This window comes from Bradyrhizobium sp. BEA-2-5, assembly GCF_032918025.1.
GTDB lineage: Bacteria > Pseudomonadota > Alphaproteobacteria > Rhizobiales > Xanthobacteraceae > Bradyrhizobium > Bradyrhizobium pachyrhizi.
In genome coordinates this window covers 7702861-7757765 of sequence record NZ_CP136629.1, presented here as the reverse complement: position 1 = coordinate 7757765, position 54905 = coordinate 7702861, and the positions used below count along the sequence as shown (strand labels likewise).

The 54905-nt window shown below is 64.5% G+C and carries 60 protein-coding genes, 1 pseudogene and 1 riboswitch (1 of these 62 running past the window's edge); of the genes and pseudogenes, 46 read left to right on the top strand and 15 right to left on the bottom strand.

Features of this window, described 5'->3' with window-relative positions; all coding sequences use genetic code 11:
* Positions 1-572: the 3' portion of a TadE/TadG family type IV pilus assembly protein gene (locus RX327_RS36210; RefSeq protein ID WP_050387290.1), read on the top strand. 58 nt of this gene lie to the left of the window's left edge; the window shows 572 of its 630 coding nt (coding positions 59-630); its start codon lies beyond the left edge, outside the window; the stop codon is at positions 570-572.
* A gap of 120 nt (positions 573-692) precedes the next feature.
* Here the strand turns inward: RX327_RS36210 and RX327_RS36205 are convergent, their stop codons facing one another.
* The 3 genes from RX327_RS36205 to RX327_RS36195 all read right to left on the bottom strand — a co-directional run bounded on the left by RX327_RS36205 (position 693) and on the right by RX327_RS36195 (position 2939).
* Positions 693-905, bottom strand: coding sequence for a cold-shock protein (locus tag RX327_RS36205; RefSeq protein WP_317248739.1), 213 nt, complete (start codon positions 903-905; stop codon positions 693-695).
* Between the two features lie 279 nt (positions 906-1184).
* Positions 1185-1478 (bottom strand): translation initiation factor IF-1, encoded by a 294-nt coding sequence (gene infA / locus RX327_RS36200; RefSeq protein ID WP_317248738.1) that lies wholly within the window; start codon positions 1476-1478, stop codon positions 1185-1187.
* A 24-nt stretch (positions 1479-1502) separates the two neighbouring features.
* Positions 1503-2939, bottom strand: coding sequence for a DEAD/DEAH box helicase (locus RX327_RS36195; protein ID WP_317248737.1), 1437 nt, complete (start codon positions 2937-2939; stop codon positions 1503-1505).
* A gap of 516 nt (positions 2940-3455) precedes the next feature.
* On the opposite strand from RX327_RS36195, the gene urtA reads away from it, so the two are divergent.
* The 18 genes from urtA (at position 3456) to RX327_RS36105 (ending at position 20718) form a co-directional block, all read left to right on the top strand.
* Positions 3456-4790, top strand: coding sequence for an urea ABC transporter substrate-binding protein (urtA, locus tag RX327_RS36190; protein WP_317248736.1), 1335 nt, complete (start codon positions 3456-3458; stop codon positions 4788-4790).
* 128 nt (positions 4791-4918) lie between these two features.
* Positions 4919-6517: an urea ABC transporter permease subunit UrtB gene (urtB, locus tag RX327_RS36185; protein ID WP_410712223.1), complete on the top strand. Its 1599-nt coding sequence runs from the start codon at positions 4919-4921 to the stop codon at positions 6515-6517.
* A complete protein-coding gene (gene urtC, locus RX327_RS36180; protein ID WP_317248735.1) occupies positions 6514-7677 on the top strand; it encodes an urea ABC transporter permease subunit UrtC in 1164 nt (387 codons plus the stop codon). The genes urtB and urtC overlap by 4 nt, the downstream gene beginning before the upstream one ends.
* A 4-nt stretch (positions 7678-7681) precedes the next feature.
* Positions 7682-8443, top strand: coding sequence for an urea ABC transporter ATP-binding protein UrtD (gene urtD, locus RX327_RS36175; protein ID WP_317248734.1), 762 nt, complete (start codon positions 7682-7684; stop codon positions 8441-8443).
* Between the two features lie 4 nt (positions 8444-8447).
* On the top strand, positions 8448-9143 hold the full coding sequence (urtE, locus tag RX327_RS36170; RefSeq protein WP_317248733.1) for an urea ABC transporter ATP-binding subunit UrtE: 696 nt from the start codon (positions 8448-8450) through the stop codon (positions 9141-9143).
* Positions 9144-9191: 48 nt separating this feature from the next.
* Positions 9192-10124 (top strand): urease accessory protein UreD, encoded by a 933-nt coding sequence (locus tag RX327_RS36165; RefSeq protein WP_317248732.1) that lies wholly within the window; start codon positions 9192-9194, stop codon positions 10122-10124.
* A 29-nt stretch (positions 10125-10153) separates the two neighbouring features.
* Positions 10154-10456, top strand: coding sequence for an urease subunit gamma (locus RX327_RS36160; protein WP_317248731.1), 303 nt, complete (start codon positions 10154-10156; stop codon positions 10454-10456).
* Positions 10457-10465: 9 nt separating this feature from the next.
* Complete coding sequence (locus tag RX327_RS36155) at positions 10466-10771, top strand: urease subunit beta (RefSeq protein WP_317248730.1); 306 nt, start codon at positions 10466-10468, stop codon at positions 10769-10771.
* A gap of 48 nt (positions 10772-10819) precedes the next feature.
* Positions 10820-11362, top strand: coding sequence for an HD domain-containing protein (locus tag RX327_RS36150; RefSeq protein ID WP_082190784.1), 543 nt, complete (start codon positions 10820-10822; stop codon positions 11360-11362).
* Positions 11359-13074: an urease subunit alpha gene (gene ureC / locus RX327_RS36145; RefSeq protein WP_317248729.1), complete on the top strand. Its 1716-nt coding sequence runs from the start codon at positions 11359-11361 to the stop codon at positions 13072-13074. Before RX327_RS36150 ends, ureC begins: the two co-directional genes overlap by 4 nt.
* Positions 13075-13186: 112 nt before the next feature.
* Positions 13187-13486 carry a putative quinol monooxygenase gene (locus RX327_RS36140; RefSeq protein WP_283082271.1) on the top strand — a complete coding sequence of 100 codons (300 nt, stop codon included), beginning with the start codon at positions 13187-13189 and terminating at the stop codon, positions 13484-13486.
* Positions 13487-13510: 24 nt separating this feature from the next.
* Positions 13511-13810 carry a putative quinol monooxygenase gene (locus RX327_RS36135; protein ID WP_016847276.1) on the top strand — a complete coding sequence of 100 codons (300 nt, stop codon included), beginning with the start codon at positions 13511-13513 and terminating at the stop codon, positions 13808-13810.
* 7 nt (positions 13811-13817) lie between these two features.
* Positions 13818-14435, top strand: a complete 618-nt coding sequence (locus RX327_RS36130) for an urease accessory protein UreE (RefSeq protein ID WP_283088702.1) — start codon at positions 13818-13820, stop codon at positions 14433-14435.
* Positions 14416-15153, top strand: coding sequence for an urease accessory protein UreF (locus RX327_RS36125; protein WP_317251404.1), 738 nt, complete (start codon positions 14416-14418; stop codon positions 15151-15153). Before RX327_RS36130 ends, RX327_RS36125 begins: the two co-directional genes overlap by 20 nt.
* Before the next feature lie 152 nt (positions 15154-15305).
* Entirely contained in the window at positions 15306-15944 is a 639-nt protein-coding gene (gene ureG, locus RX327_RS36120) for an urease accessory protein UreG (RefSeq protein ID WP_317248728.1), read from the top strand.
* A gap of 418 nt (positions 15945-16362) precedes the next feature.
* Positions 16363-18024, top strand: a complete 1662-nt coding sequence (locus RX327_RS36115) for an HWE histidine kinase domain-containing protein (RefSeq protein ID WP_317248727.1) — start codon at positions 16363-16365, stop codon at positions 18022-18024.
* Positions 18025-18203: 179 nt separating this feature from the next.
* Positions 18204-19232 (top strand): cytochrome-c peroxidase, encoded by a 1029-nt coding sequence (locus tag RX327_RS36110; protein ID WP_317248726.1) that lies wholly within the window; start codon positions 18204-18206, stop codon positions 19230-19232.
* A gap of 430 nt (positions 19233-19662) precedes the next feature.
* Complete coding sequence (locus RX327_RS36105; RefSeq protein ID WP_244482577.1) at positions 19663-20718, top strand: hypothetical protein; 1056 nt, start codon at positions 19663-19665, stop codon at positions 20716-20718.
* 18 nt (positions 20719-20736) lie between these two features.
* Here RX327_RS36105 and RX327_RS36100 read toward each other — a convergent pair whose 3' ends face one another.
* Positions 20737-21090: a methylamine utilization protein gene (locus RX327_RS36100; RefSeq protein WP_410712122.1), complete on the bottom strand. Its 354-nt coding sequence runs from the start codon at positions 21088-21090 to the stop codon at positions 20737-20739.
* A gap of 229 nt (positions 21091-21319) precedes the next feature.
* Here RX327_RS36100 and RX327_RS36095 point away from each other — a divergent pair, with 229 nt between their 5' ends.
* On the top strand, positions 21320-24226 hold the full coding sequence (locus RX327_RS36095) for an EAL domain-containing protein (RefSeq protein WP_050387212.1): 2907 nt from the start codon (positions 21320-21322) through the stop codon (positions 24224-24226).
* 89 nt (positions 24227-24315) lie between these two features.
* Here RX327_RS36095 and RX327_RS36090 read toward each other — a convergent pair whose 3' ends face one another.
* Complete coding sequence (locus RX327_RS36090) at positions 24316-24864, bottom strand: sigma-70 family RNA polymerase sigma factor (RefSeq protein ID WP_317248725.1); 549 nt, start codon at positions 24862-24864, stop codon at positions 24316-24318.
* Complete coding sequence (locus RX327_RS36085; RefSeq protein ID WP_018269610.1) at positions 24864-25067, bottom strand: NepR family anti-sigma factor; 204 nt, start codon at positions 25065-25067, stop codon at positions 24864-24866. The genes RX327_RS36090 and RX327_RS36085 overlap by 1 nt, the downstream gene beginning before the upstream one ends.
* Before the next feature lie 270 nt (positions 25068-25337).
* On the opposite strand from RX327_RS36085, the gene RX327_RS36080 reads away from it, so the two are divergent.
* On the top strand, positions 25338-26144 hold the full coding sequence (locus RX327_RS36080) for a response regulator (protein ID WP_317248724.1): 807 nt from the start codon (positions 25338-25340) through the stop codon (positions 26142-26144).
* Between the two features lie 84 nt (positions 26145-26228).
* Here the strand turns inward: RX327_RS36080 and RX327_RS36075 are convergent.
* A pseudogene (locus RX327_RS36075) lies at positions 26229-27451 on the bottom strand (cytochrome P450).
* A gap of 115 nt (positions 27452-27566) precedes the next feature.
* Between RX327_RS36075 and RX327_RS36070 the strand changes: the two are divergent.
* The 3 genes from RX327_RS36070 to RX327_RS36060 all read left to right on the top strand — a co-directional run bounded on the left by RX327_RS36070 (position 27567) and on the right by RX327_RS36060 (position 29432).
* Complete coding sequence (locus tag RX327_RS36070) at positions 27567-28289, top strand: TetR/AcrR family transcriptional regulator (RefSeq protein WP_244482595.1); 723 nt, start codon at positions 27567-27569, stop codon at positions 28287-28289.
* A gap of 63 nt (positions 28290-28352) precedes the next feature.
* A complete protein-coding gene (locus tag RX327_RS36065) occupies positions 28353-29234 on the top strand; it encodes a DMT family transporter (RefSeq protein ID WP_317248722.1) in 882 nt (293 codons plus the stop codon).
* A gap of 57 nt (positions 29235-29291) precedes the next feature.
* The gene (locus RX327_RS36060) at positions 29292-29432 is read left to right on the top strand and encodes a hypothetical protein (RefSeq protein ID WP_157347178.1); all 141 of its coding nucleotides are present in this window, start codon (positions 29292-29294) and stop codon (positions 29430-29432) included.
* A 26-nt stretch (positions 29433-29458) separates the two neighbouring features.
* On the opposite strand, the gene RX327_RS36055 is transcribed toward RX327_RS36060, so the two are convergent.
* Complete coding sequence (locus RX327_RS36055; RefSeq protein WP_028334705.1) at positions 29459-29701, bottom strand: hypothetical protein; 243 nt, start codon at positions 29699-29701, stop codon at positions 29459-29461.
* Positions 29702-29880: 179 nt separating this feature from the next.
* Between RX327_RS36055 and RX327_RS36050 the strand changes: the two genes are divergently transcribed.
* The 4 genes from RX327_RS36050 to crcB all read left to right on the top strand — a co-directional run bounded on the left by RX327_RS36050 (position 29881) and on the right by crcB (position 30966).
* On the top strand, positions 29881-30057 hold the full coding sequence (locus RX327_RS36050) for a hypothetical protein (protein WP_167350454.1): 177 nt from the start codon (positions 29881-29883) through the stop codon (positions 30055-30057).
* 37 nt (positions 30058-30094) lie between these two features.
* A complete protein-coding gene (locus RX327_RS36045) occupies positions 30095-30217 on the top strand; it encodes a hypothetical protein (protein WP_317248721.1) in 123 nt (40 codons plus the stop codon).
* A 63-nt stretch (positions 30218-30280) separates the two neighbouring features.
* Positions 30281-30341, top strand: a riboswitch (Fluoride riboswitch).
* Between the two features lie 68 nt (positions 30342-30409).
* Entirely contained in the window at positions 30410-30583 is a 174-nt protein-coding gene (locus tag RX327_RS36040; protein WP_157347175.1) for a hypothetical protein, read from the top strand.
* Positions 30580-30966 (top strand): fluoride efflux transporter CrcB, encoded by a 387-nt coding sequence (gene crcB / locus RX327_RS36035; RefSeq protein ID WP_028334706.1) that lies wholly within the window; start codon positions 30580-30582, stop codon positions 30964-30966. The genes RX327_RS36040 and crcB overlap by 4 nt, the downstream gene beginning before the upstream one ends.
* An 86-nt stretch (positions 30967-31052) precedes the next feature.
* Here crcB and RX327_RS36030 read toward each other — a convergent pair whose 3' ends face one another.
* Entirely contained in the window at positions 31053-31307 is a 255-nt protein-coding gene (locus tag RX327_RS36030) for a hypothetical protein (protein WP_050387215.1), read from the bottom strand.
* A gap of 203 nt (positions 31308-31510) precedes the next feature.
* Here RX327_RS36030 and RX327_RS36025 point away from each other — a divergent pair, with 203 nt between their 5' ends.
* The 5 genes from RX327_RS36025 (at position 31511) to RX327_RS36005 (ending at position 34865) form a co-directional block, all read left to right on the top strand.
* Positions 31511-31732, top strand: coding sequence for a hypothetical protein (locus RX327_RS36025; RefSeq protein WP_028334708.1), 222 nt, complete (start codon positions 31511-31513; stop codon positions 31730-31732).
* A 167-nt stretch (positions 31733-31899) separates the two neighbouring features.
* The gene (locus RX327_RS36020) at positions 31900-32580 is read left to right on the top strand and encodes a transglutaminase family protein (protein WP_317248720.1); all 681 of its coding nucleotides are present in this window, start codon (positions 31900-31902) and stop codon (positions 32578-32580) included.
* Between the two features lie 43 nt (positions 32581-32623).
* Positions 32624-33550 (top strand): DMT family transporter, encoded by a 927-nt coding sequence (locus tag RX327_RS36015; RefSeq protein ID WP_050387216.1) that lies wholly within the window; start codon positions 32624-32626, stop codon positions 33548-33550.
* 83 nt (positions 33551-33633) lie between these two features.
* A complete protein-coding gene (locus RX327_RS36010; RefSeq protein ID WP_028334711.1) occupies positions 33634-33816 on the top strand; it encodes a hypothetical protein in 183 nt (60 codons plus the stop codon).
* A 656-nt stretch (positions 33817-34472) separates the two neighbouring features.
* Positions 34473-34865 (top strand): hypothetical protein, encoded by a 393-nt coding sequence (locus RX327_RS36005; RefSeq protein ID WP_317248719.1) that lies wholly within the window; start codon positions 34473-34475, stop codon positions 34863-34865.
* A 181-nt stretch (positions 34866-35046) separates the two neighbouring features.
* Here RX327_RS36005 and RX327_RS36000 read toward each other — a convergent pair whose 3' ends face one another.
* The 3 genes from RX327_RS36000 to RX327_RS35990 form a co-directional block, all read right to left on the bottom strand.
* A complete protein-coding gene (locus RX327_RS36000; RefSeq protein ID WP_028334713.1) occupies positions 35047-35487 on the bottom strand; it encodes a hypothetical protein in 441 nt (146 codons plus the stop codon).
* Positions 35488-35653: 166 nt separating this feature from the next.
* Entirely contained in the window at positions 35654-36025 is a 372-nt protein-coding gene (locus tag RX327_RS35995) for a YqjD family protein (protein ID WP_317248718.1), read from the bottom strand.
* A 112-nt stretch (positions 36026-36137) separates the two neighbouring features.
* A complete protein-coding gene (locus RX327_RS35990; protein ID WP_028334714.1) occupies positions 36138-37250 on the bottom strand; it encodes an AI-2E family transporter in 1113 nt (370 codons plus the stop codon).
* A 227-nt stretch (positions 37251-37477) separates the two neighbouring features.
* Between RX327_RS35990 and RX327_RS35985 the strand changes: the two genes are divergently transcribed.
* From RX327_RS35985 to RX327_RS35975, 3 genes are all read left to right on the top strand, one after another.
* Positions 37478-38296 carry a L,D-transpeptidase gene (locus RX327_RS35985; RefSeq protein WP_317248717.1) on the top strand — a complete coding sequence of 273 codons (819 nt, stop codon included), beginning with the start codon at positions 37478-37480 and terminating at the stop codon, positions 38294-38296.
* A gap of 124 nt (positions 38297-38420) precedes the next feature.
* Positions 38421-39053: a DUF2865 domain-containing protein gene (locus RX327_RS35980; protein WP_317248716.1), complete on the top strand. Its 633-nt coding sequence runs from the start codon at positions 38421-38423 to the stop codon at positions 39051-39053.
* 112 nt (positions 39054-39165) lie between these two features.
* Positions 39166-39321: a Thivi_2564 family membrane protein gene (locus RX327_RS35975; protein ID WP_007599832.1), complete on the top strand. Its 156-nt coding sequence runs from the start codon at positions 39166-39168 to the stop codon at positions 39319-39321.
* A gap of 439 nt (positions 39322-39760) precedes the next feature.
* Here the strand turns inward: RX327_RS35975 and RX327_RS35970 are convergent, their stop codons facing one another.
* The 3 genes from RX327_RS35970 to cysD all read right to left on the bottom strand — a co-directional run bounded on the left by RX327_RS35970 (position 39761) and on the right by cysD (position 44828).
* A complete protein-coding gene (locus RX327_RS35970) occupies positions 39761-41926 on the bottom strand; it encodes a malate synthase G (RefSeq protein WP_317248715.1) in 2166 nt (721 codons plus the stop codon).
* A 146-nt stretch (positions 41927-42072) separates the two neighbouring features.
* Positions 42073-43992 carry an adenylyl-sulfate kinase gene (cysC, locus tag RX327_RS35965; RefSeq protein WP_317248714.1) on the bottom strand — a complete coding sequence of 640 codons (1920 nt, stop codon included), beginning with the start codon at positions 43990-43992 and terminating at the stop codon, positions 42073-42075.
* A 41-nt stretch (positions 43993-44033) separates the two neighbouring features.
* Positions 44034-44828: a sulfate adenylyltransferase subunit CysD gene (gene cysD / locus RX327_RS35960; RefSeq protein WP_317248713.1), complete on the bottom strand. Its 795-nt coding sequence runs from the start codon at positions 44826-44828 to the stop codon at positions 44034-44036.
* 247 nt (positions 44829-45075) lie between these two features.
* Between cysD and cysG the strand changes: the two genes are divergently transcribed.
* From cysG to RX327_RS35910, 10 genes are all read left to right on the top strand, one after another.
* The gene (gene cysG / locus RX327_RS35955) at positions 45076-46527 is read left to right on the top strand and encodes a siroheme synthase CysG (RefSeq protein ID WP_317248712.1); all 1452 of its coding nucleotides are present in this window, start codon (positions 45076-45078) and stop codon (positions 46525-46527) included.
* Entirely contained in the window at positions 46524-46841 is a 318-nt protein-coding gene (locus RX327_RS35950) for a DUF2849 domain-containing protein (RefSeq protein WP_317248711.1), read from the top strand. The genes cysG and RX327_RS35950 overlap by 4 nt, the downstream gene beginning before the upstream one ends.
* Before the next feature lie 12 nt (positions 46842-46853).
* Positions 46854-48509: a nitrite/sulfite reductase gene (locus RX327_RS35945; protein WP_317248710.1), complete on the top strand. Its 1656-nt coding sequence runs from the start codon at positions 46854-46856 to the stop codon at positions 48507-48509.
* A complete protein-coding gene (locus tag RX327_RS35940) occupies positions 48496-49011 on the top strand; it encodes a DUF934 domain-containing protein (RefSeq protein ID WP_317248709.1) in 516 nt (171 codons plus the stop codon). Before RX327_RS35945 ends, RX327_RS35940 begins: the two co-directional genes overlap by 14 nt.
* On the top strand, positions 49008-49736 hold the full coding sequence (locus RX327_RS35935; protein WP_317248708.1) for a phosphoadenylyl-sulfate reductase: 729 nt from the start codon (positions 49008-49010) through the stop codon (positions 49734-49736). The genes RX327_RS35940 and RX327_RS35935 overlap by 4 nt, the downstream gene beginning before the upstream one ends.
* A gap of 218 nt (positions 49737-49954) precedes the next feature.
* Complete coding sequence (locus tag RX327_RS35930; RefSeq protein WP_317248707.1) at positions 49955-50956, top strand: sulfate ABC transporter substrate-binding protein; 1002 nt, start codon at positions 49955-49957, stop codon at positions 50954-50956.
* Between the two features lie 71 nt (positions 50957-51027).
* Positions 51028-51813: a sulfate ABC transporter permease subunit CysT gene (cysT, locus tag RX327_RS35925; protein WP_317251403.1), complete on the top strand. Its 786-nt coding sequence runs from the start codon at positions 51028-51030 to the stop codon at positions 51811-51813.
* Positions 51814-51822: 9 nt separating this feature from the next.
* A complete protein-coding gene (cysW, locus tag RX327_RS35920) occupies positions 51823-52785 on the top strand; it encodes a sulfate ABC transporter permease subunit CysW (protein ID WP_317248706.1) in 963 nt (320 codons plus the stop codon).
* Entirely contained in the window at positions 52775-53824 is a 1050-nt protein-coding gene (locus tag RX327_RS35915) for a sulfate ABC transporter ATP-binding protein (RefSeq protein ID WP_317248705.1), read from the top strand. Before cysW ends, RX327_RS35915 begins: the two co-directional genes overlap by 11 nt.
* Positions 53825-54250: 426 nt before the next feature.
* Positions 54251-54748, top strand: coding sequence for a CAP domain-containing protein (locus RX327_RS35910; protein WP_317248704.1), 498 nt, complete (start codon positions 54251-54253; stop codon positions 54746-54748).
* Positions 54749-54905 lie beyond the last annotated feature (157 nt).

Below are 54905 nucleotides of genomic sequence, written 5' to 3'. Positions count from 1 at the left end.
GGGGTCTTGCCGCCGTCGAGTTCGCTTTCGTCCTGCCGCTGATGCTGGTGCTGTTCTTCGGTACTGTCGAGTTTTCATCCGGTGTCGCGGTCGACCGCAAGGTCACGCTTATGGCGCGCGCCGCGTCGGACCTGACCTCGCAGTCGACGCAGGTGGTGGATGCCGACCTGCAGAACTTCTTCAGTGCCAGCGTCGGTATCATGACTCCGTACGATCCGGCGCCGACCAAGGTCACCTTGTCGGAAATCTACGTCGATGCCTCGAAGGTCGCGCGGATCCAGTGGAGCAAGGCGGGCGTGATGGCCACGGGCGCCACGCAGGCCACATTGACGGCCTCGAGCCGCAGTCAGGGTGATGTCGTGACCAGCGTCGTTCCGGCGGCGCTGCTGGTTGCGGGCACCTATCTGATCTTCAGCGAAGTCAGCTACAAATACGTTCCGACGGTCGGCTATGTGATGGCCAAGAGCGGCATCAATCTCACCGATGTCGCCTTCACAAGGCCGCGGCAGTCGGTTTGCGTGTTCTACGCGCCGACGTCTGCCACGATGCCGACGACCTGCTCGACCTATTAGAGCTTCCGAACGACGCGGAACGCCGATTGGCAATCCAGACAAAAAGGGCCGCACCCGAAGGTGCGGCCCTTGATGCTTTAGCGACAATTTCCTGGAGCTTCGCGCTCCCGGGAAATCGGCTTATCCGGCGGCGCGCAGATTGTCGGCCGAGGACTTGCCGGAGCGGCGGTCGGCCACGATCTCGTAGGAGATCTTCTGGCCTTCGCGCAGCGAGCCAAGGCCGGCGCGCTCGACGGCGCTGATGTGCACGAACACGTCCTTCCCGCCGTCGTCCGGCTGGATGAAGCCGAAGCCCTTGGTCGCGTTAAACCATTTCACGGTTCCCATGCTCATGGGGTAGTCCTTCTCAGATAAACAAGTTCAAGACCCGCTGATCGGCGGGGTGGTGAGATCGAATTTCTGGAAGGGTCGTCAGGGTGTCTGAACCGGCTGTACCGGTGGATGCCAATGTCGTCCGGCCGAAAATCGATTGGTAGGATATTATTCGATAGAAGGCTTCAAAACAATCCTGAAAACAATCCTGACGTGCGCGATTTTTTGGCCGGCGCAGCCGCCGGCCAATTGTGCGCAGGACATCAGGACGTCATGCCCGCAGCGGTTGCAATACCCCGCTTATCGGCGGCGGAACTGGCCGCCGCGCTGGGCTCCGCCCCGCGGCGGGCCACCGGGCGCGCCGCTCGGACGTTCGTCCTTGTGGCGGAAAATCAGCCGGCCCTTCTCCAGGTCGTACGGCGACATCTCCACCGTCACGCGGTCGCCCGCGAGCGTCTTGATGCGGTTCTTCTTCATCTTGCCGGCGGTATAGGCAACGATCTCGTGTCCGGCGTCGAGTTGCACGCGGTAACGGGCGTCGGGGAGGATTTCGGTGACCAGTCCTTCGAACTGGATCAGCTCTTCCTTAGCCATGAATTTCTCCAGGTCGAGCGACGGCTAGTGCTTCGGTCGGTTGTTGCGGTTGGATTGCGGATTCGGCCGGCTCTCGCGATGCAAGAAGGCGACGCCCTGAATGCCTTCGCTGTTGCCGGCCTGCGACGGACGCGGCGACTCGCCCCGGCTCGTCTGCGGCGCGCCATTATTACCACCTCGACGGCGGCGGCGGCGAGGGCCTTTTGCGCCCGGAGCGGCCTCATTCCCACGGACATTATGTGCACGGGGCGCGGAGCGGCCGCCCCGGTGCGGGTGGGTGGCCTGCGCCGGCGCGGCGGCCTCGCGGCCGCCCTGTGTGCGGCGGTCTTCCCGCGGCACGGTAATCCGGATCAGCCGTTCGATGTCGCGGAGATAGCTGAGCTCCTCGCCGCCTGCGACCAGCGAGATCGCGGTGCCGTCGGCGCCGGCGCGCGCGGTGCGGCCGATGCGATGGACGTAAGTCTCGGGGACGTTGGGCAGGTCGAAATTGATGACGTGGGTGATGCCGTCGACGTCGATGCCGCGGGCGGCGATGTCGGTCGCCACTAGGGTGCGGATCTCGCCGGAGCGGAACTGGGCGAGCGTCCGCTCGCGATGGTTCTGGGACTTGTTCCCGTGGATGGCGCTCGCGGCGATGCCGGCCTTTTCAAGGGTCTTCACGACCTTGTCGGCGCCGTGCTTGGTGCGGGTGAACACCAGTGCGCGGTTGATCGGCTCCTGCTTCAGCAACTGGGCGAGGACCGTCGGCTTGGCCGCGAAATCGACCTGGATCGCGCGCTGGGCGATGCGATCCACCGTCGAGGAGACCGGGGTCACCGCGACGCGGGCCGGATCGCGCAGCATGGCGTCGGCGAGCTCGGCGATGTCCTTGGGCATGGTGGCCGAGAAGAACAGCGTCTGCCGCTTGATCGGCAGCTTGGCGACGATTTTGCGGATATCGTTGATGAAGCCCATGTCGAGCATGCGGTCGGCTTCGTCGAGCACGAGGAACTCGACACTTCCAAGCTTCAGCCCGTTGCTCTGCACGAGGTCGAGCAGGCGGCCGGGAGTGGCAACCAGAACGTCAACGCCCTGCATCAGGGCGCGGACCTGACGGCCCATCGGCACGCCGCCGATGGCGAGGGTCGACGCCAGCCGCAGGTGACGGCCATATGCGTTGAAGCTGTCCAGGATCTGGCCGGACAGCTCGCGGGTCGGAGAGAGCACGAGTACGCGGCAGGTCTTGGGCTGCGGCTTGATGCGGTTCTCGAGCAACCGGTGGAGGATCGGAAGCGCGAAGGACGCGGTCTTGCCGGTGCCGGTCTGGGCGATACCGACGACGTCGCGGCCGGTCAGCGCCAGCGGGATGGTCTGGGCCTGGATCGGGGTGGGGGTGACGTAGTTCTCTTCACGAAGAGCGCGCGCGATGGGTTCGGCGAGGCCGAAATCCTGAAACGAAGTCAAAAGAGGGGTTCTTTCCATAAAAGCCATCGTCGTTCCGGCCCATATCGGCCGGAAGCGTGTGAAGGCATTCGGGGACACCCGCGTGTCTGGGGCGTCAAGCTGGGTTAGCTGGAAGGCGAGCCAGAAGCCGCTTGGGGCAGCTTGAACACGCAGCTCGCGAAGGCACCGCGACTCTCGCGGGCATGGCGAGGATATGGACCAGGAACTGGGCGGTTTCAAGATGAGATCGCCGTCTTTGGTGCCCGGAGTTCGCTGAACCATCGCGCAAACTGTCACAAATCGATGCCGGAAATTTAGCCAAGACGGCAATTTTGCCTAAAAGATAGACTGATTGCTCTTTCGGCAGTCAAGTTGCCGGCTCAATGATTGGGCAGTCGGCTTCCGTATTTGCCCGGAACCGATGAAATTATCCAGCCGGTTCATCGGCTTACCGGGGCTGCGTACCGTGGCACAGTTCTTGCGATTCCCTTAACCGCAGGCGGCCAAGCGGCCGTTTCGCAAGCGTTCACGCCTGCGTCAGGGAGACGACATTTCATGCTTACTCAGCTTACTCACGGAATAGCGACGATGACCCGTCGCCGCGCGCTCGCGGCGACGGCCGGCCTGGTTTTGGGTCTGGCTGCGTCCTCGTCCCTCGCGCCCGCGCAAGCGGCCGACGACACCATCAAGGTCGGCGTGCTCCACTCCTTGTCCGGAACCATGGCAATCAGCGAAACCACGCTGAAGGATACCATCCTCTTCCTGATCGATGAGCAGAACAAGAAGGGCGGCGTGCTCGGCAAGAAGCTGGAAGCCGTCGTCGTCGACCCCGCTTCGAACTGGCCGCTGTTCGCCGAAAAGGCGCGCGAGCTGATCACCAAGGACAAGGTCTCGGTCGTGTTCGGCTGCTGGACCTCGGTGTCGCGCAAGTCGGTGCTGCCGGTCTTCAAGGAGCTGAACAACATTTTGTTCTACCCCGTGCAGTACGAGGGTGAGGAGAGCGAGCGCAACGTGTTCTACACGGGTGCGGCGCCGAACCAGCAGGCGATCCCGGCCGTCGACTATCTGATGAAGGAAGAGAAGGTGAAGCGCTGGGTGCTCGCGGGTACCGACTACGTCTATCCGCGCACGACCAACAAGATCCTGGAAGCCTATCTGAAGTCGAAGGGTGTCGCCCAGGAAGACATCATGATCAACTACACGCCGTTCGGTCACTCCGACTGGCAGACGATCGTGGCCGACATCAAGAAGTTCGGCTCGGCCGGCAAGAAAACCGCGGTGGTCTCGACCATCAATGGCGACGCCAACGTTCCCTTCTACAAGGAGCTCGGCAACCAGGGCATCAAGGCAAAGGACATCCCGGTCGTCGCGTTCTCCGTGGGTGAGGAAGAGCTCGCCGGCATCGACACCAAGCCGCTGGTCGGTCATCTCGCCGCCTGGAACTACTTCGAGTCGATCAAGACCAAGGACGGGTCGAACGAGAAGTTCATCAAGGACTGGCAGGCCTACACCAAGAACCCCAAGCGCGTGACCAACGACCCGATGGAAGCGCACGTGATCGGCTTCAACATGTGGGTGAAGGCGGTCGAGAAGGTGAAGTCGACCGATCCGGACAAGGTGATCGACGCGCTTCCCGGCATCGAGGCGCCGAACCTGACCGGCGGCGTGTCGAAGATGCTGCCGAACCACCACATCACCAAGCCGGTGTTCATCGGCGAGATCAAGGCGAACGGCCAGTTCGACGTGGTCTGGAAGACGCCGGGCCTCGTCGCGGGCGACGCCTGGTCGAAGGAGCTGGATGGCTCCAAGGACCTGATCGGCGACTGGGTCGGCAAGAAGTGCGGCAACTTCAACACCAAGACCAACAAGTGTGGCGGCCAGGGCTCCTGACAACAAGCTCCTGAGCTCCTGACCTGAACAACGACACAACACAACCATCCAAGAACCTGGAGAAGGCGGCACAGCTCGCCGCCTTCTCCTCACACTCCTGCCGGGGTACTGACGTGTTCGCCAATTGTATTGATCGTTTTCGTGCGCTGTTTCTCTCGATCCTGCTGCTGAGCTGCCTGACAGTGCCGGCCTTCGCCGGTCCGTTCGAGGATGCGGTCGCCAAATTCGCCAATGACGATTTTTCCGACACGGAAGAGGCGATCGGCGTGGTCGCCGCATCGGGCAATGCGCTGGCCTCGCCCATCATCAGTGCGCTGCAGGACGGCCGGCTCTCGGCCGATCCCGACAGCAAGAAGGTCTTCATCACGCGGACCGACGGCAAGATTGTCGACGCCGCCACGGGGGCTGCCGTCGACAAGCTGCCCGACAACGCCGCCGCGGTCCGCCTCAACAACCGCCTGCGCCGCAGCGTCGACGCCGCGCTCGGCGGCCTGACGCTTCAGTCGCCGGACCCGGCCAAGCGCCTCGCCGCCGCGCAGTCGGTGTTCAAGAGCCACGAGGAGAATGTGCTGCCGACGGTGGAGAGCGCGCTCGCCAAGGAGAGCGTCAAGTCGGTCAAGCAGGCCTTCGCCGAGGCGCGCGCCGCCATCATCCTGTTCAAGTCGGACGCATCCGACAGCGACAAGCTCGACGCCGTCGCCGTGGTCAAGGCGCGCGGCGATCAGGAGGCGCTGGCGCTGCTCACCGCCCTCGGCGCCGACCAGCCGCCGCTGGTCGCCAACGCGGCCGCGAGCGCGGTGTCCTCGATCCAGAGCTCGCTGGCGGTCTGGTCCATGGTGCAGAATGCCTGGTACGGCCTCTCGCTCGGCTCGGTGCTGCTGCTCGCCGCGATCGGACTCGCCATCACCTTCGGCGTGATGGGCGTCATCAACATGGCGCATGGCGAGATGGTGATGATCGGGGCCTACACCACCTTCGTGGTGCAGGAGGTGATCCGAACCCGCTATCCCGGCCTGTTCGACTATTCGCTGCTGATCGCCGTGCCGCTCGCCTTCGTCGTCGCCGGTGCCATCGGCGTCTTAATCGAGCGCAGCATCATCCGCTTCCTCTACGGCCGGCCGCTGGAGACGCTGCTTGCCACCTGGGGCCTGTCGCTGGTGCTGCAGCAGGCGGTGCGAACGATGTTCGGCCCGACCAATCGCGAGGTCGGCAACCCCTCCTGGATGAGCGGCGCGTTCGAGCTCGGCCAGATCACCATCACCTATAACCGGCTCTGGATCCTCGTCTTCACGCTCGCCGTGTTCATGATCCTGCTCGCGATGCTGCGCTACACGGCGCTCGGCCTCGAGATGCGCGCGGTGACGCAGAACCGCCGCATGGCGGCCTCGATGGGCATTGCCACCTCGCGCGTCGATGCGCTGACCTTCGGCCTCGGCTCGGGAATCGCCGGCATCGCCGGCGTGGCGCTGTCGCAGATCGACAATGTCAGCCCCAATCTTGGCCAGAGCTACATCATCGACAGCTTCATGGTCGTGGTGTTCGGCGGGGTCGGCAATCTCTGGGGCACGCTGGTCGGCGCCTTCACGCTCGGCATCGCCAACAAGTTCCTGGAGCCGGTCGCCGGCGCCGTGCTCGGCAAGATCGCGATCCTGGTCCTCATCATCCTGTTCATTCAAAAGCGGCCGCGCGGCCTGTTCGCGCTCAAGGGCCGCGCGGTGGAAGCATGACCCCTCACATCCTCACCCGTTCGCTCGACCGTGCGGCGACCGCGTTCGTCCTGATCGTCGCCGCGATCGGCGTGCTGATCCCGCTGTCGAACCTGCTGCTGCCGCAGGGTTCGATGTTCCAAGTGCCGACCTATCTCGTCGCGCTCTGGGGCAAATATGTCTGCTACGCCATTCTGGCGCTCTCGATCGACCTGATCTGGGGCTATTGCGGCATCCTCTCGCTCGGTCACGGCGCCTTCTTCGCGCTCGGTGGCTACGCCATGGGCATGTACCTGATGCGGCAGATCGGCACCCGCGGCGTCTACGGCAATCCGGTCCTGCCCGATTTCATGGTGTTCCTGAACTGGGAGAAGCTGCCGTGGTACTGGTACGGCTTCGACATGTTCTGGTTCGCCGCGCTGATGGTGCTGGTCGTGCCCGGCCTGCTCGCCTTCTGCTTCGGCTGGCTCGCGTTCCGCTCCCGCGTCACCGGCGTGTACCTGTCGATCATCACGCAGGCGATGACCTATGCGCTGCTGCTCGCCTTCTTCCGCAACGACTTCGGCTTTGGCGGCAATAACGGCCTCACCGATTTCAAGGACATTCTGGGCTTCAACGTCCAGGCGGAGGGCACCCGTGCCGCGCTGTTCGCGCTGAGCTGCCTGGCGCTGATCGTAGGTTTCCTGATCTGCCGCGCCATCGTCTCGTCCAAGCTCGGCAAGGTGCTGATCGCGGTGCGCGACGCGGAATCGCGGACGCGCTTCCTGGGTTACCGCGTCGAATCCTACAAGCTGTTCGTGTTCACGGTTTCGGCCTGCATGGCCGGCGTCGCCGGTGCGCTCTACGTGCCGCAGGTCGGCATCATCAATCCGAGCGAGTTCGCCCCGGGCAACTCGATCGAGGCGGTGATCTGGGTCGCGGTCGGCGGCCGCGGCACGCTGGTCGGTGCCGCGCTCGGCGCCGTCGTCGTCAACTATGCAAAAACGTTCTTCACCTCCGGCATGCTCGCGCCGTACTGGCTGTTCATGCTGGGCGCGCTGTTCATCCTGGTGACGCTGCTGCTGCCGAAGGGCATCGTCGGCACCTTCAACGCCTGGTGGGAGAAGGCACGGCACAGCTCTCCCGACGCCGACAGCGCCGCGCGCGAAGACGGCATCGGCGCACCGAACGCTGCGGAGTAGGCAGATGAACGTCATGGATACCCGCGCGACTTCCGCGATGCTCTATCTGGACGGGGTGCACGTCTCGTTCGACGGCTTCCACGCCATCAACAATCTTTCGCTGACGCTCGAGCCCGGCGAGATGCGCGCCATCATCGGCCCGAACGGCGCCGGCAAGACCACGATGATGGACATCATCACCGGCAAGACCAAGCCCGACGAGGGCGCCGTGCTGTTCGACGGCGTCACCGACCTGACGCGGCTCGACGAGACCCGCATCGCCGAGCTCGGCATCGGCCGGAAATTCCAGAAGCCGACCGTGTTCGAGAGCCAGACCGTGCAGGACAACCTGCTGCTCGCGCTCAACGTCGACCACAGCGTCAGGGCCACGCTGTTCTGGCGCGGCAGCAAGGCGGAAGCCGAGCGCATCGACAAGGTGCTGGAGACGATCCGCCTCACCGAGGCCCGCAACCGCCTTGCCGGCAGCCTCAGTCACGGCCAGAAGCAGTGGCTCGAGATCGGCATGCTGCTGGCGCAGGATCCCAAGCTGCTCCTCGTCGACGAGCCTGTCGCCGGCATGACCGACGTCGAGACGCATCTCACCGCCGAGTTGCTCAAGGAGATCAACAAGACCCACACGGTCATGGTGGTCGAACACGACATGACCTTCGTGCGCGAGCTCGGGGTCAAGGTCACGTGCCTGCACGAAGGCACCGTGCTCGCGGAAGGAACCATCGACCAGGTCTCGTCCAACGAGCGGGTCATCGAAGTCTATCTGGGACGCTAGCGCGATGCTGAAGATCGACAACATCAACCTGTTCTACGGCGCGGCGCAGGCGCTGCGCGGCGTCTCGATCTCGGCCGAGCCGGGCAAGGTGACTTGCGTGCTCGGGCGCAACGGCGTCGGCAAGACGTCTCTCTTGCGTGCCATGGTCGGGCAGTATCCGATCTCCTCGGGCACTATCAATTTCGACGGCAAGGACATCACGGGCCTGAAGCCCTATGAGCGTGCGCGCAAGGGCATCGGTTTCGTGCCGCAGGGCCGCGAGATCTTTCCGCTGCTGACGGTCGAGGAAAACCTCAAGACCGGCTTCGGGCCGCTCAAGCGCGAGGACAGGCATATTCCGGACGACGTCTTCTCGCTGTTTCCGGTGTTGCAATCCATGCTCGGCCGGCGCGGCGGCGACCTCTCCGGCGGCCAGCAGCAGCAGCTCGCCATCGGCCGCGCCCTGGTGATGCGGCCGAAGCTGCTCCTGCTGGATGAGCCGACCGAGGGCATCCAGCCCTCGATCATCAAGGACATCGGCCGTGCCATCTCCTACCTGCGCAACCTCGGCAACATCGCCATCGTGCTGGTCGAACAATATCTCGACTTTGCCTGCGAACTCGGCGACAGTTTCGCGGTGATGGATCGCGGCGCGGTGAAGTTCACCTGCGATCGCGCCAACCTGGATCCCGGCGAGATCAGCCGCCAGATGGCGCTGTAAACAGGATGTGACGCCGCCTGTTGTGGCGCGCGAAGGGAGCGTCGGGGGATGCGGACCGGGATCGCAGGCGCGGCAGCGGCAACGTTTGCGGCAAACCGCGCCCAGGGTGCGGTCCGGTTCGGCGTGCATCTCAAGGATGGCGCCACCCGCCGCGGCGACCTGCATGAGTCCGGCTCGCTGCGCGTCCGCTTCCCATCGCCGGAGGACGACGGCCTCTCGGCCATGTTCGTCAACACCGCCGGCGGCATTGCCGGCGGGGACCGCTTCGAGATCGCGGTCGCGGCCGGCGAGGGCGCGCGTTTGACGCTGACCACCGCGGCGGCTGAGAAGGTTTACCGGGCGCCCGTAGCGTTTTCGAGCGAAGTGGTGGCCGGTTCGCGTAAAGAAAACGCGTCCAAAAAAAATGAGGGCTTGGTGCGATCCGATCCGATCGCAGCATGCCCCGCGGCGGCACGGCTCGACATCGCGCTGACCGTTGCCGCAGGCGCGCATCTCGCCTGGCTGCCGCAGGAAACCATCCTGTTCGACCGTGCCCGCATTCACCGCAGCTTCGACATCGACCTTGCCGAGGGTGCCTCGCTCCTGCTTTGCGAGATCGTCGTGTTCGGCCGCACCGCCATGGGCGAGCGGATGGAGCAGGGCGAATTCGTCGACCGCTGGCGGATGCGCCGCGGCGGCAGGCTGGTCTTCGCCGAGACGATCCGCCTCGACGGCGAGATCGGCGAGAAGCTCGCGCGACCCGCGATCGCGGGCGGCGGCTGCGCGATCGGCACGGCCCTGATCGTGCCCGGCGATGAGGCACTGGTCGAGCGCATCCGCGAGGCGTCGGAATCGTTCTCCGGCGAGGTCGGGATATCCGCCTGGAATGGCTTTGCAATGGCGCGGTTCTGTGCCCAAGATGCGGCGCGTTTGCGCGCCGACATGATGGCGGTGCTCGGCCGCGCCTCCACTGTCCCGCTGCCGCGGCTTTGGCTCAACTAGACCTCTCAAAGAACGATCAGAGTGCTCGCATGAATCTGTCTCCCCGCGAAAAGGACAAGCTTCTGATCTCGATGGCGGCGATCGTGGCGCGCCGCAGGCTGGACCGCGGCGTCAAGCTCAACCATCCCGAGGCGATCGCGATCATCTCCGATTTCATCCTCGAGGGCGCGCGCGACGGTCGTACCGTTGCCGAGCTGATGCAATCCGGCGCGCAGGTGCTGACCCGCGACCAGGTGATGCCGGGAATCTCTGAGATGATCCACGACATCCAGGTCGAGGCGACGTTCCCTGACGGAACGAAGCTCGTCACCGTGCACGAGCCGATCCGATAGGAGCGCGACATGATTCCCGGCGAACTCTTCATCCAGGACGGCGAGATCGAGCTGAATGCTGGGCGCAAGACGGTGACGCTGACGGTTGCCAACACCGGCGACCGTCCGATCCAGGTCGGCTCGCACTACCATTTCTTCGAGACCAACCCCGCGCTGAAGTTCGACCGCAAGAAGGCTCGCGGCATGCGTCTCGACATTGCCGCCGGCACCGCCGTCCGCTTCGAGCCCGGCCAGACCCGCGACGTCCAGCTCGTCGCCCTCGCCGGCAAGCGGGTCATCCATGGCTTCCGCGCCGAGGTGAAAGGGAAGCTGTGACGCGATGGCCTCTGACAGGAAGCTCGCCGGCCGTTAGGAGGCGATGATATGTGGATGCACCCGATCCGGCTTGTCTCCGAAGCCGCCGAGTTCGCTGCGCAGCATCATGCAGGAATGGCGCGCAAAGGGCGCGGCGACGAGCCTTATGTCAATCATCTTGCTGAAGTGGCAAATCTACTTGCGACCGCGATGGATGGCCGGGACGCCGAACTCATTGCGGCAGGCTGGCTACACGATACGATCGAAGACACGGCTGTGACACAGGAAGAGCTCGCGCAAAAGTTCGGCGAGCGTGTTGCCGACCTGGTGGCAGAAGTGACCGACGACATGCGGTTGCCCAAGAGCGTGCGTCGTGAATTGCAGATCGTGCACTCGCCGGCCAAGTCACCCAGCGCGAAGCTCATCAAAATTGCCGACAAGATCAGCAATATTCGCGCGCGCATTCATGCCGATCCAAACGCAGACGAGCGCGCGGATCTCACCGATTACGTCGACTGGGCAGAGAAGGTTGTCGCGGGTTGTCGCGGCGGCAACGCAACTCTCGACCGCATGTTCGACGATACCGTCAAGCTTGCAAGGAGCACGCTGTGAGCACGAAAATAAAGCGTTCCGTCTACGCCGACATGTTCGGCCCGACCACCGGCGACAAGGTGCGACTGGCCGACACCGACCTCATCATCGAGGTCGAGAAGGATTTCACCACCTATGGCGAGGAGGTGAAGTTCGGCGGCGGCAAGGTGATCCGCGACGGCATGGGGCAGTCGCAAGTCACCAACAGGCAGGGTGCGGCCGACACCGTCATCACCAATGCGCTGATCGTCGATCACTGGGGCATCGTGAAGGCCGACGTCGCGATCAAGGACGGCATGATCGCCGGGATCGGCAAGGCCGGCAATCCCGACATCCAGCCCGGCGTCACCATCGTCATCGGTCCCGGCACCGATGTCATCGCGGGCGAAGGAAAGATCCTCACCGCCGGCGGCTTCGACAGCCACATTCATTTCATCTGCCCGCAGCAGATCGAGCACGCGCTGATGAGTGGCGTCACCTCGATGCTGGGCGGCGGCACCGGCCCCTCGCACGGCACCTTCGCCACCACCTGCACGCCCGGCCCGTGGCACATCGCGCGGATGATCCAGTCGTTCGATGCCTTCCCGGTCAATCTCGGCATCTCCGGCAAGGGCAACGCCTCGCGCCCTGCCGCGCTGGTCGAAATGATCAAGGCCGGCGCCTGCGCGCTGAAGCTGCACGAGGACTGGGGCACGACGCCGGCCGCGATCGACAATTGCCTGGCGGTCGCCGACGATCACGACATCCAGGTGATGATCCACACCGACACGCTGAATGAATCCGGCTTCGTCGAGGACACGGTCAAGGCGTTCAAGGGCCGCACCATTCACGCCTTCCACACCGAAGGCGCCGGCGGCGGTCACGCCCCCGACATCATCAAGATCGCCGGCCTGAAGAACGTGCTGCCGTCCTCGACCAACCCGACGCGGCCCTTCACCCGCAACACCATCGACGAGCATCTGGACATGCTGATGGTGTGCCACCACCTCGATCCCTCGATCGCGGAAGATCTGGCGTTCGCCGAAAGTCGCATCCGCAAGGAGACGATTGCGGCCGAAGACATCTTGCACGACCTCGGCGCGCTCTCGATGATGTCCTCGGACTCGCAGGCCATGGGCCGCCTCGGCGAGGTCATCATTCGGACCTGGCAGACCGCCGACAAGATGAAGAAGCAACGCGGCTCGCTGCCGCAGGACAAGGGCAAGGACAACGACAATTTCCGCGTCAAGCGCTACATCGCCAAATACACGATCAATCCCGCGATCGCGCACGGCGTGTCGAAGCTGATCGGCTCGGTCGAGAAGGGCAAGCTGGCCGATCTCGTGCTGTGGTCGCCCGCGTTCTTCGGCGTCAAGCCGGATTGCATCGTCAAGGGCGGCAGCATCGTCGCCGCGCCCATGGGCGATCCCAATGCCTCGATTCCGACGCCTCAGCCGGTGCACTACCAGCCGATGTTCGGCGCCTTCGGCAAGGCGCTCACGGCGTCCTCCGTCGTCTTCACCTCGAAGGCTGCCGTCGCCAACGGTCTCGCGCGCAAGCTCGGCATCGACAAGAAGCTCTATGCCGTCCAGAACACCCGCGGCAGGATCTCCAAGAAGAGCATGATCCACAACGACGCCACGCCCAATATCGAGGTCGACCCGGAGACCTACGAGGTGCGCGCCGACGGCGAACTGCTGACCTGCCCGCCCGCTGAGGTGCTGCCGATGGCGCAGCGGTATTTCATGTTCTAAAACCCGTCCCGGTAACCAGAGCGTTTTCGAGCGAAGTGGATTTCCGGTTCGCGGAAAGAAAACGCGTCAAAACAAGACTCAAGCCAAAAAGAGAAAACCGGGAGGAATTTCCGTGATTTACGTCGTTGCTACTTTGACTATCAAGCCCGAAACGCGCGCCGAATTCATCGCAGCGGCCACCGCCTGCATCAAGGAGACGCGGAAGGAGCCCGGCAATATCGCCTATGATCTGCATGAAAGCGTCACCGATCCCAGCAAGATGGTGTTCGTCGAGCAGTGGGAAAACGCCGAGGCTCTGGTGCCGCATCGGGGCATGGAGCACATGAAGACGTTCGGCCGCGTCGCGGTGAAGTGCTTCACGGCACCGCCGAAGATCGAAGTGATCACACCCGAGAAGGTCGAGGTTCGCTAACGAGAAAAAGAAGGGAGATAATCCATGATCTATGTCATCGCCACCACGCCGATGAAGCCGGAGAACAAGGACGACTTCATCAAGGGGCACAAGGCCTGCACGGTCGAGACCCGCAAGGAGAAGGGTTGCATCTCCTACGACGGCAATGTCAGCGTCAACGATCCCAACCTCTATGTGGTGGTCGAGCGCTGGGAGAGCCGCGAGGACCTCAACGCCCATGCCAGGGCGCCGCACATGAAGGTATGGCGCGAATATTCCGCTAACATGAAGACCGGGCCGACGGTGATCGAGATCATCAGCGACGCCAAGGTCGAGAAGCTCTGAGGCATCGATGATCCGCGCCACCAAGGTCCTGGGACAGCATCGCTGGACGGAAGCGCCAGCCGACACCGTCGTGCTCGATTTCGACGACCGGCACCGGCGGCGGATGGTGATGTCAGGGACGCGCGGGCTCGAATTCCTGCTTGATCTCGAAAACGCCGTCGCGCTGCGCGGCGGCGATGCCTTGGTGCTGGAGGACCGTCGTCTCGTCGAGGTGGTCGCAGCTCCCGAGCCGCTGGCGGAAATCCGCGGCAGCGATCCGCATCATCTGATCCGGGTCGCCTGGCATCTCGGCAACCGTCATCTGCCGACCCAGATCATGCCGAAGGGATTGCGCATCCGCAGGGATCACGTGATCGAGGCGATGGTGAAGGGGTTAGGGGCCCGTGTCATCGAGATCGAGGCACCGTTCGATCCCGAGGGCGGCGCCTATGCCGAGCATGCGCATGCCGACGAGCACGCGCATGGTCACACCGGGCACGATCATGCCCACAGCCATGCGCATGATCACGGTCACCACCATGGCCATGATCATGGGCCTGACCATGACCACCACCATCATCATGATGAGCATTGCGAGCATGCTCATCATCACCACGACCACTCCCATGCTCATGACCACAAATGAGCCTGATCCCGCCGCGATGCGCGGCGGGATGGCGGAGGACGAGGCGGCCGCGCTGTATCGGCTGATGACGTGGCTGTCGCCGTCCTTTCCGGTGGGGGCGTTCGCCTATTCCAGTGGCATCGAATGGGCGGTCGAGGCCGGCGACATCACGGATGCCGCGTCGCTGCGCGATTGGCTCGCCGCGATGCTTTCCGACGGCAGCGGATTTTGCGACGCCGTGTTTCTCGCGCAGAGTTTTCGTGCGGCGTTGCAGCCCAATCATGCCGGGCTGAACGAGATCGCCGAGCTCGCCGCCGCCTTCGTGCCGTCGCGCGAGCGGCAGCTGGAGACGGCCTCGCAGGGCCGCGCCTTCATCGACATCGCCCGCGCCGCCTGGAATTCGCCCGACCTCGACGCGATGATCGCGGCTTGCGAGGGCCCTGTCGTCTACCCCTTGGCGGTCGGCATCGTCAGCGCTGCACACGGCATTCGGCTTGCGCCGGCGCTGCACGCCTTCCTGCATGCCGTGACCTCCAACTGGATTTCCGCGGGCAGCCGGCTGATCCCGCTCGGGCAGACCGCCAGTCAGCGCGTGCTGGCCGATCTCGAGCCGGTCGTGGCAGCGACCGCGGCGGGGGCCAATGCGGCCTCGCTCGACGATCTCGGCGGCGCGACCTTTCGCGCCGATCTCGCAAGCCTGCGTCACGAGACGCAATACACGAGGCTGTTCCGGTCATGATGGTCTCACCGTCGTCCCGGCGAAAGCCGGGACCCATAACCACCGGTCTCCGTGGCTATGCAAGCCTGCGGCCCCAGCTTCGCGCAACAATTCAATTCGGTGGTAATGGGTCCCGGCTTTCGCCGGGACGACGATAACGGAGAGCGTGTCACATGCCCACTTCCCACGGCCCACTTCGTGTCGGCGTCGGCGGCCCGGTCGGGTCGGGCAAGACCGCGCTGATGGACCTGCTCTGCAAGACCATGCGCGAGCGCTATGACATTGCGGCGATCACCAACGACATCTACACCAAATGGGATGCGGAGTTCCTCGTGCGTTCGGGGTCGCTGACGCCGGATCGCATCGCCGGCGTCGAGACCGGCGGTTGTCCGCACACCGCGATCCGCGAGGACGCCTCGATGAACCTCGCCGCGGTCGCGGACATGCGGGCAAAATTCCCCGACCTCGATCTGGTGCTGATCGAATCCGGCGGCGACAATCTGGCGGCGACCTTCTCGCCGGAATTGGCCGATCTGACGATCTACGTCATCGACGTTGCCGCCGGCGACAAGATCCCCTCCAAGGGCGGTCCCGGCATCACGCGATCCGACCTCCTGGTGATCAACAAGATCGATCTTGCACCCCATGTCGGTGCGTCGCTCGAGAAGATGGACACCGACGCCAGGCGGATGCGCGGCGAGCGGCCCTTCGTGATGACCAACCTGAAGAAGAGCGACGGCCTCGATCGCATCATCAGCTTCATCGAGACCAAGGGCGGCCTTCGGTCGCAGGGCAAGGTTAAGGCAGGTTAGGCCGGTTAGGCGTTAATCATTGTGGCACGCCACTAGCGTCCATCCTGTCTTCCTGAGGCGCGAGCAGCGCGAGCCTCGAAGGATGAACGGCCACCGGCCGGGCCGTTCATCCTTCGAGACGCGCGTACCGCGCTCCTCAGGGTGACGGTCGATGAGAGGGGCGCGCACCTCGCCGCAAAAAAGCTGCGCAATCGCCGGAACAATTTCCAACTTTGCCGATTACCAACCTTTGGCGCCGCCAAAGACCGCCGGGTGGCGTCGTTGTTAATGTTGCCGACCGGCTCCTGTTGCGGACCGATGATCGCTATTCCATATTCCTTTGCGGCGGGCCTTCATCGCATCCTGATTTGTCGCCGCCCTTGCAGAAGCCAGATGACTTCCGTCCCCTTTCGCCACCCCCTGATTGCCGAGTAAGCGTGTGGTTCGACTGGGCTTCATCGTTGCCTTGATTGCGCTGATCGGAGTTCTGCTCTCCGGTCTTGCCGCCTATCGGGTGCACGATCAGGAGCTCGCGATCGACGGCATCGCGCTCGCGCGCGCGATCGACGTTCATGCGAGCCTGGTTCAGGACCGCCTCACCGAGCGGGAGCTGCTCGCGCGTGTCGCCTCGGGCCTGTTCCGCACGCCATCCGTGATCAAGCCGAACATGCTGGAGCCGCTGCGCTCGGCGATCTACGCCTTCAAGACCGATTTCGTGGTGGCCGGCTGGATCGCCCGGCTGAAGCCGAACGAGCTCGCCGCGGCGCAGGCCGAGCTGAAGGCCAACGGCTTCACCAACCCGACCATCCGGGATTTCGACGACCAGGCGCTCGACCTCAAGGCGCTCGACAAGCCGATCAACGTGCTGATGGACGTCGAGCCGCGCAATCCGGAGACCTTGAGCATTCCGGGCCGCGCCTTCGACCGCCACTCGGTGGTGGGCCCGATGCTGGCGCGGGCGATGGCCAACGCCAAGCCGGTGGCCTCCGATCCGGTGCCGCTGTTGCGGCAGAACGGCCCGGTCGGGGTCGTGCTCGCCGCGCCGGTGTTCCAGGAGGGCGCGTCCGAGCCGGCGGGCTTCATCACCTTCTCCTACGAGCTGTCGTCGCTGATGCTGACCAACGACGACAGCTCGCTGTTCGCGGTGGCGCTGAAGGATCCGCGCGACTCCAACGACGAGTTCACCGCCAACGAGCAGGGCATCGTCACCTCGCGCGCGGTGCGCCAGGACGGCCCGCTGCCGTCGATGGTGCGCACGGTGACGTTCGGCGGCCGTGACTGGTCGCTCGACTATTACGCCAAGAGCAACGCCACGGTGCGTGCGCAGCAGACCGCGACCATCGTCGCGGCGATTGGCCTCGCGCTGACCGGCATCGTGTGCGGCCTGTTCGGCTATGTCGCCTACAACAATCTGCGACTCAGCCGGGAGATACAGGTCAGGATCGGGTTCGAGCGCCGGCTGACTGCGGTCATCGACGAGCTCAACCACCGCGTCAAGAACATCCTGGCGGTGATCCAGTCGATCGTGACGCGCACCTTGCGCCACGGCTCGGACATGGACAGCGCGCGCGAGCTGCTGATCGGGCGCATCCACGCCATGTCCAACGTGGTCTCGCTGCTCAGCGAGAGCCAGTGGCAGGGCGTCAAGCTGAAGGGCCTGTTCGAGGCGCGCGCCATCCCGCATGCCGACCGCATCGCCGTCACCGGTCCTGATATCGCGGTCAGCGCACGCGCGGCGCAGAGCCTGTCGCTGCTGTTCTTCGAGCTGGCCTCGCATTCCGACGAGGGCCTGTCGCTGGTTGGAAAGCATCCGCACATCACCGCCAATTGGGAGGTCGTCGGCGAGGATGCGGACTCGGTCTTCCATTTCCGCTGGGAGGAGTTCAACACCAGCGAGGCGACGCGTCGGCCGGATTCCGATTTCGGCCTGATCCTGCTCGACCGCGTCGCTCCCGAGGCGCTAGGGGGCACCGCCAAGCGCTTCTTCACCGACGTCTCCTACGTCTATGAATTGACCGCACCGATGGAGACGGTGGTCGACATGACCGAGCGCGACCGCACGGAGCAGTTCTCCGCGCCGCTGCGCCCGGTGAAGAAGTAGCGGCTGCCTCAGGTTGTGTGATCGGACCGCCGCGCGGATTGATCGAAATCACGCGCGAAAGCATGCGCCGTCGTCATCGTGACCAATGCCCGGTATCAGTAATAGACCGCAACCGATTGTTAAAACTTCGTTGAACATGCTTGGGCATATACCGAGCAGGATACCGTCTGAGGACCCCGATGAGGCTTTGGGTCAGCCTGACCTTGCTCGCGGCAGTTTTGCCGGTAGGACTGTCGCTTGCCCTGACTCCGGCGGCGGCACCCGGCGACCCTGCGACAATCCGTGCCAGCTATCGGCGGCCGGACGTCGTTCCGTTCCCGAGCAGCAATCCCTATTCGGAGGCGAAATCCGCGCTTGGACAGCTGCTGTTCTTCGACCCGCTGTTGTCGAGGTCAAAGACGCACTCCTGCGCGAGCTGCCACAGGCCATCCCTTTCATGGGCCGACGGCCTTCCGCGCGCCATCGGTGAGGATCCCAAGGGCCTGCCGATCCGCTCGCCGACGTTGATCGATGTGGCCTTCTTCGAGCCGCTGGGATGGGACGGCAAGTTCAAGGATCTGGAATCCGTTGCGTTCGGGCCGATCCTCAGTCCGGCCAACCTGAACATGACCGAGCCGGAATTGATCGCGCGACTTTCGGCGATCCCCGGATATGTCGATGCCTTCGCCCACGCATTCGGAGACGGCGCGATCACGCGGCCGAGGATCGAGGCGTTGTTGGCGACCTTCGAGCGCTCCATCGTTGCAGGCGAGGCTCCGTTCGACCGTTGGATCAAGGGCGACGACACCGCCATCAGCAAATCAGCCCAGCACGGCTTTGAGCTTTTCAACGGCAAGGCGCGTTGCTCGGCTTGCCACAGCGGCCCGTCGTTTTCCGACGGATCCTTCCAGGATATCGGCACCGCCAAGGGCCATGACATCGGGCGCGGCCGTTTCTTCCCGACCTCGGCGAAGCTGAAATATGCGTTCAAGACGCCGACATTGCGCGACGTCGCGCGCCGCGCGCCCTATATGCACGACGGATCGGTGGCGACGCTGGAAGATGTCATCGAGCTTTACAACAAGGGTGGGATCGATCGGCCGAGCCGATCGCCCGACATCAAGCCGCTGTCCCTGACGGCAGACGAGAAGAACGACCTCATCGCCTTCCTGCAAACCCTGACCGCAACGGCCCCGCCGGTGGCAGGCGTCCCCAAACTGCCGCGCTGACCTCGGCTCAACGCGGTTCAGAACGAGGTTCGTTCAGGACAGGTGCGGCAGCGCCGCGCCCAGGAGGCCGAGCCCCACGATCACGAATGCGCCCGCGCAGGTCTCGAGGGTCGCTGCGCGCGCAGCGGACGATCTTGTCACATAGGCGAGGGCCGACCCCACCCCGATACTTACGACGCTCAACGCTCCGAACACTGTACCGGCCTCCCGATCCGATTTGTCCGGATTTCACTACGACAGTTGAATTGAGCTCCCGTGCCGGAATTAGCTAAAATTTGAGGGAACCGGCTGTAAAGATTGCACTAAGGGACAGGCCGGGGGCTCGCCCGCCACGATTAACCACAATGCAACCCCGGGGTGTCCCGGCAGGCGCAAAGCTTAAAATTTGATATAAGTTAAACAAGTCCTAAGTGTGTGGGCGGTTGGTTCAATGTTTAGTGGATGGGCGCGAGATACCGTCTCGGCGGTGCGCTCCTTTTTCGCCACGTGCCTTGCAGCGGTTCTTTTTTGTGTCGTAGCCGCGCGCAGTGCCGAGGCACATGTCAAGTGGTTTTGTGCCTACGATGTCGCCGGTCAGCCCCGCGGACTCGAGAATGTCCTTTGCCTGGATTTCGAGCTGCTGCTCGGCGTCGCCATCTTCTGGCTGTTTGCGGGTTGCCTGATCGAGCCCACCTCGCTGGGTGACGCCACGATCCGGGTAATGGACCGCGTCACCGAGGGACTGCGGCTGCGCACCGAATTGATGATGCGCGCCGTGTGCGCCTTCTTCTTCATCTCGATCTGGGCCGTGGGCGGCATCCTGCTGACGCCCGAGTTGAAGACGACGTCGCCGTACGTCGGCGCGCTGCAGCTTGCGATCGCTGCCGGGATGCTGTCACGACGCACGCTGCCGCTGTCGGCGGCGGGGATGCTGGTCCTGTTCGGGATCGGTGTGCGCGACTACGGTCTCTTTCACCTCGCCGATTACCCGATCTTTCTCGGTGTTGCCGCCTATTTTGCACTGGTTGGGCTGAACAAGGATTTGTTCGGAGTCCGGCCGATCGACGTGATGCGCTACGCCGCCGCGGTGACGTTGATGTGGGCCTCGGTCGAAAAATGGGCCTATCCGGAGTGGAGCTTCCCGCTGCTGATCGAGCATTCCTCGATGACGCTGGGCTTCGACAACGAGTTCTACATGCGCGCCGCCGGCATGGTGGAATTCACGCTTGCCTTTGCCTTGATCTGGACGCCGCTGATCCGGCGCTGCGCCGCCACCGTGCTGACGGGGATGTTCATCAGCGCGTGCTTCGAATTCGGCAAGATCGACACCATCGGACACTCGGCGATCATCGCTGTCCTGCTTGCGATTGTCGCCGACAACAAGGTGTTGTCGCGCGACCGTCGTGCGCCGTGGCTCGCCCCGGTCGCACTCTGTGCCGCGCTGTCGGTGACCTTGTTCGTCTATTATTTCGGCCACGCCGCGATCTTCAAGACGTCGGTCCTGTAGATCGCCGCCCCTGTGGCGCTATTTGGCGACGTGGACGGCGAGCTTCATCTTCGGATGAATGCCGCACAGCACGGTGTAGTCGCCGGGCACCGAGAAGGTGACGTCGAACTTGCTGCCCGGCTGCTGGTCGCCCGAGTCGAAGCTGAACGTATCGGTGCTCAAATAAGCGTGATGCAGCAGTTCGCCGTCATCGTTAACGAACCGTAAAACCTCACCCCGCTTGATCGAGATCTGCGCGGGTTTGAATTCACGATCCTTCTGCGAAATGACATAAGGGGCTGCGCCCAAAGCTGCTCCAATAAGCGCTCCAGTGACGATCGCCGCCGCAAACGGCACGCGGCCGAACTGGCCCAGGCGCAAGGCGCGCAACAAGCCTGACTGCATGAGACCCCCGCTGAACCTCGAACACCAAATATCGGCTATCCCGGGCTGCAAATGTGGCTCCCGGACCACCTGTAAGGGTGATTATCGCCAGCTGATCTTAACGATTTCAGCATGAGTTCCAGTCACTACTAAAGCAATTTTGAGCAGACAGTTATTTTCCGCAGTGCTGCGCCTTTCTGCGTAGCTTGAGTATCGAGCACTACGGCGAAACGCGGGCATGGACAGCCTATTTGGCAACCTCAAGGTAAAGAGCGGTGCGGCCTTTCGGTTCGCAACCGGCCGCCTTTCGCGTCTTGCCCTGACCAAGGGGTCGATCCGCAGCCAGATTCTGATTTTTTGCCTTGCGATGAGCGCCGTTGCGGTCGCCCTCGGCGGGTACTCCATCCTCGGCATCCGCCATGCCGGCGATCTGGTGGCCAAGACCTTCGACGAATCCCTGATGTCGATCAACTATGCGCGCGCGGCCGGTGCGGATTTCGCCACGATGCGGGTCGCCTCGTCGCAACGCCTGCTGACCACGGATCCGGAGATCCGGGCCAATCTCGATGGCCAGATTGAAAAGCTCGCAAAGACGCTCTCGGAAGACCTGGCGATTGCTGCCGATCGGTCGCAATCCTCGCGCGCCGCGCAAGCCGCCGCCAAGGTTCAGGAAGCCGCCGACGCCTGGATGGCGCTGCACCGGCGCGCGATCGGATCGTCCACGGAGGGCAGCACGGCGGCCGATCCGCGCGCACCGGGTGCGACGGTCGGCGATGTCGATCGCTACTCCAAGATCGTCAGCCAGCAGGTCGAGCTGCTGGTCAATTATACGGCCGGCGATGGCTTCCTGTTCCGGCAAAAGGCGCTCTCGACCATCAAGCGGGACCTGCAGCTCAACGTGGCCGGGCTGACCGTCGCGCTGTTTCTGTCGGCGCTGTTTTCGTGGCTGCTGGCGCGCCGCATTATCGGACCGGTCGCGATCGCATCGCGGGCCGCGCGAAGCATCGCCGGCGGCGACCTCGACGCGACCATCCCCAAGGGCGGGACCGACGAGCTCGGCACGCTTCTGACCGCCATGGAAACGATGCGCGACAACATTCGGCGAATGGTCAATCAAGAAGTATCGCAACGCCGCTCCGCGCAGGCACGGCTTTCCGATGCGCTCGAAACGTCGCGTGAGGGCGTCGTGCTGCTCGACGCGGATGGCCAGGTCGCGCTGGCCAACTCGCGCGCGAGTGAATTCATCCGTCTCTCGCCGCAGCTTCTGCAGTCGGACCGGCTCGATGCCGCCAGGCTGGCCCCCGCCGATGGTGACATCGATGGCTTTGCGAGCGAGGCGCAGCTTGCGGATGGACGCTGGCTGCGCGTCAGCCGCAGCGAGACGCAGGAGGGCGGCGTCGTCCTCGTCTACAGCGACATCTCCGCGCTGAAGCAGCAGAAGGCCGAGCTGCATGAAACCAATTTGCGGCTCGACGCGGCGCTCACGCACATGTCGCAAGGGCTGTGCCTCTACAACAGCGAGGCGCGGCTGCAGGTCGCCAACCGCCGGTTCTGTGAGATCTTCGATATATCGCCGGAGCTTGTCGTTCCCGGAATGACCATGGAGGAGGTGCTCGACCTGAGCATCGCCGCGGGCAATCACGGGGAGCGGACCGTCACCGACCTGCTGGCGGAGCGCGAGCGGTCGATGGCTCAGCACGACGGCAACTATCTGCAGCATCTCAGCGATGGACGGATCATTGCGATCGCGCAACGGCCGACATCCGATGACGGCTGGCTCGTCACCTGCGAGGACGTCACCGAACAGCAACGGGCGGAATCGCAGATCGCGTTCATGGCCCGGCACGATGCCCTGACCAAGCTGCCGAACCGGACGTTGCTGGCCGAGCGGATCGAGCTGGCGGTTGCGCAGGTCGGCCGCGGACTCGGCTTCGCGGTGTTCTGCCTCGATCTCGATAATTTCAAGCAGGTCAATGACACGCTCGGGCATCCGGTCGGCGACGAACTGCTGTGCGCAGTCGCGGACCGGCTCAACGCCTGCGTCCGTGAGGTCGACACCGTCGCGCGTTTGGGCGGCGACGAGTTCGCGGTCATCCAGTGTGGCGTCCAGGGCGGAGACGAGGCCGAACGCCTCGCGCGCCGCATCGTGGAATGCGTGGGCGCGCCGTACGAGCTGAACGGGCATCGCGTCATCGTCGGATGCAGCGTCGGCATCTCGATGTCGCCGGGCGACGGCACCACCGGCGAGAAGCTGCTGAAGAACGCCGACGTCGCCTTGTACCGCGCCAAGATGGAAGGCCGCGGCACCTGGCGCTTCTTCGAGCCTGCGATGGACGCCAGCCTGCAGCGGCGTCGGGCCATCGAGCTCGACCTTCGCGAGGCGATGGTCAAGGACGAGTTCTCGTTGTTCTACCAGCCGCTCTACGATCTCCATCTCGACCGCATCTGCGGCTTCGAGGCGTTGCTGCGCTGGCATCACCCCAAGCGCGGGCTGGTGCCGCCGGACCAGTTCATCCCGATCGCGGAAGAGATCGGTCTGATCGGCCCGCTGGGAGAATGGGTGCTCAATCGCGCCTGCGAACAGGCGACGACCTGGCCCAGCGAGATGAAGCTCGCGGTCAACGTCTCCGCGGTCCAGTTTCGCGATGCCGACTTCATCGACGTCGTCATCGGCGCGCTCGCGACGTCAAAATTGTCGCCGCGCCGGCTGGAGCTCGAAATCACCGAGTCCGTGTTCCTCGCGAACAGCAACGAGACGCTTGCAACGCTGCACAAGCTGAAGGCGCAGGGAGTGCGCATCGCGCTGGATGATTTCGGCACCGGCTATTCCTCGCTGAGCTATCTGCGCAGCTTCCCCTTCGACAAGCTCAAGATCGACAAATCCTTCGTGCGCGACGCGACCGCGACGCATGGATCGAAATCGATCGTCCGCGCCGTCATCAGCCTCGGCAGAAGCCTCGGCATGACCACGATCGCGGAGGGCATCGAGACCGTCGAGCAGCTGGATCATATGCGGGCCGAAGGCTGCAACGAGGCGCAGGGCTTCCTGTTCAGTCATCCGGTCCCGGTGACCGAAATCGCAGCCAAGATCCTCGAACTGAGAAACGGCTTCAAGCCGGCGTCCGTCAAGGCGATGGCCAGCTGACGGCGCGCTGAGCGTCGCCGGACCTTGCAGGCCAACATGAAAAAGGCGGCCCGCGGGCCGCCTTTTCCTATTTATCGCCGCGGTCGCGCTTAGCCGCCGCTGCCGCCGATCACGGCCCGCACCGTCTCGTCGGGCCCGAAATCCTCGGCGCCGTCGACATAGAGCAGCGCGGCGAGCTTCGAGCGGGCGCGGTTCACGCGGCTCTTGATCGTGCCGACCGCGCAGCCGCAGATCGAGGCCGCATCCTCGTAGGAGAAGCCTGACGCGCCGACCAGGATCAAGGCTTCACGCTGATCCTGCGGAAGCTTGTCGAGCGCCGTGCGGAACTCCTCGAACTCGAGATGCGCGTTCTGCGAAGGCTGGGTCTTCAGCGTCTTGGCGTAGTTGCCCTCGGCATCCTCGACCTCGCGCCGCCGCTTGCGATAGTCGGAGCGGAACAGGTTGCGCAGAATCGTGAACAGCCAGGCCGGCAGGTTGGAGCCGGGCTGGAACGAGTCGATATTGGCGAGCGCGCGCAGCAGCGTCTCCTGGACCAGGTCGTCGGCCCGGTCCCCATTACCGGACAGCGAGATCGCGAACGCGCGCAGGCTCGGGACCGACGCAAGGATATCGTCGCGAAGTTCATTCGTGAGAGGCATTAGTCCCCTCCATTGTTCTTGTCGGTATCGCCCCCGGCGACGGCCGCCGCCGCAGCCTCCGGCCCGTCGAGTTTGCGGATCAGCTCCGCAAAGCGGTCGGGTACGCCCTGTCGCACCACGTCATCGTACATGGCGCGAAGCTGGTGGCCGATTCTCGATTGAATCTCGGCGTTGAGACCGCCCTGCTTCTTTACTTCCTTCATGATGTGATCCACGCTTCCCCGGGAGTTAAGTCTCTGATTTCCAAGTCGTTTCCTCGAAAAAAGAGGCTGGCCGCGTTGCCTCGTCGGTCAGGAGCTAATGCAAAGTTGCGCAGAAAGTTCCGGAATGCTGGAACTATTTCGTGGAACTTTTTCGGCTTTCGCGCGTAGTCGGCGATGCAGGGGAACCGGGGTCGTCCCAGAACTGGATTCTGTCGCCCCCAGACAACGGGTTTCAGGCCGCCAGGCCTCACGAACAAGGATGGAGTGGGAATGTCCCGATCGCAGATCGTTGCCGAACACCTTCCGCTGTTGCGCCGTTACGCTCGCGCACTGACCGGAAATCAGGCGTCGGGGGACGCCTATGTCGGGGCCATGCTCGAGGCCCTGTTGCAGGATGGATCGTTGCTGGATCAGAGCCATGGGCCTCGGGCCGGCCTGTTTCGGCTGTTCACGCAGATCTGGAATTCGGTCTCGGTCAACGAAGATGCCGAGGTGACGACCCTGCCGATGCCGCCGGAGCGGCGGCTGTCGAACATCACGCCGCTGCCGCGTCAGGCCTTCCTGCTGCTTTCGCTCGAGGGCTTCTCGGAAGAGGAAGTCGCCTTCGTTCTCGGCACCGACGTCGCGGAGACGCGGCGTCTTGCAGACGCTGCCGGACGCGAGATGGCGGCCGAGATTGCGACCGACGTGCTGATCATCGAGGACGAGACCTTCATCGCCATGGACCTCGAGAGCCTAGTGAAGAATCTCGGCCACAACGTCGTCGGCGTCGCGCGCACCCATGCCGATGCAGTGGCGCTGGCCAAGAACAAGCGGCCCGGCCTGATCCTCGCCGACATCCAGCTCGCCGACGGCTCGTCGGGCCTGGATGCGGTCAACGAGCTGCTGCGCACCTTCGAAGTGCCGGTGGTGTTCATCACGGCCTACCCTGAGCGCTTCCTCACCGGCGAGCGTCCCGAGCCGGCGTTCCTGATCTCAAAGCCGTTCCAGCCGGCGATGGTATCGGCGGTGGCGAGCCAGGCGCTGTTCTTCCAGCGCAATTCACGCAACCGCGCGCCGAGCGCCGCCTCGGCATGAGCTGAATTTACGCAAGCGGCAAAATCCAGACCGGCGTACCGAAAGGTACGCCGGCTTTTTTTGAGCAAGCCTTCGATGGCGACGCTATTTCGGCGTCACGCAGACCGGCATCGTGCTGAGCGCTCGCAGGCCCGAACTGTCGCGGAAGGCTGTGGGGCCTGCAATCTCGAGCTGCTTCACGCGGCTGGCGAGCGCTGTGATCACGGCCTCGGCTTCCAGCCGTGCCACCATCTGCCCGACACAGCCGTGGATGCCGACGCCGAAGCCCATGTGACCGGAGAGCCGCCGTCTGACGTCGAACGGTCGGCATGCTCCCAGCGCGTCTCGTCGCGGTTGGCGGAGGCAAGTAGCAGCAGCACCTTCTCGTGCTTGCCGATCTTGACGCCTGCAATCTCGGTGTCATGCGGCGTGGTGCGGAACACGAATGGCGCCGGTGAATCGAAGCGCAGGGTTTCGTCGAATGCCGCGCGCGACAACGACGGATCTTCCGCAAGCAGCGACCATTGCTCGGGATGGCGCGCAAGCGTGTACAGCGCCATGCCGATCGCGCTGATCGTGGTGTCAAGCCCGGCCGAGAACAGCGAACGCACCAGCAGCGGAGCTTCCTCCGCGCTGATCTCTCCGGCGTCGGCCGCCTCATAGACCTGCGCGCCAAAACTGCCCGGGCGCAGCGCCTCGCGCTGGCAGCGCGCCGCGACCCAGGGAAGCACGCGGGGCGCCTGCTGCATCAAATCGCGAAAATAGTCGTTCTCGGGCCCGAAGCCGGCGAACACCATCGCGCCATAGGTCAGGAAGTTCTCGCGGCCCTCCTGGTCGATGCCGAGCGCGTCGGGAAACACGCTGACCGGAAACACCTCCGCGATGTCCTTGATGGCGTCAAACGATCCGCGCTCGACCAGCCCGTCGATCAGCCGCGTCGCCGTTGACTTGAAATCATCAGCGAGCCGCCGCATCGCGCCGGGCGAGAGGATCCGCGCCAGCACCGCGCGGGTTCGCGTGTGCAGCGGCGGATCGGCTTCCAGCACGATGCTCGGCGGCCGCCACGGCTTTTCCTTGAAGTGGTTTGCAAGTCCGGCGCCGCCGGCGTTGCTGAAATTGACATGGTCTCCGAAGATCGTCTTGACCTCGGCAAAGCGCGGCACCGCCCAGATGTCATATCTGGTCAGGCGGATGACCGGCGCTGCGGCACGCAGCTCCGCATAGGTGCCGTAGGGGTCGGCCCGCGTCGCCGCGCTGAACGGATCGAAATCGCTGCGGACCATGTCGCCGGCAAGGGGGCTCGCAAGGGGGCTCGCATGGGTGCTCATCGGATCCTCCCGTCTTGTCATTGGTTAATTGACCATAGTCAATTAACTCGCATGCTGCAAGGGCGGGGTTGCCATCGGGGCGGGTGCGCGGCATGGAGGCGCGAGGCAGATGGGGATGTCGATCGTGGAGCGAGCCAAAGGCGCACGGCGCTTTCAGCGCAGGGCGCGCCAGGAGGCCGACAAGGAGGCGCTGAAGGCGCTGATCCTCGAGACCGCGCGCAAGGAGTTCGCCGCCGGCACGTTGGAGACCGTTTCGATCCAGAAGATCGCCGACGCGATCGGCTACTCGAAGGGCACCGTCCTCAAATATTACCCGACCAAGCTGTTGCTGCTGCTCGCGGTGAAGCAGCAGAATCTCGAGGCGGTCGCCGAACGCCTCGAGCGGGTCCGCGCGGAGACGGCCGACAGCGATCTGCGGCTGCGGCGCGTGATGGAAACCTATCTCGATTACTGGGCCGACAATCCCGATCACTTCCGCTCGCTGTTCTCGATGTCCGGCACGATCGAGGACCGCCGTTTTCCCGACGGCGTCTATTTCGGCGAGACCGAGATCGCGCGCCGCAGCTACGAATTGTTCGTGATCTCGGTGCGGGAATTTCTGGCGGCACATGGCGCCGAGCCGGCGCCGGGCCTGCCGCAGCGGCTCGCAACCGCACTGCTGGCGGCAACCCACGGCGTGGTCGCGCTCACGCTCGGCACCCCGACCATGAGACTGCCCGACATGCGCGGCACCGGCCGCCTGCTCATCGCCAGCCTGATCGATGCCTGGACGATCAGGCTTGCCGCCGCGCGGAAAAGCGAGGGCTGGCCGCGGGTCACGATCGGCACCTTTGCCTGACAGGGTGGTGCGCATGCGCGATGCGATATGGAATCGCCTGCGTTCGCCTGCTAAGCGCCGCCCATGGATACGACGCAGCGCGATAGAACGGTGGGCTTTCTCTGCTTGGTGGTGACGGCGTTCGGCTGGGCGTTGAACTGGCCGCTGATGAAGCTGCTGCTGCAGCAATGGCCACCCCTGTTCGCGCGCGGGCTTGCCGGCACCTGCGCGGCGGCGATCCTGGGCACGCTGGCGCTGGCCCGCGGACAGTCGCTCGCCGTGCCGCGCGAGGCGATTCCGCGGCTGCTGTTTGCCTCCTTCACCAACGTCTTTGCCTGGATGGGGCTCGGCACGGTCGCGATGAAATATGTGACCGTGAGCGAGGGCGCTCTGCTCGCCTATACGATGCCGATCTGGGCGATGCTGTTTGCCTGGCCGGTGCAGCACAGCCGCCCGACGCTGCGGGATCTTGCGGCGCTGGTGCTCGGCGTTGCCGGCGTTGCACTCCTGCTCAGCGGCAACGGCTTTGCGTTCGGCGCCGACAAGCTGCTGGGCATCGTGCTGGCGCTGCTCTGCGCCATCCTGTTCGCGCTCGGCAACGTGCTCAACCGCAAGCCGCTGCCGATGCCGCCGCTGGCGGTGGTGGCCTGGCAGGTCGGCATCGGCTGCCTCGTGATGCTCCTGCTCGGCATCCTCTTCGAGCATCCGAACTATGCCGCGATCACCCCGCTGGGGCTCGGCTGCTTCGTCTATATGACGCTGGTGCCGATGGGCATCTGCTACGTCACCTGGTTCGAGACGCTGCGCCGTCTGCCACCGACCACGGCCTCGACCGGCATGCTGATCGTTCCCGTGATCGGCGTGGTCTCCGCCGCCATCATCCTGGGCGAGCCGCTGGGCCTGCGCGAGATCGGCGCCATGGCGCTGACGCTCGGCGGCGTGACGCTGGCGCTGCAGCGGGCCTGACGCAAAGAAGGGAACGGACATCGGCGCATCGCGTTCTCCCGAAAAGGGAGCTTGGCCATGCGCAAGGCGATCGCGCGGCTTGATGCGGAGCAGAGGGCGCAACTGCTTTATCTCGCGGATCTCGGCACGGCGATGTTCACGTCGGCCCTCGTGGTGTGCAGTCTGAAGGCGATTGTCGACCTGTTCGCCGCGGGCTGAACCGCCACGTCAGCGCCAACGCGCCGTCAATCCTCTTGCGGCGCGTCGCTCTGGGTGTGCCCCTCGGGCCCGCGATCGAACACACCATAATCGCTCGATTTCACTCCTGCTCCCCCATCGACGCCAATGCCGGCCAGACCGAGCTTGAGCAGCTCGCGGACCGCCGCGGCGCGGGTCGGCATGCGGTGCTTGAAGCGGAAATCGTCGAGGGCTGCCAACTCCTCCGGCGACAGCATGACCTGAAGACGCTCAGCGCGAAGCTCATTCATCGCAAAACACCAAGACTTAGCTTGTTGAGTAATTTGCTAAACCACCAAACTCGCATGGGGTTCCATCGGTTGAGACAAAAACGTCAACTTAGTTGAATTATCAAATGAAATCAATAACTTAGATAAAAAATAAAGGAACGATCCGGCCGCCCGCCTCGTTATGTCGCTGGAGAGATGCCATGGCCAACCACGTCAAGCTTCCCCGCAAGCTGTCCGAGGAGCCGGAAGCCCCGAAACCGCGGCGCCCGAGCCACGCGAAAGTCATCGAGCAACTGGACCGCTGGGCCAACAGCCCCGGTCTTCAACCGCCAAAGGTCGATAATGCAGAGGACGATTCAAAAGCGGAAGCGATCTGAACCCCACACATTCGAGCAGCGCCTCGAGGAACATCGCGTGCGACTTGAAAGCCTGCTCGCCCGATTGCCGCGCGGTGCCGAACGCGAGCAGATTGTCGCGCGCATCGAGCAACTGCGAACAGCCGTTGAGCTGAACGCGATGCTGTCGACGACCGGCTGAGCCGAGAAGCGAAACGGCGGAACGGGCCCACTTGCTCCTGCCGCTCCGCTCGCCTACCATTCCCACGTTGATGGGGATGGAGTCCCCCGATAACCGCCGCGAGGCTGATGACTCCTACCGGGCGCGACAGCGTCGGTAGGAGCATGCGCCACCGCCGACCCGCCGTGTCCCGCGAATGAGAAGGGACAGCGCATGACGGGTCTTCCTGGTTCACTCTCAATCGCATTGTCGCTGGTCGGGTCGATCTGGCTCGTCGGTGTTGTCGCCCTGCTGGTCGGCGCGCCGGGCGAGCTGGTCGCTGCGACCTTCGTGCTTGGGTTGGTGGCGGGCTTCATCGAATGGCGAGCCGGAAAGGTGGAGCATTGAACGTTCAGTTGTTGGCGGCGATCGCGATCGGCGGTTCGCTGGGATCGGTCGCGCGCTATCTGGTGGCGATCGGCGCGGGGCGCCTGGTCGGCACGGAATTTCCCTGGGGCACGCTGGCGATCAATATCGTGGGTTCGTTCCTGATCGGCGTCTTCGCGGAAGCGTTCGCGCTGAGCTGGAATGCCAGCCAGGCGATGCGGGTGTTTCTCACCGTCGGCATTTGCGGCGGCTTCACCACCTTCTCGACCTTTTCGCTCGATGCGATCGTGCTGATGCAGCGCGGCGAGCTATGGTCGGCCGGCACCTACATCGCGGCCTCCGTCGCGCTCTCGATTCTCGCGCTGTTCGGCGGCCTGCTGCTGGTGCGGGCGTTCACAGCCTAAAGCATGATCCGGAAAAGTGCGAAGCGGTTTTCCGAAAAGATCATGCTCAAACAAAGAGCTAAGGCGCGATGACGATTCAACCTAATTTAGTCAGTCGCGCGGCGGCCGGTGCGTGGATTGAGCGGCGCGGTCGGCGGCCGTCGCAGCGCTTCGGGCAGGAACGGTTCGCCCCGCCGAGGTGAGGCGTCGGCACGCACATCGGCGGCCCATTGCGCACGTTCGTGCGGCGTCTGGTTGTCGTCGAAAGTTCGCTTCACATCGACGCCGCCGACGGGGTCGTTGACGCCGTTCCGGCTGGCGGGATGGTCGACGCCGCTGTGGATGTCACTGGAGTTGCCCATCGTGGCCTCCGTGCTCGGCTGATCCGGATCAATATTTGATCCTGGATCCAGGACTTCTGCACCAACGTGGCCCGCGCAAGCGCCGTTCCAAAAAAGTGAAGGGGCGGAGGTCCCGTCTGTGGCCCGGAATCCTTGGCGCGCCCGGGACCAGCCGGTAGGATGGAACCCGGATGGTAGCCAGGAACCAAGGGAAAGACCGGGGAATGAAGCACGTCGACGTCGCGGTGATTGCTGCCACGCTGTGGCTGCTGGCGTCGATGGTGCTGGACATCCTGACGCCGAAGTCGATCACCGCGCTGGTGATCGCCGCCGCGCTTGCGCCGCCGTTCCTGATCGGGATAGGCATCCATTTCGCACGTGAATATTTCAAGGCCAGGCGGCGCAGCTACCCGCCGCCGCAGTTGGACGAACACTTCAAGAACTAGCGTGTTTTCGAACGAAGTGGCACCGGTTCGCGTGAAGAAAACGCGTCAAAGCTAAAATCCAGGCCCCCGTTTCGATTCAATCAGAGCGGGGCTCCGGCCGGGCAGGGCTGCGGGAAACGCTGCACGTGCTGCATTGAACTGTGCAGATGGCTTGCTAAGCTTGTGCCATGACCGAGCAGCTCCCCGATACGATCAGCCGCCTCTACACCGACCCTGGCGAATATGTCGACAGCGACCATCCCGCCGTCGAGGCGTTCGCCCGCGCCGCCGTTCCGTCTGACGCCAGCGCGCGGGAGAAGGCTCGCGTGCTCTACAAGGCCGTGCGCGACGGAATCCGCTACAACCCCTATGTCAGCATGCGCTCGCCCGAGAGCTACCGGGCCTCGAGCGTCCTCGCCGCCGGACAAGGCTATTGCGTCGGCAAGGCGTCACTCTATGCGGCCGCGTGCCGCGTCCATGGCATTCCCGCCCGTGTCGGCTTTGCCGATGTGAAGAACCATCTCACCACCGAGAAGCTGCGCGCGAGCATGGGCACCGACATCTTCACCTGGCACGGCTTCACGGAAGTGTTCGTCGACGGAGCCTGGCGCAAGGCGACGCCGACGTTCAACGATACGCTCTGCGCCAAGGTCGGCGTGGCCCCGCTCGATTTCGACGGCCACACCGATGCGCTGCTGCACCCCTTCGACGGCGAAGGCCGCGCCTACATGCAATACGTCAATGACCGCGGCAGCTATCACGACGTGCCTGCGAAATTCCTGATGCGCGAGATGGCGCGCGACTACGCCAACATGCAGGGCGAGGATCTGTCCGGCCGCGACATGGAGCGTGAGGCGGCCGAGCAGTAGCGGACGAGTGAGCCGATCGCACGCCGGCTGAGGGGGCGGTGTCATGGATGCGGAGCCGCCGAAAGCGCAGGTCAGCCGCCCCGCCAAAGGCTGGGAGGACGCGGTCGCGCTGACCGGCTTCATCCTGGTCGCGGTCGGGCAGGCCTCCAACCAAGTTCTGGCGCGCGGGCTCGCCGGCTCGGTGCCGCCGTTTTCGCTCGCCTTCTTCCGCTGGAGCATCATCGCCATCGGCCTCGCGCCGTTTGCGATCGCAGCGATCCGCGACGGCAAGATCCCGCTGGCGCAGAACCTCTGGCCGATCCTTGCCGCCGGCTTCCTCGGCATGTTCCTGTGCGGCGGCCCGGTCTACATCGCCGGCATCACGACCACCGCGATCCACATCGCGCTGATCTTCGCGCTGTCGCCGATCATGGTGCTGCTGATCTCGGCGGCGCTTGGCATCGAGCATATCGGTCCGCTGCAATGGCTCGGCACGGCGCTGGCGCTCGGCGGTGCGCTCTTGATCGTCTCGGGCGGTCGTCTGGAAACGCTGACGCAGTCGAGCGCGGCCTGGGGTGATCTCCTGGTGGTGTGCGCGATGCTCGGCTGGTCCGGCTACACGCTGCTGCAGTCGCGCGTCGCGCCGCGCGCCTCGCTGCTGGCGCGGGTCAGCTTGTTCTCGGCGGCCGGCGCGCTGTGCTCGCTGCCGCCGGCGCTCCAGGAGATGTGGGCGACGCCGGCTGCGGTGTTCAACACAAGGGCGTTCGAGGCCTATGTCTTCGCCGGCCTCGTGCCCGGCCTGATTGCCTATGCCGGCTTCGCCTGGCTCGGCGCGAGATTCGGCTCGGTGCGGAGCTCGCTGGTGCTCTACGTCGCACCGATCGCGAGCGCGCTGCTGTCCTGGATCATCCTCGGCGAGCCGCCGAAGCTGATCCATCTGGTCGGCGGCCTTTTGATCCTGGGCGGCGTCTGGGCGAGCCTGCGCAAATAGATCCGGTTCCTTCCCAAGGTGCAACCATTTCCGGGCTCGTGCGTTGAATCCAGCGTTGATTCAAGAGCTTAGTCGGAGGTCGCATGAATCTTACTCCCCAGCAGCGCAAGGACCGTGATGCGCAGCGTCAGCAAGACGCATCGCAGGCGATGAAGGAGCATCGCGCCAACGAGAAGGCGTTCTACGACAACTTCCAGCGCCTCAAGGCCGAGCGGCAGGCGCGCGAAGCCGCGGAGTCACGGAAGGCGAAATCCGCTTCGAAATAAGCGCTTGGAGTCACACCAACCAATCCGGATGGTCCGGATCTGACCGACCGAGAAGGAGCGGAAGCGAGGGGGCGAGCACGGCGCAAACGAACTCGCCCCGAAGACGAGAAATCTCCAGGCTTATGGAGGACGTCAGATGTACTTTGCCGATCAGAGAACGGTCACCTGCAAATGCGGTGAGCCCTTGAGCGAATTGATGCTCGTCGACGACCAGACAACCGGAATCAAGTTTCACGTCGGTCGTTGCCCGTCATGCCGTGAAGTGACGGTTGTTCGATCCCAGGACATGCCATCGAACGACAATGCCTGACGCGGACGGTCCTCTCGCGAGTGGGAGGACCGGGCCTTTGGTTTCAGGTTTTCGGACCGGTGAGCGACAGGCCGGCTGACGCATCGTTTGCGGCACACCAGAAAAAGAGCAGGGCGCGACCGGCATCACCACGGTCGCGCCCTACGTCGCCGGTCAATGGGGCAGGGGGAATAACCGGCTCTTCCAAAGACTCGCAGACCCCCTGAGTCGTTCCGTACAAGCGAAAATATTTTCGTACACGGTTAAGTGATGGCCGGACGCGAGAACCCCGCGGGTTTCGTTCGCGTTGTGTCCGGGATCGCCAAGGGATCGTCGAGCGAATTTCCATGGGGCGAGGGACATCACCATGTCAAAGATTCAGATGAGAATTTTCGCTACGCTGGCGGCTGGGTTGACGCTTGGCGCCGTCCAGCTGGCATCCGGCCACGATCTCATCGGCCGCCAGCAGGTCACCACCGCACTGGCGCCGGAGAGCGCCGTCAATCGCGCCGCCAAGACCGACCGTGCCGCGATTCCAGTCACCGGCCTGCCGAGCCGGACCGTTGCGCTGAAGGTCGAGCGGCTTCCCGATACGTCGGTGCTGGTCCGCGTCCCCGTGGCCAAGGAAGAGGCGCGCCATCGCCCGGCAGTGCCCGCTCGGGCACGGCCCGGCGACACCCGCAAGGTGGCCTGCGAGCCCGTGGTCAGCGTACTGACCGAAGTGGCCAAGCTGCTGCAGCCCGGCCGCTGCGTGACCTGAGCAGGGCGAAGCGCTATCGCAACAAGCAAACGCTGTCATCGCCCGCGAAGGCGGGCGATCCAGTACGCCGCGGCCCATTCGCTTAATACCGCTGTCTCTGGAATACTGGATCGTCCGGTCAAGCCGGGCGACGACGATGGTTGTCGGTGCTGGTTTCGCGCTAATCTTGCAAACGAGAGGGCTATTCCTCCTCGTCCGCCTCGCTGCTGCTGGCGGCGCTGCGGCTTGCCATCAGGCCAAGCGCGAGGCCGCCGATCGCCAGGATCGGGATCAGCCGCTTCACGCCGATGGCCCGCACGATCTGCAGGCCGGTGGCGACCACCACCGGATCGGCAAACACATTGGCCGCGGCGGCCTTTGCCGCCTTCTCGGCGCGGCGGCGCATCTCGCGCCTGCGCACGATGTAGACGCTGGCGGCGATCAGCGTGACGACAAGGAACAGCGCGGCGCCGGCGAGGCATGCTTCCACCGGCCCGTAGTGCTGCAGTACGTAGACGAAGGCGGCGGCGCACAGGAAGCCGATGGTGATGAACAGCGCGATCGCGGTGGCCGCGGCCAGCGACGTCAGCCGCAGCACGTTGCCGGTGGAATCCTTGACGTCATTGATCAGCCGCTGAAGCATCGACCAGCCCTGCCCTGAATCTTGCCTTGAATCTTGCCTTGAGCCTTGCCCTGAAGAGCGCATCGACAAACGCAGCGGCGGCGCGCCAGCGCCGCCATCGCATCCAGAGGGGCGGTTTCCGCGTGATCGCCACCATGGGGCTCATCCCCCGGAGACCGCAGATTGCCTAGCGGCGCCAGGCGACGCCGATCAGGAAGCCGATGCCGAGCGCCAGTCCGACGGTCGCGAGCGGTCGCTGCGTGATCGCCTCTTCCAGCGTCTCCTCGATCGAGGATGCGGCATCCTGCGCCGCGCCCATCATCGCGCTGCCGCGCTCCGACATGTCGTCGAGTGTATCTTCCGCACTGGCGCGCGCATCCTTGTAGCGGCGGCGGGCCTGCTTGCCCGCGTTGTTGGCAAACGAGTTCAGCGCGTCGGTGATCTGGTCGGTGAGGGCGGCGATATCGCTTTTCACGGCTGCTACATCCTTTTCAAGGCGTTCGTAGGTCGCTTTGTCCGTCATGTTCTTGATCCCAAATGCGCTGTCCGTGCTCGACATCGAAAAGCTCCCGGAGAACTTGCGTGCTGGAACAAAAACGCGCCGCGCGGTGCATGGTTCCAGCCGTGAAACCGGGCTTCAAGCGGTGCCGGCTTCGCTTGAGAACGCCTTGCTAGTCTTCCGGCAGCTGCGGCGAATTGACCGGCATCAAATGCTCCTTGACGATCAGCGCCACGATCAGGAGCGGCGACGACAGGAAGGCGCCCATCGGGCCCCACAGCCAGGTCCAGAACGCCAGCGCCAGGAAAACCGCGAGCGCGTTCAGCGACAGCCTGCGGCCGACGATCGTCGGTGTGACGAAATGTCCTTCCATGAAGGTCACGACGGTAAAGCAGGCCGGTGCGATCAGCCCGGCGCCGATGGTCGGCGAGGCGATGATGCCGACCGCGACCAGCACGACGAACATCGCGATCGGCCCGATGATCGGAACGAAGTTCAGCGTCGCGGCGAGCGCACCGAGCCCGGCCGGATTTGGCATGCCCGTTGCCGCGCAGATCGCGCCGGTGACGATGCCGACGCCGACATTGATCGTGGTCACCATCAGAAGATAATTGCCGAGATGGGTCTCGACCTCGTTGAGGATGCGCAGCGTGCGCAGCCGCGCCGTGCGTTCGCTGAAGGCCATCACCAGTGCGCGCCGCAGATCCTTCCAGCTTGCGATGAACAGGATCAGGGTCGCGATGAACAGCAGGAATTCGGCGAAGGTCGGTGACAGGAATTCCAGCGTCGGCTGCACCCACTCGAATTTCGGCAGCTGGAGCGTGGCCAGCGTATCGGAGCCGCCGACCATGGTCTGCAATTCCTGCCACAGCGCGAGCGGCCGGTCGAACACATGCAGTTTCTCCTTCAGGATCGCGCCGAGTTCGGGCAGCCGCGAGCTCCACTCCATCACCGGCGAGGCAATGAGCCCGACCATGAAGCTGACGGCGGCGCCGACCGCGATCACGATGACGACCGCGCCGAGCGCGCGCGGGATCCGATAGCGTTCGAGCATGCTCGCCGCCGGCGACAGCATGGTGCCGACGATGAAGGCCATGGTGATCGGGAGGAAGAAGGCGCGTGCGAAATAGAGCACCGCGACAATGACGATAACCAGCAGGGCCATCAACGCGAAAGCGACGGCCTCGGCGCGGCTGACAACCGGCGGCAGCTCGATCTTGCTGTCGGGGACTGGCGTGCCTTCGGGCGCTTTGCCAAGCAGGTCTTCACTCGGAAAGGCGCGCACCGAACTCCTCCCGCGTGAGGACGAACAAACCCGTCGCGTGGTCGCCCCGCGCGTCGAATTGCGCGGTGACAACTGGCCGATACGGAGGAAGTTCCATCGCGGGTTCGTGAAACGTGACGGGTTGACAATCGCGGCTTCGCGACGATTCGCGGCGGAACCGACTCGCGGCCATGCGCGTTGGCCCGGCATCGCATCACCACGATGCGCATCCCGTCCAGGGGCAGCACATGACACAGCAGTCTGTTTCCAGCCGCCGGCTTGCGTCGCGCGCCGCGCGCACCCTTGCCTTCGCCAGCGTCCTGTTTGCGACGCCGTTTGTCGTCACCACGTCGGCCAGCGCCCAGGTCCGCTCTTCCGCGCTCGGCTATGCGTCGACGCAGCCGGGCGCATTTCCCGCCGACGAGGTGATGAACGACCCCTCGGCTGGCGTCGCCGAGGACGGCGCGCTGCCGGAGCGGCTGCGCCGGACCACCGTCGCGCTCAACACGACCGAGGCGCCCGGCACCATCATCATCGATACTGGCAACACCGCACTCTATTACGTGCTCGGTGGCGGCCGCGCGATCCGCTACGGCGTCGGCGTGGGTCGCGAGGGCTTCACCTGGTCGGGCGTGCAGAGCGTGAGCCGCAAGGCGGAGTGGCCGGACTGGCATCCGCCGACCGCGATGATCGCGCGCCAGCCCTACCTGCCGCGCTTCGTCGCCGGCGGCCCCGGGAATCCGCTCGGCGCGCGTGCGATGTATCTCGGCTCCAGCGAATACCGCATCCACGGCACCAACGATCCCTCCACCATCGGCAAGTTCGTCTCGTCCGGCTGCATCCGCATGACCAACGAGGACGTCATCGACCTGTTCAACCGGGTCAATGTCGGCGCCAAGGTCGTGGTGCTGCCGAAGAATGCGCCGCTCCTCGCCGCGCGCGAGATCGGCCCGACCACGACGCAGATCTCGGTCCGGCCGGCCGCGGCGCGGCCGCGCCCTGCGGCGACGACGCTGCCTTCCGGGCGTCAGGCGATGAACATCCCGACGGCTTCCTCGTTGTACTAGAGCGTTCTCGAGCGAAGTGGATATCAGTTCGCGTGAAGAAAACGCGTCAGAACAAGAATCTAGGGCCTCGTTCCGATTCAATCGGAACGGGGCTCTAGGGATCGGCATGGTACCGAGGTCGGTGATGGTGAAACGGCACGTAAGGCGCTGCGCGTTCGGCACGGCGGCATTGCTCGGCCTGTCCCTTGCGCCTGCAGCGCAGGCCCAGGACTTCTTCTCGCAACTGTTCGGCGGCTTCATGCATGGCCGCCCGCCGGTGATCCGGATGCCGTTCGACGACGGCCCGGCGCCGATGGCGCCGCGGGTCGAGCGCCGTCCTCGCTATGACGTCGGCCAGGCCTATTGCGTGCGGACCTGCGACGGCCGCTATTTCCCGCTCGCTGCGACCGGCAACCAGAGCAAGGCGGAAAGCTGCAACAGCTTCTGTCCGGCGAGCGCGACCGAAGTGGTCTATGGCGGCAACATCGACAACGCCGCGACGGAAGACGGCAAACCGTATTCCGACCTGCCGAACGCGTTCCGCTATCGTAACGAGATCGTCGCGGGGTGCACCTGCAACGGCAAGGATACTGTCGGCCTCGCCGCGGTGAAAATCGAGGACGATCCGACCTTGCGCAAGGGCGACATCGTTGCCGGCAAGAACGGGCTGATGTCGGTGAGCCGTCCGGACCGGCGCGGCGCGCAGCTCAACTTCACGCCGGCGCCGGATCGCATCCGCGCCAAGTATGGCCGGCCGGCGGTGGTGGCGCGCGAGTAGCGTCGATCACACGTCGGCGGCCGCTTTCGGTTCCTGGCGCGGAACCGGCCTGCCTCCTGCACGTTAGCAAAGGGCGAACAGCAGATTCACCGATGCCATCAGGGGGCCCCGCATGCTGGTTGGCGTACTCGTTACCTTTCTCGTCGTCATTCTCGTGCTCTATCTCATCAACATGCTGCCGATGGACGGCCGCGCCAAGCAGATCGCGCGCGTGGTGGTCATCATCATCGGCATCGTGTCGCTGCTGAAATATCTGGCGGTATTCTAGATCTGTCATTGCGAGGAGCCAACGGTCCGCGCGAAGCGCGGCCCGATGACAGGCCACGCGACGAAGCAATCCACCTGTCCGCATACGGGAGGGGTGGATTGCTTCGCTGACGCTCGCAATGATGTGGATGCTGTAGCGGACTGCCAACAAAAAAGCTCCGGCTCATCGTCGGGGCTCTTGCTTGTCGCAGCGATCGCGGATCAGCCCCGTGGCCTTCGCGATTTCTGGATAATGGAAATATGGACCTGATTTGCCCGACGAGTCAAGTTGCCGTATCCGCCGGCTACTTTGCATGGGGTTGTTTTCGATATTTTTGGCAGTGCGCCCTTACGACGGCAGGCGATCGCGTCCGGCTCTTCCCGGCGTCACTCGCGGCGCCGACAAAAAAAGCCCCGGCTTATCGCCGGGGCTTTTGCATGTTGTTGCGATCGCTTGCAGATCAGCCGGCGGCCTTGGCCTCGCGGCGGCGGGCGGTGAGGATGTATTCGGTGTAGCCGTTCGGCTGCTCGCGGCCCTTGAAGATGAGGTCGCAGGCCGCCTTGAAGGCGACGCCGTCGAAGGCGGGCGCCATCGGCTTGTAGACGGGATCGCCCGCGTTCTGCTTGTCGACGACGACCGCCATGCGCTTGAGCGATTCCATCACCTGCGCTTCGGTGATCACACCCTGGTGTAGCCAGTTGGCGAGATGCTGGCTGGAGATGCGCAAGGTGGCGCGGTCTTCCATCAGGCCGACATCATGGATGTCGGGCACCTTGGAGCAGCCGACGCCCTGGTCGATCCAGCGCACGACGTAGCCGAGGATGCCCTGGCAATTGTTGTCGATCTCCTGCTTGACGTCATCCGGCGCCCAGTTCGACTTCGACACCGGGATGGTGAGGATGTCCGAGAGCTTCGCGCGCGGTCCGCCCTTGGCGAGCTCCTGCTGGCGCGCGGTGACGTTGACCTGGTGGTAGTGCAGCGCGTGCAGCGTCGCGGCCGTCGGGGAGGGCACCCAGGCGGTGGTGGCGCCGGCCTGCGGATGGCCAAGCTTCTGCGCCAGCATGTCCGCCATCTTGTCGGGCGCAGCCCACATGCCCTTGCCGATCTGCGCATGGCCGGGCAGGCCACAGGTCAGGCCCATATCGACGTTCCAGTCCTCATAGGCCTTGATCCAGGCCTGCGCCTTCATCTCGTTCTTGCGGATCATCGGACCCGCTTCCATCGAGGTGTGGATCTCGTCGCCGGTGCGGTCGAGGAAGCCGGTGTTGATGAACATGATGCGCTTGGAGGCGCGCTGGATGCAGGCCTTGAGGTTGACGGTGGTGCGCCGCTCCTCGTCCATGATGCCGACCTTGAGCGTATTCTCGGGCAGGCCCAGCATCTTCTCGACGCGGTCGAAGATCTCGCAGGTCAGCGACACCTCGTCCGGGCCGTGCATCTTCGGCTTGACGATATAGGCCGAGCCGGTCCGGCTGTTCTTGACCTTGGAGTTGCCCTTGAGGTCGTGGATGGCGAGCAAGCCGGAGACGGCGGCATCGAGCAGGCCTTCCGGAATCTCCTCGCCCTTCTCGTCCAGCACCGCGTCGGTGAACATGTGGTGACCGCAATTGCGCATCAGGAGCAGGCTACGGCCGTGCAGCGTCACCTCGCCCTTGCCGTCCGGCGTCTTGTAGCTGCGGTCGGCGTTGAGCGAGCGCGTCAGCGTCTTGCCGCCCTTCTCGAAATCGGCCGAGAGCGTGCCGTTCATCAGGCCGAGCGTGTTGCGGTAGACCAGCACCTTGTCCTCGGCATCGACCGCGGCAACCGAATCCTCCATGTCGAGAATGGTGGAGACGGCGGCCTCCATGATCATGTCGGCGACGCCGGCTGGATCGTCCTTGCCGATCGCGCTGCTGCGGTCGATCTTGACCTCGACATGCAGGCCGTTGTTGACGAGCAGCATCGCGGAAGGCTGGGCGGCATCGCCCTGGAAGCCGGCGAACTGTGCCGCGTTCTTCAGCGCGGTGGCATTGCCGCTCTTCAGCTTCACCGCAAGCTGGCCCGTGACGACGCTGTAGGCGGTGACGTCGGTGTGGCTGCCGGTCGCGAGCGGCACGGCGGCGTCGAGGAAGGCCTTGGCCTTGGCGATCACCTTGTCGCCGCGCGCCTTGTTGTAGCCCTTGCCGCTCTCGGCAGCGTCGTGCGGAATCGCGTCGGTGCCGTAGAACGCGTCATAGAGCGAGCCCCAGCGCGCGTTCGCCGCGTTCAGCGCGTAGCGCGCATTGGTGAGGGGGACGACAAGCTGCGGACCGCAGATCTTGCCGATCTCCTCGTCGACATCAGCGGTCTCGACCTTCTGCGTCGCCGGTTCGGGGATCAGATAGCCGATCTCCTTCAGGAAGGCGGTATAGGCATCGAGGTCGAACGCCTTGCCCTTGTTGGCGCGGTGCCAGTCGTCGATCTTGGCCTGCAGCGTGTCGCGGAATGCGAGCAGCTCGCGGTTCTTCGGCCCCAGTTCCTTGATGATGGCGGCAAGCCCGGCCCAGAACGCATCCGGCGCGATCCCCGTTTTCGGGGCCGCTTCGTTGGCGATGAAGTCAAACAGGACGGGGGCGATCTTCAATCCGTGGGCGTCGACGCGTTTCATGATGGGCTTTCTTAAAGAAATGGGGCGTTTAGGGGCTGTTTTCGAGAGAAATCAGCAAAAAACGCGCCAAAGGGCCGCGTTCACGGCCCTTTTAGCCCTAAAGTCCCGGTTCTGAGAAGGCCCCCCAGAGGAGGGGGCTGCGCCGCCTAGATATTCGCCGCGAGGTCGGTCAGTTCGTCGAACAGGATGCCGGTCGTGGCCAGCATCCGCTCGATCTCGTCGGTGGCATCGCTGACCGAGCGGTTCGAGGTGTCGATGGTCAGCTCGTTGCCGGTCGGCGGCTGGTAGTCATTGCCGATGCCGGTAAAGCCCTGCAGCGCGCCGGAGCGGGCCTTGGCGTAATGGCCCTTCGGATCGCGGGTCTCGCAGACCTCGGCCGGCGTCGCGACATGGATCTCGCGGAACGCGGTGTCGGCGATGCGGCGCGCGGTGGCACGGTCCTCGCGCGCGGGCGAGACCGCGGCGACGATCGCGATATGGCCGTTGCGAGCGAGATGCGTCGCGACCTCGGCGAGGCGGCGGATGTTCTCGCTGCGATCGGGGGCGGAGAAGCCGAGATCGCTGTTGAGCCCGGCGCGCAGCGTGTCGCCGTCGAGCAGGACCGGCGAGCCGCCATTGGTGAACAGCCGCCGCTCCAGCGCTCTGGCCAGCGTCGACTTGCCGGACGCCGGCAGGCCGGTGAGCCAGACCACGGCACCGTTGTGGCGATAGCGCGCGGAGCGCTCGTCAGGGCGCAGTGCCGATTCCACCGGCACGATATCGACCGGCACGGCGCGCTGGCCGGCATCGACGGACAGCACCAGGCCGCCGCCGGCGATGCGTCCCGCGACCTCGATCACGAGACGGCCGGTGCGCGGGTTCTCGGTGTAGGGATCGGTGGCAATCGGATTCGAAAGCGAAATGTCGATCTCGCCGACATGGTTGCGGGCGATCGCCTTGTTCTCGGTGCTCGAGAGCTCGCCGGGATCGACCGCCTTCTCGATGGCGACGACGGTGGCGCGGCTCTCCTTGGTGCCGAGCCGGATCAGAATCTGCTCGCCCTTGGTCAGCGGCTTGTCATGCAGCCAGAAGATCCGCGCGCGGATGCGGCGGGTGTCGCGCGGGCTCTGCCCGGAATGTCCGATGATGTCGCCGCGCTCGATGAACAGTTCGCGGTCGAGCGTGATGCCGACCGAGCGGCCCGCACCCTGCCGTCCCGCCAGCGGCGTCACCGGCCAGCTCTCGACGGTCTTGATCCTGGCGATCTTGCCGGCCGGCATGATCACGATCTCGTCGCCGGCGATCAGGCTGCCGGATTCGATGCGGCCGGCGACAATGCGCCGGTCGTCGAACTTGTAGATCGCCTGCACCGGCAGCCGCAGCGCCAGCGTTTCCAGCGGCCGCGCCGGCTCGAGCCTATCGAGCGCCTCGACCACGGTCGGTCCCTTGTACCAGCCGATCCGGCCCGTGCGCTCCGCGACACCGTCGCCGTCCCGCGCGGAAATCGGGATCACCGCCGTCGGCGTCACGCCGAGGCCGCTGAGATGCGCCGAGATCTCGTCGCTGATGTCCTTGAAGCGCGCGGCGGCGAAGTCGACGCGGTCCATCTTGTTGACGACGACAGCGACCTGCTTCACGCCGAGCAGATGCAGGAGATAGCCGTGCCGCCTCGTCTGGTCGCGCACGCCTTCGAGCGCATCGATGATCAGCACCGCGCCGTCGGCCTGCGAGGCGCCGGTGATCATGTTGCGCAGGAACTCGGCGTGGCCGGGCGCGTCGATCAGGACGATGTCGCGCGAATTGGTGCGGAAGCGGATCTGCGTGGTGTCGATGGTGATGCCCTGGTCGCGCTCGGTCTGCAACGCGTCGAGCAGGAACGACCATTCGAACGGCATGCCGCGCCGCGCGCTGACGGCCTTCAGCATTTCGAGCTTGCCCTCGGGCAGGCTGCCGGTCTCGTGCAGGAGGCGGCCGACCAGCGTCGACTTGCCGTGGTCGACATGGCCGACGATGACGATGCGCACCTGGGGACGCGTGGTGCCGTTGGGCGTTGCCGAGATCGAGGCGGTGGGAAGGATCATGTTCATCGGAACGCTCGCACGAAGCTTGGTGTTGCTTGAAGTGTTGATCAGAGATAGCCGGCGACGCGCAGGCGCTCGAAAGCATCCTCGGTTTCGTGGTCGAGCGCGCGTCCGGCGCGCTCCGGCACCTTGGTGCCGTCGAGTTCGGTGAGGATCTCGTCGATGTTGGACGCGGTGGAGGCGACCGGGAAGGTGATGTCGGCATCGCCCAGCGAGCGATAACGCTTGCCGTTCCTGGCGAGATACAGCGGGATGATCGGGATGTTCTCGCGCTTGGTGTAGGCCCAGATGTCGGCCTCGGTCCAATGCAGGATCGGATGGATGCGTAAGTGAGCCCCTTGCGGCGGCGACGCGTTGAAATGATCCCAGAATTCTGGCGGCTGGTCGCGCACGTCCCAATTGCCCTCCAGGCCGCGCGGCGAGAACACGCGCTCCTTGGCGCGCGTCGCCTCCTCGTCGCGGCGGATGCCGGCGATCAGGCCGTCGAAGCCGTATTTGGCGAGCGCCATCTTGAGGCCTTCGGTCTTGCGCGCGGCGGAGCGCGCGGCCGGCGGCAGCGTCGGATCGACGGCATCGATCGGCGGGCAGGGCTCGACGCGCAAATCGAGATCCCACTCCTTGCCGTAATGGTCGCGGAAGCGATACATCTCCGGAAACTTCTTGCCGGTATCGACGTGAAATGCCGGGAACGGGACGCGGCCGAAGAAGGCCTTCCGCGCCAGCCAGATCATGACGTTGGAATCCTTGCCGAGCGACCACAGCAGGGCGATCTTCTTCAGCCGGGCGAAGGCCTCGCGGAAGATGTAGATGCTCTGCGCCTCGAGCTGGTCGAGATGGTCCATGGACGGAGGCGCCTGATTGGCGGGAATCCCCGGCACGGAAGATGCATTGCTAAGCGTTGCGGACCGCGTCCTGGCGGCGACGGATTCGTTGTCGAGAAGATGCATCTCTTGGCCTTGGCCTGTGGAGTTGAAAATTCTAAAGTTGCGCTGCAATAGAGAAGAAATAATTTTCTCTTTGCTGACCTTGATCGAGAGATAAATAGAAAATAATTTCAGTCAACCCCCAAGTTGGGGAAGCGAGTGTCTGATGCGATATCTGCCGGTGTTTCTGGATCTGCAAAGCGGCAAGGTGCTGCTCGTTGGAGCGGGCGACCTTGTGCGCGCCAAGTTGCGGCTGCTTGCAGCCGCCGGCGCCGCGGTGCGCTGGTACGCGACCGACGGCGATCACGACATTGCCGGTCTCGCCGCGGAGGACGCCGCGCGGATCGAGCGCGCCGAAGGCCATCCGCTCGCCGCCGATCTTTCCGATGTCATCGCCGTCCTCTGTGCCGGCGCAGGCGAGATCGGCGTTGCGATGTCCGTCCGGGCGAAGGCGCTCGGCCTGCCCGTCAACGTCATGGACGATCTCGAACACTCCAGCTTCATCTTCCCGGCGATCGTCGATCGCGGCGATGTCGTGGTCGCGGTCGGCACCGGCGGCACCTCGCCGGTGGTGGCGCGGCGCGTGCGCGAGAAGATCGAGGCGCTGCTGCCGGCGCGCATCGGCGAGCTTGCCGAGTTCATCGGCGGATTCCGCAAATCCATCAACGAGCGCATCGCCGAATTTCCACTGCGCCGCCGCTTCTGGGAGCGCGTCATCGACGGTCCGATCGGCGCGCTGGTGCTGGCCGGCCGCAGGGACGAGGCCGAGCAGGCGCTGAACGCGATCACCGATCCCGCCGCATTCGCCGGCGCGAGCCCGGAAGGCAAAGCCATCGGTCACGTGACGCTGGTCGGCGCCGGTCCCGGCGATCCGGATCTGCTCACGGTGAAGGCGTTGCGTGCGCTGCAGGATGCGGACATCGTCTTCCACGACGAGCTGGTCTCGTCCGAGATTCTCGATCGGATCCGCCGCGACACCACGCGCGTTGCGGTCGGCCGCCGCGTCGGCAAGCCCGGCATCGGCCAGGACGCCATCAACAAGCGCATGATCGAAGCCGCGCAAGCCGGCCAGCGTGTGGTACGGCTGAAGGGTGGCGATCCCTTTATCTTTGGCCGCGGCGGCGAGGAAATCGAGGCGCTGCGCGACGCCGGCGTCGCTTACTCCATCATTCCGGGCGTCTCCGCCGGTCTGGGCGCGGCCGCGCAATTCGAAGTGCCGCTGACCTTCAGGCACGAGGCGCTACGCATCACCTTCCTGACCGCGCACAAGGCGCGCGATGCCGAGAACGTGGATTGGTCGACGCTGACCGACACCAGGATGACCGTCGTGGTCTACATGGGCATGACCGCGGCGCCCTCGATCCGCGAAGGCATGCTTGCCGCCGGCCGCTCGCCGGAAACGCCGGTCGGCGTGTTCGCCCGTGTCACGCGGCCCGATGCGCAGGGCGCGATCGGCACGCTGCGCGACCTGCCCGAGCTCGTCAAACAGGTCGATGGCGGTCCCGCCATTCTCATCATCGGCGACGTGGTCGCGCATTCCGCGCCGTGGAGCCGGTCCAACGTCACCCAACTCTTCTCCAACCAGATGTTCTCCGAACTGCTGAAAGCTGCCGAATGACCTCCCCGCTCGAACAGAAAAAGATCAAGATCGCCGGCCCCTCGGTCGTGACCGCCAACCGCACCTGGGATGGTGCGGTGGTGTACCGAACCGCCAAGCAAGGCTGGTCCACGGAACTGTCCGATTCCGCTGTCGTCAGCACCTCCGACGATGCGCGCGCGCTTTTGGCCGAAGCCACCGCCGACGATGTCGGCGCGGTCGGCCCCTACATCGCGCCGGTCGAGCTCAAGGACGGCGGCAAGCTCAAGCCGGGCAATCTTCGCGAACACATCCGCGCCAAGGGCGTCACGATCGATCTTCAGGTGCCGGCGTAAGGCTCATCCATCATGTATGCTTACGACGAAATCGACCGCACGCTCGTCAACGAGCGCGTCTCGGAGTTCCGCGACCAGGTGAAGCGGCGCCTCTCCGGCGAGCTCACCGAGGACGAGTTCAAGATCCTGCGGCTTCAGAACGGCGTCTATCTGCAACTGCACGCCTACATGTTCCGCGTCGCGATCCCCTACGGCACGCTGGCGACCAACCAGCTGCGGGCGCTCGCCCATGTCGCGCGCAAATACGACCGCGGCTACGGTCATTTCACCACTCGGCAGAACATCCAGTTCAACTGGATCAAGCTCGCCGAGCTCCCGGACGCGCTCGAAGACCTTGCCAAGGTCGGCATCCATGCGATGCAGACCTCCGGCAACAACATGCGCAACGTCACCTCCGACCAGTGGGCCGGCGTCGCGCCCGGCGAGATCGAGGACCCGCGCATCTGGTCGGAGCTGATCCGCCAGCACACCACGCTGCATCCGGAATTCTCGTTCCTGCCGCGCAAGTTCAAGATCGCGATCACCGCGTCGGACCATGACCGCGCCGCGATCAAGATCCACGACATCGGCCTGCGGCTGATCAAGAACGAGAAGGGCGAGACCGGCTTCGAGGTGCTGGTCGGCGGCGGTCTCGGCCGCACGCCGTTCATCGCCAAGACCATCAAGCATTTCGTCCACGGCCGCGACATCCTCAGCTACATCGAGGCCATCTTACGCGTCTACAACCAGTACGGTCGCCGCGACAACATCTACAAGGCGCGCATCAAGATCCTGGTGCACGAGCTCGGCATCGAGAAGTTCTCCCGCGAGGTCGAGGAGGAATGGAAGGCGATGGGCGATGTCGGGCTGACGCTCGATCACGCCGCCATCGAGGACATCCGCTCGCGCTTCACCTATCCCGCCTACGAGAAGCTGCCGCACATGCCGGACGAGCTGCGCCAGGCCGCGGCCGATCCGGATTTCGAGGCGTGGCGCAAGAACTCGGTGGCCCCGCACAAGGTGCAGGGCTATTCCATCGTCACGATCTCGCTGAAGCCGACCGGCGGGCCTCCGGGCGATGCCACGGCCGAGCAGATGGACGCGCTGGCCGATCTCGCCGACAAATATTCCTTCGGCGAGATCCGCGTCGGCCATGAGCAGAACCTGGCGCTGCCGCACGTCGCCAAGCGCGACCTGCCGGCGCTGTGGAAGGCGCTCGACAAGCTCGGGCTCGCGACGCCCAACGTCAACCTGATCACCGACATCATCGCCTGCCCGGGGCTCGACTATTGCTCGCTGGCGAATGCGCGCTCGATCCCGATCGCGCAGGAGCTGACGCGGCGCTTCGCCAATCACGAGCTCGCCAATCTGATCGGCCGGCTCCACATCAACATCTCCGGCTGCATCAATGCCTGCGGCCATCACCATGTCGGCCATATCGGCATTCTCGGCGTCGAGAAGAACGGCGAGGAAGTCTACCAGATCACCATCGGCGGCCGCGCCGACGAGAACGCGCAGTTGGGCACGCTGATCGGCCCGGCCGTTCCCTATGCGGAAGTCGCCGACGTGATCGAAGACATTGTCGAAGCCTATCTCGCGCTGCGCGACCGTCCCGAAGAATTGTTCGTCGATACGGTGAAGCGTCTGGGCGTCGAGCCTATCAGGGAGCGGGTCTATGCCACTCGTTAAGCAGGGAAGAATCACCACCGATCTGTTCGTGCATGTCGCCGACGGCGCCGAGCTGCCGGGCGACGGCGCGGTGCTGGTGAGCGCCGAGCGCTTTCTCGCCGATCCGGAGGCGCTGCTGCGCCGTCCCGGCAAGGTCGGCGTGATCTGGCCGAACAATCGCGACATCGCCGAACTCGTGCCGCATCTCGGCAGGATCGCGGCCGTCGCGCTGGTGTTCCCGACCTTCCGCGACGGGCGCGCCTACAGCCAGGCACGGCTGCTGCGAGAACGCTACAATTACCGCGGCGAGTTGCGCGCCACCGGCCAGGTGCTGCGCGACCAGTTCGTGTTTATGCTGCGCGCCGGCTTCGACGCCTTCGAGGTCAAGAAGCAGGCGGACGCGGAGGCCTTCATGCAGACGGCCAGGCGCTATTCGGTGTTCTACCAGCCGACCGGCGATGGCCGCATCACGGCGCTGCACCGGCGCATGCAGCTGCGCCATTCGGAGAGCGCCGGCCAGTGAGCACGCTTGCACCAGAGCTCGCAGTGGGGCCGGCCGCACTGCCCGCGGCCGATGCGCTCGATCGCGCGCTGCGCACGGCCTCGCCCGCCGAGGTGATCGCGGCCGCGGTCAGGACGCTCGGCCGCGAGAAAGTGGCGCTGGTGTCGTCGTTCGGCACCGAGTCCGCCGCGCTGCTGAAGGTCATGGCGGACGTCGATCCCGCGATTCCGGTGATCTTTCTCGACACCGGCTGGCTGTTCGAGGAGACGCTGGCTTATCGCGACACTTTGATAGCCGCGCTCGGCCTCACCGACGTGCGCTCGATCAAGCCCGATGAGGAAGCGCTGTCGCGCCAGGATCCCGACCGCGATCTCTGGTTCTCCGATCCCGACGCCTGCTGCCGCATTCGAAAAGTCGAGCCGCTGGCCCGGGCGCTGAAGCCGTTCTCGGCCTGGCTCAACGGCCGCAAGCGCTTCCAGGGCAGTGCGCGCGCCGACATTCCCGTCGTCGAGGACGACGGCGCGCGGCTGAAGTTCAATCCCTTCGCCAACGTCTCGCGCGAGGAGATCGAGGCGATCTTCACTCTCGGCAAGCTGCCGCCGCATCCACTTGTCGCATCGGGATATCAGTCGGTCGGGTGTATGCCTTGCAGCAGCCGGTCCGCTGCCGGCGAGGATGCGCGCGACGGCCGCTGGCGCGGCCGGGCCAAGACGGAATGCGGCATCCATACGATGAAGATGTCGTAGAACCTGATCCTAGCGACAAACGCGAAGCGTTTGCGCGGGGCGCCAGATCGCGATGACGGTTCATTGCGATTTGGCGACGCGACAAAGCCTTCGCAGTGCGGCGAATTCGTAGCACAAGCGCGCTGCGCCGCCGAAAACAAAGAAAACCGGTTTCGTTGACTTAAGACCACTTCACCGTGAGTTATGTCTTGCGTGTTCCCTGACATTTCTCAGGTTGAATGGAGAGCGAAATGATCCGTCGTATCCTGCCGCTGGTCGCGGGATTGTTGTGGGCGAGCTCGGCCTTTGCGGCCGACTATTCACTGTTGAACGTGTCGTACGATCCGACGCGTGAGCTCTATGGCGAGTTCAACAAGGCGTTCGCGAATGCCTATCAGAAGGAGACCGGCAAGAGCATCGAGATCAAGCAGTCGCATGGCGGCAGCGGTTCGCAGGCGCGCGCGGTGATCGACGGATTGCAGGCCGACGTGGTGACGCTCGCGCTCGCCTATGACATCGATGCCATCGCTGCCAAGGGCCTGGTGGCGGCGGATTGGCAAAAGCGCCTGCCGCAGAATTCGTCTCCCTATACCTCGACCATCGTGTTCCTGGTGCGCAAGGGCAATCCCAAGAGCATCAGGGACTGGGACGATCTGATCAAGCCGGGCGTCGCCGTGATCACGCCGAACCCGAAGACATCGGGCGGGGCACGCTGGAATTATCTTGCGGCCTGGGGCTTTGCGCAGAAGAAGTTCGGATCGGCCGACAAGGCGAAGAAGTTCGTCGCCGACCTCTATCAGAACGTGCCGGTGCTCGACACCGGCGCGCGCGGCTCGACCGTGACTTTCGTCGAGCGCGGCGTCGGCGACGTGCTGCTTGCGTGGGAGAACGAAGCCTTTCTGGCGCTCCGCGAATTTGGCGCGGACAAGTTCGAGGTCGTGGCGCCGCCACAATCGATCCTCGCCGAGCCGCCGGTCGCGATCGTGGACAAGGTTGCCGACCGAAAGGGCAATCGCAACGTCGCCGATGCCTATCTGCAATATTGGTACACCAAGGAGGGGCAGGAGATCGCCGCGCGCAACTTCTACCGTCCGCGCGATGCCGAAATCGCCAAGAAGTATGAAAACGCCTTCGCCAAGGTCGAGCTGTTCACGATCGACGACGTTTTCGGCGGCTGGACCAAGGCACAGAGGGAACATTTTGCCGACGGCGGCGTCTTTGATCAGATCTACAAGAACTGATCGGATTATCAGGGGGATATGTGAGCACAGCGGTTGCACGGCGCAGTACCCTGCCGGGCTTCGGTCTCACCATGGGACTGACGCTGACCTGGCTGTCCGTGATCATCCTGATTCCGCTCGCCGGCCTGTTCCTGAAATCGCTCGAGCTCAGCCCCGAGCAGTTCTGGAACATCCTTTCCAGCCGCCGCACCCTGAACGCGCTGAAGATTTCGTTTGGGCTTTCGTTTGCGGCGGCCTGCGTCAATCTCGTCATGGGCAGCATCATCGTCTGGGCGCTGGTGCGCTACCGTTTCCCGGGCCGGCGGCTGTTCGACGCTATCGTCGACGTGCCCTTTGCGCTGCCGACCGCGGTGGCCGGCGTTGCGCTGACCCAGCTGTTCGCGCAGAAGGGGTGGCTGGGCGCGCCACTTGCCGCGCTCGGCATCAAGGTGGCGTTCACGCCGGTCGGCATCTTCGTCGCCATGATCTTCATCGGTATTCCCTTCGTGGTTCGCACGGTGCAGCCGGTGCTCCAGGATCTCGACCCCGAGATCGAGGAGGCCGCGGGGAGCCTTGGCGCCAGCCGCTGGCAGACGGTGTTTCGCGTCATCCTGCCGAGCCTGATCCCGGCGCTGCTCACCGGCCTCGCGCTCGCCTTTGCCCGGGCCGTCGGCGAATACGGCTCGGTGATCTTCATCGCCGGCAATCTGCCCAACGTCTCGGAGATCGCGCCGCTCCTGATCGTGATCCGGCTCTCAGAGTTCCGATATGCCGATGCGACCGCGATCGCGGTGGTCATGCTGGTCGTGTCGTTCATGATCATCTTCCTGATCAACCGGCTGCAACGCTGGGCGCAAGCCCGCATCCCCGTGCATTGAGGTCTTGCGATGTCGATGCAGACGGGATTGGTGACCTCGACCACGCAACTGCGGACCTACGCACCCGCGACCGATGTCAGCGTCGCGGCCCCGGCGCCGCGGCTCGAGATCGGTCGCGCGGAGCCGGGGACGGCGCAGCGCAATTTGCGCACTGAGCCCGGCCCGATCCGCTTCATCATCATCGCGCTCGCGATCGCCTTCCTCAGCATCTTCGTCGTGCTGCCGCTGGTCGTGGTGTTTGCGTCGGCCTTTTCGAAGGGGATCGGCGCCTATCTCGCGGCGCTGGCGGAGCCTGAGGCGCTCGCCGCCATCAAACTGACGCTCTTGATCGCCGCGATCTCGGTCACACTCAACCTCGTGTTCGGCCTCGTCGCCGCCTGGGCCATCGCCAAGTTCGATTTTCCGGGCAAGACGTTCCTGATCACGCTGATCGACCTGCCGTTCTCGGTCAGTCCGGTGATCTCGGGTCTCGTCTTCGTGCTGCTGTTCGGCGCACAGGGCTATTTCGGCAGCTGGCTGCGCGACCACGACATCCAGATCCTGTTCGCGGTGCCCGGCATTGCGCTCGCCACCACCTTCGTCACCTTTCCCTTCGTGGCCCGTGCGCTGATCCCTCTGATGCAGGAGCAGGGCACGCAGGAGGAGGAGGCTGCGATCTCGCTGGGCGCCTCGGGTCTCCAGGCCTTCTTCCGCGTCACGCTGCCCAACATCAAATGGGGGGTGCTCTACGGCGTCCTGCTCTGCAACGCCCGCGCCATGGGCGAGTTCGGCGCTGTTTCGGTCGTCTCTGGCCACATTCGCGGCGAGACCAACACCATGCCGCTCCTTGTCGAGATTCTCTACAACGAGTACCAGTTCGTCGCCGCCTTCGCGATCGCCTCGCTGCTGGCGATGCTGGCGCTGATCACGCTGATCGTGAAGACCGTTCTCGAGCGGCGGCTCGACGAGGCAGAGGTGCCCGATGGCGATTGAAGTCAAGAATATCGTAAAGACGTTCGGCAGCTTTGCCGCGCTCGACAACGTCGATCTCAAGGTCGACAGCGGCGAGCTGGTGGCGCTGCTCGGTCCGTCCGGCTCGGGCAAGACCACGCTGCTGCGGATCGTCGCCGGGCTCGACTGGCCCGATTCCGGCGAGGTCCCGATCGACGGCGAGAATGCGCTCTCTCGCGGCGCCAGAGAGCGTCACGTCGGCTTCGTGTTCCAGCACTACGCGCTGTTCCGCCACATGACGGTGTTCGAGAACGTCGCCTTCGGCCTGCGCGTGCAGCCGCGCGCGGTCCGCAAGGACGAGGCTGCGATCCGCGCCCGGGTCAAGGAGCTGCTCGATCTCGTACAGCTCGACTGGCTCGCCGATCGCTACCCGAGCCAGCTTTCCGGTGGCCAGCGCCAGCGCATCGCGCTCGCCCGCGCGCTCGCGATCGAGCCGCGCATCCTGCTGCTCGACGAGCCGTTCGGCGCGCTCGATGCCAAGGTGAGGAAAGAGCTGCGGAAATGGCTGCGCTCGCTGCATCATGAGATCCACGTCACCTCGATCTTCGTCACCCATGACCAGGAGGAGGCGCTGGAAGTCGCCAACCGCGTCGTGGTGATGGACAAGGGCAGGATCGAGCAGATCGGCTCGCCCGATGAGGTCTATGCAAGTCCCGCGACCGCCTTCGTCCACGGTTTCATCGGTGAATCGATCGAGCTGCCGGTTGATGTGGCCGGCGATGCGGTGCGGCTGGACGGCCGTCCGCTGAACATTCCGGCTTTGGGCGCGGCGTCCGGCGCGGCCAAGCTGTTCGTCCGCCGCCACGACATGGCGGTCGGCCCGGCCGGAACCGGCGCCCTGGAAGGCGCCATCCGGCATGTCCGTTCGTTCGGTCCGATCCAGCGTGCCGAGGTGGCCCTGTCGGGGAGCGAGGGCAAGACCGTGATCGAGATCGACGCCCCCCGCGACCGCGAGCTCCAGGTCGGCGAAATCGTCTCGCTGCAGCCCCGCCGCTACCGGATCTTTGCCGCCCAGGAGTAGGGTCCACGCAAACCTCCCCTTGAAAAGGGAAGGTCCGCTTGGCTCGCCAGAGCAAAGCGGGTGGGGATCTGGTCTCTCCACTTGCAGCGCAGCCTGTGGCCGGACCCCCATCCCGACCTTCCCCCTTTCAGGGGGAAGGGAACGCTCCGTTGCCCGGATGCAGCGCAGCGAAATCCGGGACTTCGCTCCGCGGATAGGCTGCCCCGGATTGCGCTCCGCTGCATCGGGGCTACCAGGCCAACAAGCTCACCTTCCGTTCCGGGGCGGTCCGCAGGACCGAACCCGGAATCTCGAGATTCCGGGTTCGCTGCTGCGCATCGCCCCGGAATGACGGCGTTTTGTGTGGTCAAAAGTTAGCCCCTGTTCACCATTCAGCCACGGTTGGTATGCAACAACGGCGGGCCAATCTTTGGGGGTTTTCTTACAGTGAAACGGACGACGGTCGCCCTGATCGGGCTTCTGCTGCTTGCCGGCTGCGGCACGGACACCAAAATCCCGGAAGAACCGACCATGTATCTCAACATGGCCCAACCCGGCGCTGTCCTGGATAGCCAGGCGGCCGCGATCATGTTTTCGCAGTATCGCCAGAACAATGGCCTTGGCACCGTCGTGGTGGATCCGGACCTGACCAAGCTCGCCGAGCAACAATCGCAGGCGATGGCCGCCCGCAACAAGATGGACCACGACGTGAAGGCGCCGCTCGGCAAGCGGCTGCAGGCCGGCGGTTATCCCGCGACCGTGGCGGTCGAGAACATCTCGGCCGGCTATCATACGCTGGCGGAAGCGTTTTCTGGCTGGCGCGACTCGCCGCCTCACCGCGCCAACATGCTCAAGGGCGGTGTCACAAAATTAGGCATCGCGGCGAGCTATGCTCCCGGCACCAAATACAAGGTGTTCTGGACGCTCATTTTGGCGGCAACCTGATTTCGATAAATTCCGCGTGATCCAGAGCATGATCCGGAAAAGTGTGAGCGGTTTTCCGACAAGATCATGCTCAAACAATAGAGCCCTTCATCTCGTTGATTGACGCCGCGGTAAACAGCCGCCACGGTGCGCCCCAAGTCATTTCCTGACCCAACGG

Excerpts from the sequence above, each read along its gene's own strand:
- RX327_RS36205 (WP_317248739.1), bottom strand. The coding sequence starts at position 905 with ATGAGCATGGGAACCGTGAAATGGTTTAACGCGACCAAGGGCTTCGGC.
- infA (WP_317248738.1), bottom strand. The coding sequence starts at position 1,478 with ATGGCTAAGGAAGAGCTGATCCAGTTCGAAGGACTGGTCACCGAAATC.
- RX327_RS36195 (WP_317248737.1), bottom strand. The coding sequence starts at position 2,939 with ATGGAAAGAACCCCTCTTTTGACTTCGTTTCAGGATTTCGGCCTCGCC.
- urtA (WP_317248736.1), top strand. The coding sequence starts at position 3,456 with ATGCTTACTCAGCTTACTCACGGAATAGCGACGATGACCCGTCGCCGC.
- urtC (WP_317248735.1), top strand. The coding sequence starts at position 6,514 with ATGACCCCTCACATCCTCACCCGTTCGCTCGACCGTGCGGCGACCGCG.
- urtD (WP_317248734.1), top strand. The coding sequence starts at position 7,682 with ATGAACGTCATGGATACCCGCGCGACTTCCGCGATGCTCTATCTGGAC.
- urtE (WP_317248733.1), top strand. The coding sequence starts at position 8,448 with ATGCTGAAGATCGACAACATCAACCTGTTCTACGGCGCGGCGCAGGCG.
- RX327_RS36165 (WP_317248732.1), top strand. The coding sequence starts at position 9,192 with ATGCGGACCGGGATCGCAGGCGCGGCAGCGGCAACGTTTGCGGCAAAC.
- RX327_RS36160 (WP_317248731.1), top strand. The coding sequence starts at position 10,154 with ATGAATCTGTCTCCCCGCGAAAAGGACAAGCTTCTGATCTCGATGGCG.
- RX327_RS36155 (WP_317248730.1), top strand. The coding sequence starts at position 10,466 with ATGATTCCCGGCGAACTCTTCATCCAGGACGGCGAGATCGAGCTGAAT.
- RX327_RS36150 (WP_082190784.1), top strand. The coding sequence starts at position 10,820 with ATGTGGATGCACCCGATCCGGCTTGTCTCCGAAGCCGCCGAGTTCGCT.
- RX327_RS36135 (WP_016847276.1), top strand. The coding sequence starts at position 13,511 with ATGATCTATGTCATCGCCACCACGCCGATGAAGCCGGAGAACAAGGAC.
- RX327_RS36130 (WP_283088702.1), top strand. The coding sequence starts at position 13,818 with ATGATCCGCGCCACCAAGGTCCTGGGACAGCATCGCTGGACGGAAGCG.
- RX327_RS36125 (WP_317251404.1), top strand. The coding sequence starts at position 14,416 with ATGCTCATGACCACAAATGAGCCTGATCCCGCCGCGATGCGCGGCGGG.
- ureG (WP_317248728.1), top strand. The coding sequence starts at position 15,306 with ATGCCCACTTCCCACGGCCCACTTCGTGTCGGCGTCGGCGGCCCGGTC.
- RX327_RS36110 (WP_317248726.1), top strand. The coding sequence starts at position 18,204 with ATGAGGCTTTGGGTCAGCCTGACCTTGCTCGCGGCAGTTTTGCCGGTA.
- RX327_RS36105 (WP_244482577.1), top strand. The coding sequence starts at position 19,663 with ATGTTTAGTGGATGGGCGCGAGATACCGTCTCGGCGGTGCGCTCCTTT.
- RX327_RS36095 (WP_050387212.1), top strand. The coding sequence starts at position 21,320 with ATGGACAGCCTATTTGGCAACCTCAAGGTAAAGAGCGGTGCGGCCTTT.
- RX327_RS36090 (WP_317248725.1), bottom strand. The coding sequence starts at position 24,864 with ATGCCTCTCACGAATGAACTTCGCGACGATATCCTTGCGTCGGTCCCG.
- RX327_RS36085 (WP_018269610.1), bottom strand. The coding sequence starts at position 25,067 with ATGAAGGAAGTAAAGAAGCAGGGCGGTCTCAACGCCGAGATTCAATCG.
- RX327_RS36080 (WP_317248724.1), top strand. The coding sequence starts at position 25,338 with ATGTCCCGATCGCAGATCGTTGCCGAACACCTTCCGCTGTTGCGCCGT.
- RX327_RS36070 (WP_244482595.1), top strand. The coding sequence starts at position 27,567 with ATGTCGATCGTGGAGCGAGCCAAAGGCGCACGGCGCTTTCAGCGCAGG.
- RX327_RS36065 (WP_317248722.1), top strand. The coding sequence starts at position 28,353 with ATGGATACGACGCAGCGCGATAGAACGGTGGGCTTTCTCTGCTTGGTG.
- RX327_RS36060 (WP_157347178.1), top strand. The coding sequence starts at position 29,292 with ATGCGCAAGGCGATCGCGCGGCTTGATGCGGAGCAGAGGGCGCAACTG.
- RX327_RS36055 (WP_028334705.1), bottom strand. The coding sequence starts at position 29,701 with ATGAATGAGCTTCGCGCTGAGCGTCTTCAGGTCATGCTGTCGCCGGAG.
- RX327_RS36050 (WP_167350454.1), top strand. The coding sequence starts at position 29,881 with ATGGCCAACCACGTCAAGCTTCCCCGCAAGCTGTCCGAGGAGCCGGAA.
- RX327_RS36040 (WP_157347175.1), top strand. The coding sequence starts at position 30,410 with ATGACGGGTCTTCCTGGTTCACTCTCAATCGCATTGTCGCTGGTCGGG.
- RX327_RS36030 (WP_050387215.1), bottom strand. The coding sequence starts at position 31,307 with ATGGGCAACTCCAGTGACATCCACAGCGGCGTCGACCATCCCGCCAGC.
- RX327_RS36025 (WP_028334708.1), top strand. The coding sequence starts at position 31,511 with ATGAAGCACGTCGACGTCGCGGTGATTGCTGCCACGCTGTGGCTGCTG.
- RX327_RS36020 (WP_317248720.1), top strand. The coding sequence starts at position 31,900 with ATGACCGAGCAGCTCCCCGATACGATCAGCCGCCTCTACACCGACCCT.
- RX327_RS36015 (WP_050387216.1), top strand. The coding sequence starts at position 32,624 with ATGGATGCGGAGCCGCCGAAAGCGCAGGTCAGCCGCCCCGCCAAAGGC.
- RX327_RS36010 (WP_028334711.1), top strand. The coding sequence starts at position 33,634 with ATGAATCTTACTCCCCAGCAGCGCAAGGACCGTGATGCGCAGCGTCAG.
- RX327_RS36005 (WP_317248719.1), top strand. The coding sequence starts at position 34,473 with ATGTCAAAGATTCAGATGAGAATTTTCGCTACGCTGGCGGCTGGGTTG.
- RX327_RS36000 (WP_028334713.1), bottom strand. The coding sequence starts at position 35,487 with ATGCTTCAGCGGCTGATCAATGACGTCAAGGATTCCACCGGCAACGTG.
- RX327_RS35995 (WP_317248718.1), bottom strand. The coding sequence starts at position 36,025 with ATGTCGAGCACGGACAGCGCATTTGGGATCAAGAACATGACGGACAAA.
- RX327_RS35985 (WP_317248717.1), top strand. The coding sequence starts at position 37,478 with ATGACACAGCAGTCTGTTTCCAGCCGCCGGCTTGCGTCGCGCGCCGCG.
- RX327_RS35980 (WP_317248716.1), top strand. The coding sequence starts at position 38,421 with ATGGTGAAACGGCACGTAAGGCGCTGCGCGTTCGGCACGGCGGCATTG.
- RX327_RS35975 (WP_007599832.1), top strand. The coding sequence starts at position 39,166 with ATGCTGGTTGGCGTACTCGTTACCTTTCTCGTCGTCATTCTCGTGCTC.
- RX327_RS35970 (WP_317248715.1), bottom strand. The coding sequence starts at position 41,926 with ATGAAACGCGTCGACGCCCACGGATTGAAGATCGCCCCCGTCCTGTTT.
- cysC (WP_317248714.1), bottom strand. The coding sequence starts at position 43,992 with ATGAACATGATCCTTCCCACCGCCTCGATCTCGGCAACGCCCAACGGC.
- cysD (WP_317248713.1), bottom strand. The coding sequence starts at position 44,828 with ATGGACCATCTCGACCAGCTCGAGGCGCAGAGCATCTACATCTTCCGC.
- cysG (WP_317248712.1), top strand. The coding sequence starts at position 45,076 with ATGCGATATCTGCCGGTGTTTCTGGATCTGCAAAGCGGCAAGGTGCTG.
- RX327_RS35950 (WP_317248711.1), top strand. The coding sequence starts at position 46,524 with ATGACCTCCCCGCTCGAACAGAAAAAGATCAAGATCGCCGGCCCCTCG.
- RX327_RS35945 (WP_317248710.1), top strand. The coding sequence starts at position 46,854 with ATGTATGCTTACGACGAAATCGACCGCACGCTCGTCAACGAGCGCGTC.
- RX327_RS35940 (WP_317248709.1), top strand. The coding sequence starts at position 48,496 with ATGCCACTCGTTAAGCAGGGAAGAATCACCACCGATCTGTTCGTGCAT.
- RX327_RS35930 (WP_317248707.1), top strand. The coding sequence starts at position 49,955 with ATGGAGAGCGAAATGATCCGTCGTATCCTGCCGCTGGTCGCGGGATTG.
- cysT (WP_317251403.1), top strand. The coding sequence starts at position 51,028 with ATGGGACTGACGCTGACCTGGCTGTCCGTGATCATCCTGATTCCGCTC.
- cysW (WP_317248706.1), top strand. The coding sequence starts at position 51,823 with ATGTCGATGCAGACGGGATTGGTGACCTCGACCACGCAACTGCGGACC.
- RX327_RS35915 (WP_317248705.1), top strand. The coding sequence starts at position 52,775 with ATGGCGATTGAAGTCAAGAATATCGTAAAGACGTTCGGCAGCTTTGCC.